The organism is Streptomyces sp. NPDC059166 (genome assembly GCF_042755185.1).
Lineage (GTDB): Bacteria > Actinomycetota > Actinomycetes > Streptomycetales > Streptomycetaceae > Streptomyces.
In genome coordinates this window covers 1-57,671 of record NZ_JBHZCI010000027.1, presented here as the reverse complement: position 1 = coordinate 57,671, position 57,671 = coordinate 1, and the positions used below count along the sequence as shown (strand labels likewise).

Annotated in this window: 43 protein-coding genes, 1 rRNA gene and 1 riboswitch (1 of these 45 running past the window's edge); of the genes, 17 read left to right on the top strand and 27 right to left on the bottom strand. The window is 71.2% G+C overall.

Going from position 1 to position 57,671, the window contains the following annotated elements; genetic code table 11:
• Nucleotides 1-475: the 3' end of an alpha/beta hydrolase-fold protein gene (locus tag ACFXOA_RS20915; protein ID WP_385030402.1), read on the top strand. It extends 632 nt beyond the left edge of the window; the window shows 475 of its 1,107 coding nt (coding positions 633-1,107); its start codon lies beyond the left edge, outside the window; it ends in the stop codon at nt 473-475.
• 71 nt (nt 476-546) lie between these two features.
• Here ACFXOA_RS20915 and ACFXOA_RS20910 read toward each other — a convergent pair whose 3' ends face one another.
• The 8 genes from ACFXOA_RS20910 to ACFXOA_RS20875 form a co-directional block, all read right to left on the bottom strand.
• Complete coding sequence (locus ACFXOA_RS20910; RefSeq protein WP_385030400.1) at nt 547-2,253, bottom strand: ABC transporter ATP-binding protein; 1,707 nt, start codon at nt 2,251-2,253, stop codon at nt 547-549.
• Complete coding sequence (locus ACFXOA_RS20905) at nt 2,240-13,168, bottom strand: amino acid adenylation domain-containing protein (protein WP_385030397.1); 10,929 nt, start codon at nt 13,166-13,168, stop codon at nt 2,240-2,242. Before ACFXOA_RS20905 ends, ACFXOA_RS20910 begins: the two co-directional genes overlap by 14 nt.
• 57 nt (nt 13,169-13,225) lie before the next feature.
• Nucleotides 13,226-15,013, bottom strand: coding sequence for an ABC transporter ATP-binding protein (locus tag ACFXOA_RS20900; protein WP_385030394.1), 1,788 nt, complete (start codon nt 15,011-15,013; stop codon nt 13,226-13,228).
• A gap of 203 nt (nt 15,014-15,216) precedes the next feature.
• The gene (locus ACFXOA_RS20895; RefSeq protein WP_385030391.1) at nt 15,217-16,272 is read right to left on the bottom strand and encodes an iron-siderophore ABC transporter substrate-binding protein; all 1,056 of its coding nucleotides are present in this window, start codon (nt 16,270-16,272) and stop codon (nt 15,217-15,219) included.
• A 105-nt stretch (nt 16,273-16,377) separates the two neighbouring features.
• A complete protein-coding gene (locus ACFXOA_RS20890) occupies nt 16,378-17,235 on the bottom strand; it encodes an ABC transporter ATP-binding protein (protein ID WP_385030388.1) in 858 nt (285 codons plus the stop codon).
• Nucleotides 17,236-17,275: 40 nt separating this feature from the next.
• Nucleotides 17,276-18,337 carry a FecCD family ABC transporter permease gene (locus tag ACFXOA_RS20885; protein ID WP_385030385.1) on the bottom strand — a complete coding sequence of 354 codons (1,062 nt, stop codon included), beginning with the start codon at nt 18,335-18,337 and terminating at the stop codon, nt 17,276-17,278.
• Complete coding sequence (locus ACFXOA_RS20880; RefSeq protein WP_385030382.1) at nt 18,334-19,392, bottom strand: FecCD family ABC transporter permease; 1,059 nt, start codon at nt 19,390-19,392, stop codon at nt 18,334-18,336. The genes ACFXOA_RS20885 and ACFXOA_RS20880 overlap by 4 nt, the downstream gene beginning before the upstream one ends.
• Before the next feature lie 183 nt (nt 19,393-19,575).
• Complete coding sequence (locus ACFXOA_RS20875) at nt 19,576-20,925, bottom strand: lysine N(6)-hydroxylase/L-ornithine N(5)-oxygenase family protein (RefSeq protein ID WP_385030379.1); 1,350 nt, start codon at nt 20,923-20,925, stop codon at nt 19,576-19,578.
• A 259-nt stretch (nt 20,926-21,184) separates the two neighbouring features.
• On the opposite strand from ACFXOA_RS20875, the gene ACFXOA_RS20870 reads away from it, so the two are divergent.
• From ACFXOA_RS20870 to ACFXOA_RS20845, 6 genes are all read left to right on the top strand, one after another.
• Nucleotides 21,185-22,132 carry a methionyl-tRNA formyltransferase gene (locus tag ACFXOA_RS20870; protein ID WP_385030376.1) on the top strand — a complete coding sequence of 316 codons (948 nt, stop codon included), beginning with the start codon at nt 21,185-21,187 and terminating at the stop codon, nt 22,130-22,132.
• Between the two features lie 116 nt (nt 22,133-22,248).
• The gene (locus tag ACFXOA_RS20865) at nt 22,249-23,010 is read left to right on the top strand and encodes a response regulator transcription factor (protein WP_385030373.1); all 762 of its coding nucleotides are present in this window, start codon (nt 22,249-22,251) and stop codon (nt 23,008-23,010) included.
• A 72-nt stretch (nt 23,011-23,082) separates the two neighbouring features.
• Nucleotides 23,083-24,237, top strand: a complete 1,155-nt coding sequence (wecB, locus tag ACFXOA_RS20860; RefSeq protein ID WP_385030370.1) for a non-hydrolyzing UDP-N-acetylglucosamine 2-epimerase — start codon at nt 23,083-23,085, stop codon at nt 24,235-24,237.
• A 109-nt stretch (nt 24,238-24,346) separates the two neighbouring features.
• Nucleotides 24,347-25,687 (top strand): glycosyltransferase, encoded by a 1,341-nt coding sequence (locus ACFXOA_RS20855; RefSeq protein ID WP_385030367.1) that lies wholly within the window; start codon nt 24,347-24,349, stop codon nt 25,685-25,687.
• Nucleotides 25,688-26,054: 367 nt separating this feature from the next.
• The gene (locus tag ACFXOA_RS20850) at nt 26,055-27,269 is read left to right on the top strand and encodes a cytochrome P450 (RefSeq protein WP_385030534.1); all 1,215 of its coding nucleotides are present in this window, start codon (nt 26,055-26,057) and stop codon (nt 27,267-27,269) included.
• Between the two features lie 643 nt (nt 27,270-27,912).
• Nucleotides 27,913-29,358 (top strand): cation:dicarboxylate symporter family transporter, encoded by a 1,446-nt coding sequence (locus ACFXOA_RS20845; protein ID WP_385030364.1) that lies wholly within the window; start codon nt 27,913-27,915, stop codon nt 29,356-29,358.
• Nucleotides 29,359-29,360: 2 nt separating this feature from the next.
• On the opposite strand, the gene ACFXOA_RS20840 is transcribed toward ACFXOA_RS20845, so the two are convergent.
• Nucleotides 29,361-30,353 carry a LysR substrate-binding domain-containing protein gene (locus tag ACFXOA_RS20840; protein WP_385030361.1) on the bottom strand — a complete coding sequence of 331 codons (993 nt, stop codon included), beginning with the start codon at nt 30,351-30,353 and terminating at the stop codon, nt 29,361-29,363.
• A 73-nt stretch (nt 30,354-30,426) separates the two neighbouring features.
• On the opposite strand from ACFXOA_RS20840, the gene ACFXOA_RS20835 reads away from it, so the two are divergent.
• On the top strand, nt 30,427-31,446 hold the full coding sequence (locus ACFXOA_RS20835) for a DMT family transporter (protein ID WP_385030358.1): 1,020 nt from the start codon (nt 30,427-30,429) through the stop codon (nt 31,444-31,446).
• Here the strand turns inward: ACFXOA_RS20835 and ACFXOA_RS20830 are convergent.
• Nucleotides 31,437-32,768 carry an aminotransferase class I/II-fold pyridoxal phosphate-dependent enzyme gene (locus ACFXOA_RS20830; protein ID WP_385030355.1) on the bottom strand — a complete coding sequence of 444 codons (1,332 nt, stop codon included), beginning with the start codon at nt 32,766-32,768 and terminating at the stop codon, nt 31,437-31,439. The two genes, ACFXOA_RS20835 and ACFXOA_RS20830, sit on opposite strands and share 10 nt — an antisense overlap.
• A gap of 23 nt (nt 32,769-32,791) precedes the next feature.
• On the opposite strand from ACFXOA_RS20830, the gene ACFXOA_RS20825 reads away from it, so the two are divergent.
• Complete coding sequence (locus tag ACFXOA_RS20825) at nt 32,792-33,484, top strand: pyridoxamine 5'-phosphate oxidase family protein (RefSeq protein ID WP_385030352.1); 693 nt, start codon at nt 32,792-32,794, stop codon at nt 33,482-33,484.
• A 151-nt stretch (nt 33,485-33,635) separates the two neighbouring features.
• Here the strand turns inward: ACFXOA_RS20825 and ACFXOA_RS20820 are convergent, their stop codons facing one another.
• The 3 genes from ACFXOA_RS20820 to ACFXOA_RS20810 all read right to left on the bottom strand — a co-directional run bounded on the left by ACFXOA_RS20820 (nt 33,636) and on the right by ACFXOA_RS20810 (nt 36,080).
• Nucleotides 33,636-34,655 carry a DMT family transporter gene (locus tag ACFXOA_RS20820; protein ID WP_385030349.1) on the bottom strand — a complete coding sequence of 340 codons (1,020 nt, stop codon included), beginning with the start codon at nt 34,653-34,655 and terminating at the stop codon, nt 33,636-33,638.
• A gap of 67 nt (nt 34,656-34,722) precedes the next feature.
• Nucleotides 34,723-35,253, bottom strand: coding sequence for a Clp protease N-terminal domain-containing protein (locus tag ACFXOA_RS20815; RefSeq protein WP_385030346.1), 531 nt, complete (start codon nt 35,251-35,253; stop codon nt 34,723-34,725).
• 212 nt (nt 35,254-35,465) lie between these two features.
• Nucleotides 35,466-36,080 (bottom strand): PadR family transcriptional regulator, encoded by a 615-nt coding sequence (locus ACFXOA_RS20810; RefSeq protein WP_385030344.1) that lies wholly within the window; start codon nt 36,078-36,080, stop codon nt 35,466-35,468.
• A gap of 240 nt (nt 36,081-36,320) precedes the next feature.
• Here ACFXOA_RS20810 and ACFXOA_RS20805 point away from each other — a divergent pair, with 240 nt between their 5' ends.
• The 5 genes from ACFXOA_RS20805 (at nt 36,321) to ACFXOA_RS20785 (ending at nt 39,699) form a co-directional block, all read left to right on the top strand.
• The gene (locus tag ACFXOA_RS20805) at nt 36,321-36,926 is read left to right on the top strand and encodes a DinB family protein (RefSeq protein ID WP_385030342.1); all 606 of its coding nucleotides are present in this window, start codon (nt 36,321-36,323) and stop codon (nt 36,924-36,926) included.
• 46 nt (nt 36,927-36,972) lie between these two features.
• Complete coding sequence (locus tag ACFXOA_RS20800; RefSeq protein WP_385030339.1) at nt 36,973-37,392, top strand: DUF6193 family natural product biosynthesis protein; 420 nt, start codon at nt 36,973-36,975, stop codon at nt 37,390-37,392.
• 217 nt (nt 37,393-37,609) lie between these two features.
• Entirely contained in the window at nt 37,610-37,978 is a 369-nt protein-coding gene (locus ACFXOA_RS20795; protein WP_385030336.1) for a VOC family protein, read from the top strand.
• 160 nt (nt 37,979-38,138) lie between these two features.
• Entirely contained in the window at nt 38,139-38,795 is a 657-nt protein-coding gene (locus ACFXOA_RS20790; RefSeq protein WP_385030334.1) for a class I SAM-dependent methyltransferase, read from the top strand.
• A gap of 82 nt (nt 38,796-38,877) precedes the next feature.
• Entirely contained in the window at nt 38,878-39,699 is an 822-nt protein-coding gene (locus ACFXOA_RS20785) for a PhzF family phenazine biosynthesis protein (RefSeq protein ID WP_385030331.1), read from the top strand.
• Nucleotides 39,700-39,744: 45 nt separating this feature from the next.
• Here ACFXOA_RS20785 and ACFXOA_RS20780 read toward each other — a convergent pair whose 3' ends face one another.
• Entirely contained in the window at nt 39,745-40,566 is an 822-nt protein-coding gene (locus tag ACFXOA_RS20780) for a CPBP family intramembrane glutamic endopeptidase (RefSeq protein ID WP_385030328.1), read from the bottom strand.
• A gap of 88 nt (nt 40,567-40,654) precedes the next feature.
• The gene (locus ACFXOA_RS20775) at nt 40,655-42,160 is read right to left on the bottom strand and encodes a glutamate-cysteine ligase family protein (protein WP_385030325.1); all 1,506 of its coding nucleotides are present in this window, start codon (nt 42,158-42,160) and stop codon (nt 40,655-40,657) included.
• Nucleotides 42,161-42,652: 492 nt separating this feature from the next.
• On the opposite strand from ACFXOA_RS20775, the gene ACFXOA_RS20770 reads away from it, so the two are divergent.
• Together ACFXOA_RS20770 and ACFXOA_RS20765 are read left to right on the top strand one after the other, a co-directional pair.
• The gene (locus tag ACFXOA_RS20770) at nt 42,653-43,264 is read left to right on the top strand and encodes a hypothetical protein (RefSeq protein ID WP_385030322.1); all 612 of its coding nucleotides are present in this window, start codon (nt 42,653-42,655) and stop codon (nt 43,262-43,264) included.
• A 283-nt stretch (nt 43,265-43,547) separates the two neighbouring features.
• A complete protein-coding gene (locus tag ACFXOA_RS20765; RefSeq protein ID WP_104790521.1) occupies nt 43,548-43,754 on the top strand; it encodes a DUF5999 family protein in 207 nt (68 codons plus the stop codon).
• A 61-nt stretch (nt 43,755-43,815) separates the two neighbouring features.
• Here ACFXOA_RS20765 and gcvP read toward each other — a convergent pair whose 3' ends face one another.
• Nucleotides 43,816-46,701 carry an aminomethyl-transferring glycine dehydrogenase gene (gene gcvP / locus ACFXOA_RS20760; RefSeq protein WP_385030318.1) on the bottom strand — a complete coding sequence of 962 codons (2,886 nt, stop codon included), beginning with the start codon at nt 46,699-46,701 and terminating at the stop codon, nt 43,816-43,818.
• Nucleotides 46,702-46,894: 193 nt separating this feature from the next.
• A riboswitch (glycine riboswitch) is annotated at nt 46,895-46,991 on the bottom strand.
• 133 nt (nt 46,992-47,124) lie between these two features.
• Between gcvP and ACFXOA_RS20755 the strand changes: the two genes are divergently transcribed.
• Nucleotides 47,125-47,502 carry a PRC-barrel domain-containing protein gene (locus ACFXOA_RS20755; protein WP_385030315.1) on the top strand — a complete coding sequence of 126 codons (378 nt, stop codon included), beginning with the start codon at nt 47,125-47,127 and terminating at the stop codon, nt 47,500-47,502.
• Here ACFXOA_RS20755 and ACFXOA_RS20750 read toward each other — a convergent pair.
• The 11 genes from ACFXOA_RS20750 to rrf all read right to left on the bottom strand — a co-directional run.
• On the bottom strand, nt 47,418-48,872 hold the full coding sequence (locus ACFXOA_RS20750) for a DNA polymerase IV (RefSeq protein WP_385030313.1): 1,455 nt from the start codon (nt 48,870-48,872) through the stop codon (nt 47,418-47,420). The two genes, ACFXOA_RS20755 and ACFXOA_RS20750, sit on opposite strands and share 85 nt — an antisense overlap.
• A gap of 75 nt (nt 48,873-48,947) precedes the next feature.
• The gene (locus ACFXOA_RS20745; protein ID WP_385030310.1) at nt 48,948-49,565 is read right to left on the bottom strand and encodes a MerR family transcriptional regulator; all 618 of its coding nucleotides are present in this window, start codon (nt 49,563-49,565) and stop codon (nt 48,948-48,950) included.
• Between the two features lie 170 nt (nt 49,566-49,735).
• Complete coding sequence (locus tag ACFXOA_RS20740) at nt 49,736-50,209, bottom strand: bifunctional nuclease family protein (RefSeq protein WP_014044725.1); 474 nt, start codon at nt 50,207-50,209, stop codon at nt 49,736-49,738.
• A gap of 53 nt (nt 50,210-50,262) precedes the next feature.
• Nucleotides 50,263-51,006, bottom strand: a complete 744-nt coding sequence (locus ACFXOA_RS20735; protein WP_385030307.1) for a MerR family transcriptional regulator — start codon at nt 51,004-51,006, stop codon at nt 50,263-50,265.
• Between the two features lie 40 nt (nt 51,007-51,046).
• The gene (locus ACFXOA_RS20730; RefSeq protein WP_385030531.1) at nt 51,047-51,952 is read right to left on the bottom strand and encodes an FHA domain-containing protein; all 906 of its coding nucleotides are present in this window, start codon (nt 51,950-51,952) and stop codon (nt 51,047-51,049) included.
• A gap of 61 nt (nt 51,953-52,013) precedes the next feature.
• Nucleotides 52,014-52,853, bottom strand: a complete 840-nt coding sequence (locus tag ACFXOA_RS20725) for a DUF881 domain-containing protein (RefSeq protein WP_385030304.1) — start codon at nt 52,851-52,853, stop codon at nt 52,014-52,016.
• 5 nt (nt 52,854-52,858) lie between these two features.
• Nucleotides 52,859-53,191 (bottom strand): small basic family protein, encoded by a 333-nt coding sequence (locus ACFXOA_RS20720; protein WP_003970459.1) that lies wholly within the window; start codon nt 53,189-53,191, stop codon nt 52,859-52,861.
• Nucleotides 53,188-54,108 carry a DUF881 domain-containing protein gene (locus tag ACFXOA_RS20715; RefSeq protein WP_385030301.1) on the bottom strand — a complete coding sequence of 307 codons (921 nt, stop codon included), beginning with the start codon at nt 54,106-54,108 and terminating at the stop codon, nt 53,188-53,190. Before ACFXOA_RS20715 ends, ACFXOA_RS20720 begins: the two co-directional genes overlap by 4 nt.
• 97 nt (nt 54,109-54,205) lie before the next feature.
• Nucleotides 54,206-56,701 carry a sugar phosphate nucleotidyltransferase gene (locus ACFXOA_RS20710; RefSeq protein WP_385030298.1) on the bottom strand — a complete coding sequence of 832 codons (2,496 nt, stop codon included), beginning with the start codon at nt 56,699-56,701 and terminating at the stop codon, nt 54,206-54,208.
• 111 nt (nt 56,702-56,812) lie between these two features.
• Complete coding sequence (locus ACFXOA_RS20705; protein WP_385030295.1) at nt 56,813-57,421, bottom strand: CDP-alcohol phosphatidyltransferase family protein; 609 nt, start codon at nt 57,419-57,421, stop codon at nt 56,813-56,815.
• A gap of 158 nt (nt 57,422-57,579) precedes the next feature.
• A 5S ribosomal RNA gene (gene rrf / locus ACFXOA_RS20700) occupies nt 57,580-57,671 on the bottom strand; the annotation flags it as partial.

Sequence of the window (57,671 nt, the reverse complement as noted above, 5' to 3'; positions counted from 1 at the left end):
CGAGTTCGGCTGCAGGCCGGACCTGTGGGAGGCGATCCGCGACGAACTCCTGCCGCTGGTGGCTGACTGCGGCGTGTCCGCGGACCTGAGCCGCCTCGTGGCCGCCGGGCAGAGCCTCGGCGGTCTCAGCGCGGTGTACGCCGCCCTGGAGTTCCCGGAGATCGTGTCCCGCGTGGCCTGCCAGTCAGGGGCGTTCTGGTGGACACCTGAGGCCGCCGGGCTCGCGGACCCGCTGGGCGGGCCGGCCGGCGGGGTGATCGCCGAGCGGCTGCGCGAGCGCCCCGCCCCGGCCGGACTGCGGATCGCGTTCGACCTGGGCGAGCACGAGACGCGTATGCGGCCGCATTGCGAGCGGGTCGAGGCACTGGCCGGACAGGCCGGCGTCACCGCGCGGATCTCCCGCTCCGCCGCCGGGCACGACCGGGTGGGCTGGCGGCACGCACTGCTGCGCGACGTCGCCTGGGCCCTGGCCTGACGGGACGGCAGCGGACGGGCTGGGTGCCGGGGCCGGCAGGGCCCCGGCACCTCGTGGCCGGCTACCGGCGATCAGCGTGCCACCGCGAGACGGTACGCCTCGTCGGTCGCCAGCAGCTCGCGATGGGTGCCCTCCGCCGTCACGGCCCCCTCGCCCAGCACGAGGACCCGGTCGGCGGCGTCGAGCAGCGCGGGGCTGCTCGTGATGACCACCGTGGTCCGGCCCCGGCGCAGTTCCGCGATGTTCCGGGCGACCATCTGCTCGGTCACCGCGTCCACCGCCGTGGTCGGGTCGTGCAGAACGAGGACCTCCGTGTCGGCGGCCAGCGCGCGGGCCAGCGAGAGACGCTGGCGCTGCCCGCCGGACAGGTTCGCGCCGCGGTCACGGACCTCGTAGTCCAGGCCCTGGCGGTGCAGCGCCACGACGTCGGTCAGCATCGACGCCTCGACCGCCTCGGGCACCGTCCGGCTCGTGCCGGCGGGGTCGATGTTCGAACGGAGCGTTCCGGCGAAGATCTCCCCGTCGTACGGGTTGACCAGCAGGCGCTCGCGCACCGTCTCGACGGGCAGTTCGCGGAGTTCCTGGCCGGAGAGCCGGACCACGCCCTCGTAACGGTCGGGTCCGACGTTCACCGCGAGGATCGAGGCGAGGTCCGCCGCCACGCGGGGCTGGTACGCGGCGATCGCGGTGAACTCCCCGGGCGGCACGTCGAACTTCACTCCGTGCAGGGCTCCGTACCGCACACAGTCGATCTCCAGGCTCCCGCCCGGAGCCGGGGAGGTCTCCGCCCCCGGCCCCGCCACCGGAGGGGCGGACAGCACGAGCGCCATCCGCTCGGCCGAGGCACGCGCCGTCATCACGTACTTCGGCATGTCCGAGAACAGCCGGAGCGGCTCCATGATGAACTGCGCCAGACCCACGGCCATGACGAGGTCACCGATGCCGATCTGCCCGGTGAAGGCCAGCCAGCCGGCCGTCAGGGACACCGAGGCGGCGAGCACCGCGTTCAGCCCCAGCGCCGTTCCCGCGTAGGCCCCGTTGACGCGGGCGACGACGACGGACTGCTGCCGCGCCTCCGTGCTCACCTTGCGGTACGACAGGAACGCCTCGTGGTTCCCGCCGAAACCGTGCAGCGGGCGCAGACCGGTGATCAGGTCGGCCACCTTGGCACCCGCCCGCGCCACCCTGGCCTGCTGCTCCTTCGTGCTGGAGCCGATCCTCCTGGACAGCACGCCGAGGACGGAGAGGATCGCCACGGTGCCGGCCATGACCAGCAGCCCCAGCCGCAGATCGGCCAGGCCCAGGGCGATCGCCGCGACCAGCACCGCGACCATGGAGCTGATCAGCATCGGCACCACCTCGACGATGTCTGCGGTCTGATCGGCGTCCTCGGTGGCGATGGTGAGGATCTCACCGGACTTGAGGTCGACGTCCCGGGCCACCGGCTGGAGGCCGCAGGCCGCGACCTCCACCCTCCAGCGGTGCGCCTCGGTCGTGTTGGCCTTCTGCAGGATGCGCATGCCGAACCGCCACGACAGCGACACGGTCGTGATGATCACGGCGAGGGCGGCGATCGACAGACCCAGCGAACCGGTGCTCCGGTTCTGCATCGTGTGCTCGACGATCAGGCCGAGCGCGATCGGGAAGGCCGTCTCGCCCGCCTGGTACATGCCCATGAGGACGGTGCCCCAGGCCATGGCCCCGATGTTGCGGCGTATGGCGGTACGCAGGATGTCGGACCCCGCGCGGCGGGATCTCCGGCTGTCAGGAGTTGTCATCGACGTGGCGGGCAATCGCTTCCGGGGTCAGCAGGGTGAACAGATCGCGGATGGTGATCACTGGGCCGAACTCGCGGCGCAGGAGCCCCACCAGACGCACGGCCAGCATGGAGTGCCCTCCGAGGGAGACGAAGTCGCTCACCGCACTCACCTCGTCGTCGTCCAGGTCGAGGGCCTCGGCGAAATACTCGCAGACCAAGGTCTCGGTCTCGGTCTCCGGGCCGCGTTCACCCGAAGTCGTCAGCGCGCCGAGCGGCTTGGGCTCCGGCAGGGCCTTGATGTCAGCCTTCCCGTTCACCGTGAGGGGGATGCCGTCGACCTGCGCGAAGTGCGTCGGGCGCAGGAAGTCGGGCAGGGCGGCGCCCACCTGCGCCGCGACCTCCGCGAGGTCCGCGCCGTCCAGCACGAGGTAGGCGGCCAGCCGGTACGCGCCGTCGACCTGCGGGTCGGGCTGGGCCACCGCGGCGGTGAACCGGACGGCCGGATGCGCCGCGAACGCCGCCTCGACCTCGCCCAGCTCGACACGGTGGCCCCTGATCTTGACCTGCTGGTCGGTGCGTCCGAGGTACATCAGGTTGCCGTCGGGCCGGCGGGCCACCAGGTCCCCGGTGCGGTACATCCGCTCGCCGGGCACGCCGAACGGCGACGCGACGAACCGGTGCGCCGTCTGCCCCGGCTGCCCGAGGTAGCCGCGGGCGATGCCGACGCCCGAGACGTAGAGCTCGCCGGGGACGCCGTCCGGCAGCGGGCGCAGCCAGGGGTCCAGGACGAACACGTCCGTGTTGTCGATCGCCACGCCCACCACCGGGTCCTCGCACTCGAAGGTGCCGACACCGAGCGTGTTGATGGTGTACTCGGTGGGGCCGTAGAGGTTGTAGCCGACCGTCCCCTCCGTGTCGGCGAGGCGCTGCCACAGAGCGGGGGTGACCGCCTCCCCGCCGAGCAGCACCAGTGCGGGGCGCCGCTCAGGATCGTCGAGCAGCCCCTGAGCCACCAGTTGCTGCGCGTAGGTGGGGGTCACGTTCACCACGTCGATGCGGTGCTCGTGGCAGTACGCGGCGAGGGCGGGCGCGTCGCGGCGCAGTTCCTCGTCGCAGATGTGCACCTCGTGGCCGTCGGCGAGCCACAGGAGCTCCTCCCACGACATGTCGAACGCGAAGGACACGGTGTGAGCGACGCGGAACACCCGGTTGCCGTGCTCCGCCAGCACCGGTCCGAAGATCCGCCGCTGATGGTTCAGCAGCATGTTGGTGAGGCCCGCGTACTCGGTGACGACGCCCTTGGGCCTGCCCGTCGAGCCGGAGGTGTAGATGGTGTACGCGGGGTGGCGGAGGCGGTCGGGGTCGCCCGGCGCGAACGTCGTGAACGGCTCGGCCGCCGGGAGCGGGCGGTCGAGTTCGATCAGTTCACCGGTCAGCCGGGGTGCGACGGAGGCGACGGTGAGGATGACCTCCGGCCGCGCGTCCTCGACGATGGTGGCGATGCGCTCGTCCGGGTGGTCCAGCTCCAGGGGTACGTAGGCCGCTCCGGTGCGCAGTACCGCGAACAGGGCCACGATCCAGTCGGGGGAGCGCGGGATGGCGAGACCGACGGTCCGCTCGGGTCCGATGCCGCGTCCGGTGAGGACGCCGGCCAGTTCGCGGCTGCGGTCGCGGAGTTCCGCGAAGGTCATGCTCCGTCCGTGCGAGACGAGCGCGACGCGCTGCGGGGTGCGGTCCGCGGCGAGGTCGAACCGGTCGACCACGGTGTCGGTGCCCAGGTCCGTGCGTTCGCCCGGCCCGGTCACCGGTCCGAGCCCCTTGAGGGATCCCACGAGACCTGTGGCACGGGCGAGCTCGTCCAGGATCTGTACGTAGTCGTCGAGGAGGCGGCGGGCCTCCGCGCCGGAGCCGTGGCGGTGTTCCAGCTTGACCGTCAGCTCGTCGCCCGGGGTGACGACCCAGGTGAACGGGTAGTGGGTGGAGTCGTCCGACTTCACCTCGGTGATGCCGTGCAGCGCGTTCATCTCGGCGAACGCGTCCCTGTCGATGAAGTTCTGGAGCACGAACAGGTTGTCGAAGAGGGTGTCGTGGCCTCCGGCCCGCTGGATCTCCCCGAGGCCCAGGTGCTCGTGGTCCATCGCCTCGATCCTGGCGTTCTGCACGGCGGTCAGGTACTCCCGGACCGTGTCACCGGGCCGGGCCCTGGTCCACATGGGCACGGTGTTGAGCAGGACGCCGACGACGTCGGACAGCCCCTCGCCCTCACGCCCCGAGACCGTCACACCGAACACTGCGTCGCTCCGCCCCGTGCGGGCGCCGAGCAGGAGGCCGAACGCGCCGGTGAGGACCGAGTTCAGGGTGACTCCGTGGGCCTTCGCCGCCTCGCGCAGCGCGTCGGACCGCCCGGCGGAGAGGGTGTGCAGCAGCGCGGGCGGGAGGTCGGCCGAGAGGGCGGGTGCCGGTCCGGCGAGCAGGGTCGGGCCCGGGAGCCCCTCCAGGTGGCGGGCCCAGAAGCGCTCCGACTCCGCCACGTCCTTCGCCGCCAGGGCGCGGGCGTAGTCCTCGAAGCCCGGGCGCTCCGGCGCCGTGTCCGGCCGCTCACCGGCGAGCAGGGCCCGATAGGCACCGAACAGATCGCGGAGCACGAGGGCCCGGGACCATCCGTCCCACAGCAGCAGGTGGTAGCTGAACAGCAGGCCGTCGCGTCCGTCCGGCAGCCGGACCACGGTCAGCCGGACCAGCGGCGGTTCGGCGGGGTCGAACCCGGTGTCGCGGTCCCGTCGGCGCAGTTCCTCGGTCTCCGCGTCTCCGGACACCTCGACGGTGCGGACCTCCACGCGGCGGCCCGCCTTGAGGATCTGCACCGGGTCGCCGTCGTCGTCGGTGCCGAAGCCCGCGCCGACGACCGGGTGCCGTGCGATCACGCACGCCATGGCATCGGCGAGGGCACGGGTGTCCAGGCGGCGGTCGAGGACGAACCAGTTCTGGGCCACGTAGTTCCCCGCCGGGCCGGCCAGCTGTGCCTGGAAGTACAGGCCGCGCTGGAGCGGCGTGACGGGTGCCGTGCGTTCGGCGTTCACCGCGGCGTCCGCCACGCTCTCCAGTGCGCGCAGCCAGTGCGTGGTGATCTCGTCGGGGATCTCCTCGGCGAGGGTGAAGGCGGCGTGGAGGATCCCGGTGTCCGCGTCGGTCCAGGCGTTGACCTCCACCGCGTACGGGCTGCCCTGGTCCCCGCCGGTGATGTGCAGCGCCTGGGACTCACCGCCCCTGCCCAGGTAGTTGAAGAGCACCTGCGGGCGGGCGGTCAGCAGCGGGGCCGTCTGCGGGTTGAGGTGGCGCAGGCGGCCGTAGGCGACGTGCCCGGCCTCGTCGGGCTGGCGCGCGGCGAGTTCCCGGGCGGCCTCGACCGGATCGGTGTGCGCGGTGAGACGGACGGGTGCGACGGCGGTGAACCAGCCCACGGTGCGGGTGTAGTCGTGGTGCTCCCGCACCGGGACCCGGCCGTGCCGCTCCAGATCGATCGCGAGGTCGCCGGGCGAGGGCTGCACCCGGGTGAGCGCCGTACGCAGCGCTCCGCACAGCAGCTCGGTGAGCGCGACCCCCAGGGCGGCCGGCGCCGTACGGGTCACCAGGTCGCTGACGGCGGGGTCGAGCGCGACCGGGGTCTCGCGCAGGCGGCCGATCGCCGGCAGCAGCGGGGGCGCCTGCAGGGTGTCGGCCCAGTGGCCGAGCGCGCCGGTGTCCTCGGCCGCCCGCAGGGACGACTCCTCGGCGTATTCGGCGTAGGGGGTGGTCGCCGGGGCGAGGGCCTCACCGCGCAGGGCGGCCGCCATGTCGTCCAGCAGGATGAGCCAGGACACCGCGTCCACCGCGAGGTGGTGCACGGTGATCACCACGGTGCCGGTCGTCTCGATCCAGGTGAACGCGATGACGTTCCCCGACTCGGGGTCGAGCGTGGCGGCGGCTTCGTCGGCGACGGCGCCGGGGTCCGCGGTGACGGTGCGCACGACGGGGACGTCGTGGGCCGGCCCGGTGCGCAGGCTCCACACCCCGTGCTCGATCCGCAGCCGGAGCCGGAGCGCCGGGTGTGTGGCGACGACGGCGTTCGCGGCGCGCCGTACGTCGGCGAGTCCGGCTCCCCCGGGCGCCTGCAGTGCCCGTGCCTGGGCGAACCTGGCGAGGGATCCGCCCAGTTCACGTCGGCGCAGGATGATCGGGGTCGGCACCACCGGGCCGTCCTCGGGGCGGGCGGGCGCCGCCTGGTCCTGGCGTGGGCGGGGTATGCGGGTGCTCAGGAGTGCGGCGAGGGCTCGCGGCGTCTTGTGCAGGAACACGTCGCGGGGTGAGACCGGCAGGCCGAGCGCCCTGGCCCGGTTGACCACGGTGATGGCGATGATGCTGTCGCCGCCGGCGCGGAAGAAGTCGGTGTCGGCGTCGGCGTCGGGCAGGGCGAGGATGTCGGCGAACAGACCGACCAGGGAACCGAGCGCACCGTCGGTGACGGCGGCCCGCGGGTCGTCGTCGGCGGCCGGCGTCCCGTCGTGGGCGGCCCGTTCCACGAGCGCCTTGCGGTCCAGCTTGCCGTTGACGGTCAGCGGCAGGACGTCCACGGGGAGGACCCGGCCGGGCACCATGTGCGCCGGCAGCCGCGCCGAGAGGGCGGCGGTGAGGTCGCCCGGTGCCCGGCCGACCACGTGCGCCACCAGGTGGTCGCCGCTGTCCGCCACGGTGACCGCGACGTCGACCACGCCGTCGAGTTCGCGCACGGCCGACTCGACCTCGCCGAGTTCGATGCGGAAGCCCTTGAGCTGGACCTGGTCGTCCGCACGGCCGGCGAACTCCAGCTCGCCGCCGAGACTGCGGCGGGCCAGGTCACCCGTGTGGTACATCCGGCTGCCGTCGCGCGTGAAGGGGTTCGCGACGAACCGGCCGGCGGTGAGACCCGGGCGTCCCAGGTAGCCGAGCGACACCTGGTCGCCCGCGACGTAGATGGCGCCCACCCGGCCCGGCGGTACCGGGCGGAGCCGGTCGTCGAGCAGGTAGGTCACGAGCCCCGGGATCGGGCCGCCGATGGGGCTGGCGCCGTCGCGGCCGGCCTCGCGGAAGTCGGATTCGTCCAGCACCCGGTGGGTGACGTGGACGGTGGTCTCGGTGATGCCGTACATGTTGACCAGCTCGGGTGAGGCCGTCCCGTGACGCTCGACCCAGCCGCGCAGCCGGCCGAGGTCCAGGGCCTCGCCGCCGAAGACGATCCGGCGCAGGGCGGGGAGGGGCTCACCGACGAGCCGGTCGGCCTCGATGAACTGGTGGAAGGCCGAGGGTGTCTGGTTGAGCACCGTCACGCCCCGCTCGCGCACCAGCCGGTGGAAGTCGACGGGGGATCGGGTCAGCGCGTAGTCGGGGACCAGCAGTTCGCCGCCGTGGACCAGGGCGCCCCACAGCTCCCAGACCGCGAAGTCGAAGGAGTAGGAGTGGAACTGGACCCATACGTCACCGGGCCCGAAGTCCATGTCCGGCTGGGTGCGGGCGAGGAGGGTCACCACGCTCGAGTGGGGGACGACGACGCCCTTGGGGCGGCCGGTCGACCCCGAGGTGTAGATGACGTACGCGGGATCGTGCCAGCCGGCCTCCACGACGGGGGCCCGCTCGGCCTCGGCGGGCGGTTCGTCGCCCAGCACCAGGAGGCGGGCGGACACGCCCGCGCGGCCCAGCAGTGCCTCGAAACGCTCCCGTTGGTCCCCCGTGACGAGGACGGTCTGCGGTGCGGAGTCCGCGAGGACGTACTCCAGCCTGTCGTCCGGGTACGCCGTGTCCAGCGGTACGTACGCGCCGCCCGCCGAGACGACCGCGATCAGCGCGACGACCTGTTCGACGGAGCGCGGGACCGCCACGGCGACCCGTTGCCCCGGCCCTACCCCGGTCGCCCTCAGGGCGGCGGCCAGCTCGCCCTTGGCCCGGGCGAGTTCGGCGTAGGTCAGGGAACGGGTGGTGCCGTCGAGGCCGCACCGGGTGACGGCCACCGCCGCGGGGTTCCTCGCGGCGGCCGCGTCGAAGAGGGCGCCCAGGGACGTCGGGGCGATCCTCGCGAGGTTCCCGCCGGCCGTGAGCTCGGCGACGGGCCGGTCGGGCCCGCCGAGCAGGCCGGCCAGGGTGCGGGTGAAGACGCGCAGGATCTCGCGGGCGCCGTTCTCCCGGAGCAGTTCGGTGTCGTGGATCAGGTTGAACCGCGGGCGCCCGTCCAGGGCGCGCTCGACGACGAGGGTCAGCGGGTAGTGCGGGGCGCCCTCGTTGACGATGCCCGTGACGGAGAGGGTGTCGCCGGGACGGCGCAGTGCGGCGACGTCGGTCGCCACGTCGAACACCACGAGGGTGTCGAAGAGCGGGCCCGCTCCGGCCTGCCGGCCGATCCGTGCCAGGGAGACGTGCTGGTGGGGCAGGACGGTGCGCTGGTGCTCGCGCACCGAGGCCAGCAGGTCGCCCGAGGTGGTCGCGGCGTCCCACCGGGCTCGCAGCGGGACGGTGTTGATGAACAGGCCGACCATGTCCGCGATGCCCGGCACGTCGGCGTCGCGGCCCGACACGGTGGAGCCGAAGACCACGTCGTCGGAGCCGAGGATGCCGCCGAGGGTCAGCGCCCAGGCGCTGTGCACGGCGACGCTGAGCGTCGATCCGGCCGACCGGACGGCGGCGTCCACGTCGTGGTCGGGCTCGACGGAGACGTCGGCGAAGCTCCGGGAGGGGATGTGCCCCTCGGCCACCAGTGACGCTCCGGGCAGCCTGGTCAGCTCGCGGGCCCAGACCCGGTCGCTCTCCTCGGCGTCCCGGCCGGCGAGCCAGCCGACGTAGTCCTGGTATCCGCCGTTCGGGTACACGGTGCCAGGGGTGTGGTACTCGGCGAGCAGCGCGCGCAGCATCGGCGGCACCGACCAGCCGTCCGCGACGATGTGGTGGACGGTCTGCACCAGGACGTTCCGGCCGGCCGCCGAGTCGCGCACCAGCGTGTAGCGCATCAGAGGTCCCGTGGCCAGGTCGAAGCCGGCGCGACGGTCCCGTTCGGCGTGGGCGGCGAGCTCGTCCTCCGTGATGCCGGGCATGTCCACGACGGTGAAGGGTGCCTCGGTGCCGTCGTCCAGGACGGAGACCACTCGGCCGTCGGCGAGGGCGGTGAACCGGGCGGCCAGGTTCGGGTAGAGGGTGAGCAGGCGGGTGGCGGCGGCGGCGAGACGGCCGGTGTCGACCCCGCCCTCCAGGGTGAGCAGCTGTTGTTCGACGTAGCTGCCCGCGGAGTCGTCGTCGAAGACGGAGTGGAAGTAGAGGCCCTCCTGGAGGGGGGTGAGCGGCAGGACGGCGCGCAGGGTGGGGCCGTCCAGGGCGTCCACGTCTGCCTGCGTCAGGCTGACGAGCGGGAAGTCGCCCGGTGAGTGGCCGCCTTCCTCGAGCGCGGCGAGGCCGGTCAGGGCGTCCTGGAAGTAGCCGCCGATCACGTCGATGTCGGCGTCGGTGAACAGTCCTTCGGGCCACGAGATGGTGGTGACCAGTTCGAACTCACCGTTCGGGGCCGGTTCGGCGATCGCGTTGAACTCCAGCGAGCGCGTCAGGCGCATCCTGGGGTCCCGCCTCTCCCCCAGTTGCCCGGTGGTGCCGGTCAGTTGCCAGTCGCCGGAGGAGCCCGCGTCGAAGCGGCCCAGGTAGTTGAAGAGGACCTGGGGTGCGGGGGCGGGGAAGCCGGCGTCGGAGAGGTGGCGCAGCACGCCGTACGAGAGGCCGTTGCCCGGTACGCGGGCCAGGTCGTCCTTGACGGCCTTGAGGGCCGAGGCCAGGTAGGCGGGGGCGGTGAGGTCGGGCGCCGTCCCGGGGTCCACGGTCACCGGGAACAGGGTGGTGAACCAGCCGACCGTACGCGAGAGATCCGGCTCGGTACCCGTGACGGCCGCGACGTGGCGTCCCTCCCGGCCGTGGCCCTCCAGTTCGATGTGGGCGAAGGTCTGGTCCCCGCCCCGGTCGCGGCGCAGGCGGGCGAGGGCGACGGCGAGCGCGGTCAGCAGGACGTCGTTGACACCCGCGTGGAACTTCGCCGGGATCTCTCCCAGCAGCGCGGCCGTGACACGGGCGTCGGTGGAGACGGTGACGTGCCGCTCCCGCTCGACGGTGTCGTCCTCGGACAGGGGCCGTCTGCCCAGTGGGGCGTCCGGCCCGGGCAGGGGACGTGCGTAGTGGGCGCGGTCCGCTTCGAAGCCGGCGTTCTCGAGGTGCTGCGTCCAGCGGCGGAACGAGGTGCCCACCGGTGGGAGTTCGATCGCCTCACCGGCGCGGCGCCGGCGCCAGGCCGTCGCGAGGTCGTCCATCAGGACGCGCCAGGACACTCCGTCGACGACGACGTGATGCACGACGAGGACCAGCTGGCGGTCGGTGGGGCGCCAGACGGCCCGCAGCATGACGCCGTTGTCGGGATCGAGCCCCTCGGTGGCGAGGGCGACACACTCGTTCAGCGGCCTGTCGCTCTCCTCCCAGCCGGCCGGGGTGCCGTCTGCCGGGGGGACCTCGAAACCCCACCTCTCACCGCGGACGAGCCGGGCTCGCAGCATGTCGTGCCGGTCCACGAGGGCGGTCAGTGCGTCGTCCAGGGCCGCGGCGGTGAGGCCGGCGGGGGTGTTCAGGACGACGGACTGGACGAATCCGTCGACGGCGTCCGTGCTCCGGCCGAGCCACCGGACGATGGGTGACCCGGTGACGGGACCGGTCGCCACGTCGTCGTGGTCGGTGCCGGACGTGTCCTCGCGGCCGGCCACCGAGGCCAGCGCGCCCAGGACGCTGTGGGCGAAGATCTGTCCGGCTGTGACGTACAGGCCCGCCTCGCGCAGTGCGCTCAGCAGGGAGATCGCGAGAATGCTGTCGCCGCCGAGCTTGAAGAAGTCCTGGTCGACACCGACCTCGTCCAGCCGCAGCACCGAGGCGGCCGCGGCGCACACGATGCGTTCGGCGTCGGTGGAGGGCCGTACGACCGCGCCGGCGGCGATCTCGGGCTCGGGCAGGGCGCGCCGGTCCAGCTTGCCGTTCGGGGTGAGCGGGAACTCCTGCATCACGACCGCGTGGGCGGGGACCATGTACTCCACCATGTGTCCCGCGGCCCAGGTGAGGACCTCGTCCGCCGTCAGGTCCGGGCGGCCGGCGGCGGGGATCACGTAACCCACCAGGTAGGTACCGCCGGCGCTGTTCCTCCTCGCGACGACACAGGTGTGCCGCACGCCGGGGTGTTCGGCGAGGCCTGCCTCGACGTCCTCGAGTTCGAGGCGCATGCCGCGCACCTTGACCTGGTTGTCGGAGCGGCCGAGGAAGTCCAGCGAGCCGTCCGGGGCGAACCGTGCGAGGTCGCCGGTCCGGTACAGCCGTGAACCGTCCGTGGCGAACGGGTTCGCCACGAATCGGGAGGCGGTCAGTCCGGGGGCGTTGACGTAGCCCCGTCCCAGGAGGAAGCCGCCGACGTAGAGTTCGCCGCCGACGCCGACGGGCACCGGGCGCAGTTCGTCGTCCAGGACGTACAGCTGGGTGTTGGGGTTGGCCTTGCCGATGGACGTCGAAAGGCGCTCGGCGGCGCCCCGGTAGATGACGTGGGAGACGCCGATGGTCGTCTCCGCGGGGCCGTAGCCGTGGTACAGGGGGACGCCGTCGAGCTTGGCGCGGAACCGCTCGTAGAGCTCCGGGGTGAGCACTTCGCCACCGCACCACACGTGGCGCAGGCTGCCGAGGCGCCCGGAGTCGCCGGACATCTCCAGGAGGACGTCCAGCATGGAGGAGACGAGGTAGGTGAAGGTGACCCGCTGCTGCGCGATCACGGTCAGCAGGTGGTGCGGGTCGCGCTCCCCGCCGGGGCGCAGGACGATCAGCCGGCCGCCGCACACCAGGGGCAGGAAGATCTCGTTGATGGATATGTCGAAGGAGAGGGGCGCCTTGAACAGGGAGGCGTCGTCGTGCCCGAAACCGAGGATCTCGTCGACCTGCCAGAGCAGGCGCTCGCTGATGGCCTCGTGCCGGATCATGGCGCCCTTGGGGCGGCCGGTGGAGCCGGACGTGAAGATCACGTAGGCGAGTGAGTCGCCCCGCACGGTGACCGCGGAGTCATCCGTGGGGAGGCCGGCGTACGCCCAGTCGTCGATGTCGACGGCGACGGCCTCGGGTTCGGCGGGGTCGCCCTCGCCGGAGTCGTCGAGCTGGAGGACGACCCCCGCGTCCTCGATCACGACGGCGCGGCGTGCCGCGGGCCATTGGGGGTCGAGAGGCACGAAGGCGCCGCCGGCCCGGAGCACACCGAGCAGGCCGATCACCATCTCGGCGGAGCGGGAGAGCGAGATGCCGACCATCTGCTCGGCGGTGAGTCCGCGAGCCCTCAGACGATGCGCCAACTGCGCCGACAGGTCCGCCACCTGACGGTACGTCAGGGATCGTCGCCCATCGACCACGGCGGTCGCGCCGGGCCGGGTGCGGACCTGTTCGAGGAACAGCTCCACGATGGTCGGCCTGGCCCGGTCGGCCTCGGTGTCGTTCCACTCGGCCAGGGACGTGAGCCGCTCCGCCACCCCGGACGGACCGATGGTCCCGACGGGCCGGTCGGGGAAGTCCGCCAGGTCGTCGAGCGCGAGCTGCGCACCGGCCGGCAGGACGCCCTCCGGGGCGGTGAGACGCGCTCCGCCGTGGTCGAGCTCGACCGCCCAGCCCTCGGGCGCCGAGCCGCCGTTGTCGACCCAGGCGAGGACGTCCGCGAACAGCGTTCCGGGGGTGAGGTCCATGCCGTCCGGGCCGAGGCCCGTCGCCCAGTACGCCAGCCCTACGGCGCAGGCCTCGGCGACGCACCGGCCGGACCGGTCGCCGGTACGCCGGCGCATGTCGGCCAGGCGCGTGGGAGGGATCAGCACGAGACGAGCGCTCGGTTCCATCATTGAAGACTCAACACCCTTCCAGGTCACGAAGGTCAGCCTAACCTAAGTTAGGACCGCCTAACTACCCTCTCTCCAGGCGCGCCAGAGCTTCGCGTACCGGCCTCCGAGTGCCACGAGTTCGTCATGCGTGCCCTGCTCCACGACCCGGCCCGCCTCGAGTACCGCCACCCGGTCGGCGGCCACCGCCTGGGTCAGCCGGTGAGCCACGAACAGGGTGGTCCGGCCGGAACAGGCGGCCAGCACGGCGCGTTCGAGCTCGGCCGCGCCCTCGCTGCCCGCCTCCGCGGTCGATTCGTCGAGCACCACCACGGACGCGCGGCCCAGCACCAGCCTCGCCAGGGCGAGGGAGGCCACCCTGGTCCCCTCCAGACGCTCGCCTCCCTCGCCGACCGCCGTGTACAGCCCGCCGGGCAGGGCCTCCACCCACGCGTCGGCGCCCACGGTCCGCAGGGCGTCCATCAGTTGCGCGTCGGTGGCCTCCGGCGCCGCCAGCCTGAGGTCGTCGGCGAGCGGGCCGGAGAAGACATGGGTCTCCTGCGTCAGGATGCTGACCAGGGCCCTCGCGTCCGCCTCGTCGAGCCCGGCGAGGTCCTCCGAACCGATCCGCACCGATCCGGCCTGCGGGGTGCCGATGCCGGCGACCAGGGCCGCCAGGGTCGACTTGCCCGCGCCCGTCGCACCCACCAGGGCCAGCGAGCCGCCTGCCGGGATCGTCAGACTGACGTCCCGGAGCACCGGCTCCTCGGCGCCCGGATAGGCGAACGTGACTCCGCTCACCTGCACGTGACGCGGCGTCATGTCGTTCCGCGCGGCAGCGGTGTCTCCCACCAGCCGCTCCCCCGAGGACTCCGCGAGCACGCCGACCAGCCGGGTGAGGCTCGCGCCCGACTTCTGGGCCTCGTCGAAGGTGAACATGATGGCCCCCAGCGGCGTGAACAGCCGGTGGAACACCAGCGGAGCCGCCGACACGTCACCGAGGGAGGCCGAACCCGTCTCCAGCAGGGCGTATCCCACCACGAGGATCAGGACCAGGCCGATGAACTCCGCCCGGTTCTCCCGGCCAACGAAACGGCCGAACAGACGGAACACGTCGATGCCGATGTCCCGTACCCGCAGCGAGTCGGAGGCGACCCTCTCGCGAAAGGCCGCCTCGAGGCGGTACGCCCGCACGGTGTCGATGCCGTCCAGGCCGCTGATCAGCGCCTGCGCACGCTCCGCCTGGGCCACCGCCCGCCTCTGGTAGAGCGGGGCTGACCGCGGGAGGTACCAGCGCAGAGCGAGTCCGTACGCCGGCAGCGCGCAGGCTCCCGCCAGGCCGAGCCGCCAGTCCAGCCCGAACATGCCGATGGTGGCGATGGCCACCAGCACCCCCGCGGAGAACACGGTCGGGATGGCGGAGCGGATGCCCTTGGACAGGACGGCGACGTCGTCGCCGACCCGGGAGAGCACGTCTCCGCGACCCACCTGTTCCACACGGGTGCTCGGCATGCCCAGCACGGCGCGGACGGCGCGTTCACGCAACTGCGCTAGCAGGTCGGCGCCGAGCCGCCCGATCAGGTACGTGGACACGGCGGTGGCCGCCGCACCGAGCAGTGCGGCGGCCACCATCACGGCCCCGACGGCCACCAGGTCGGAGAGCGGACCGTCCCCCGTCACCCCGTCGACCACCCGCCCGACGAGGAGGACGGGGAGCATCTGGAGCGCCGCCCCGGCCACCGTGCTGAAGACGGTGGCCGTGGTCAGCCAGGGCATCTCACGACATCGGGCGGTGACCCACCGGACCGCCTGACGTCCGGTCGCCGTGTACAGGGCCGCCGGGGCGACGGGCGATTCCGTGGTGCTCACACCTAGGGCCTTTCGTTCGGATCATGCCGGGCTCGCGCGCCCTGGTGCCGCACCTCGCGGCGTTCTCGCCGGTCCCCGACGCGCCCTCCCCCAGCTCTCGACTCCGTTCGAGCAGGGGAGACCCCGTCCGGCTCCGTCCCCCGCCTTGCGATGCACGGCGCCGGGCCCCGCTCCCCGATCCGGCCCGATCCGGACGGAGGACCCTAGCCGATCGACTTGACGAGCTCGTCGATGGCGTACGGCATCGAGAGGAGGGTGGCCTGCGAGATGGCCGCTCCGGCTGCCGGGCCCTCACTGTCGAGGAGGTAGGAGACCTTGTCGTTCTTGACGACGTTCAGGTTGGTGAAGAGCTCGTACTTCTTCAGCGCGTCCATGTCCGCCTTGTCGTTGATGACGAACACCCGGTCGACGTCGATGAGGTCCATGCGCTCCGGCGAGAGGGCGGTGGAGAAGCCGCCGTCCGCGATCTCGTCGATCTCGGTCCGCCCCTTGAAGCCCATGCCCGTCAGGAGCTGGCCACGCACGTCGGTGGTGGTGAAGGGGTTGACCGCGTCCTTGTACCAGGAGGCCGCGACGGCGGTCTGACCGGCGAACTCCGGGTGCGCCTTCTTCACCTCGGCGAGCTTGTCGTCGATGCCCTTGATCATCGCCTCGCCCTGGTCGGCCTTGCCGAGGGCCTTGGCGATCTGCAGGGCGTTGTCCTGCCACGGAGCGCTGAACGGCTCCTTCTCGGCCTTGGTGCGGCCGACCGTCGGCGCGATCCGGGAGAGCTTGTCGTACGCGGCCTGGTCGACCTCCGAGTACACCGCGATGATCAGGTCCGGACGCAGCGCGGCGATCTTCTCGTAACTCGGTCCGGCGTCACCGTTGTTCATGATGACCTCGGGCTCGGCGTCGCCCCACCGGTCCTTCACCCAGGGCCACTGGGTGTTGATGTCGGGGGACTTGCCCGCCGGGTTGGGGTACTGGTCGACCATCCCGACCGGCTTGATTCCGAAGGCGAGGACCGTCTGGTCGTCGGTGTATCCGACGGTCACGACCCGCTCGGGGGCGGACTTGACGGTGGTCGATCCGAACGCGTGCTCCACGGTGACCGGGAAGGCACCCGACGACGCGGGGGCGCCGGCACCGGCGTCCTTCTCCTCGTCCGGGGTGTCGGAGCCGCACCCGGCCAGAAGGCCGACGCCGAGGGCTGCGGCGGACACGGCAGCCGCCACCCGCCGCCAGGGCTTCGAAGGTGTCGTTCGATCGAAGAGCATCCGGATTCCCTTGCTTTCGTGCTTCTGACGCCCCCCCATGTAAGGGCAGGCAAACCTTAGCGTGGGTTAGCGAGGTGAGCCTAGCCTAAGTTTGGGCCCGTGGACTCACTTGCCCGCAGCGCGGACGTGCGTCCTGCCGATCGGCACGACGAGCGGCCGCTCCGCCACCGGGTCGTCGATCACCGCGGCGCGCAACCCGAAGGCCTCTTCGAGGAGTTCGGCGGTCACGACGTCCCGGGGATGCCCCTGCGCCAGGACGGATCCCGCCTTCATCACGATCAGGTTGTCGCTGTAACGCGTCGCCAGATTGAGATCGTGCAGCACCATGACGACCGTGCGGCCCGACTCGTGGAGATCGTCCACGAGGTCGAGGACGTCGATGGCGTGCGCCAGGTCCAGATAGGTGGTGGGCTCGTCGAGCAGGAGCAGGTCGGTCCCCTGAGCGAGTGTCATGGAGATCCAGACGCGTTGACGCTGACCACCCGAGAGCTGGTCCACCGGGCGGTCGGCCAGGTCGGCGATCCCGGTCATGGCCAGCGACCGCTCCACCACGTCGACATCGTCCGAGGACCACTGCCGCAGCCAGCTCTGGTGCGGATGCCGGCCCCTCGCGACCAGATCGGCCACCGTCAGCCCCTCGGGGGCGACCGGTGACTGCGGGAGCAGGCCGAGCTTCTTCGCGACGTCGCGGGTCCTCAGCCTGGCGATGTCGTCCCCGTCCAGGACGACGGACCCCCGCGTCGGCTTCAGCAGCCGCGACAGGGTGCGCAGGAGCGTCGACTTGCCGCAGCCGTTCGGCCCGATGATCGTCGTCACGACACCTTGAGGGATCGTCACGTCCAGCCCGTCGAGGACGGTTCGCTCCCCGTACCCGACGGTGACGTCCCTGGCCGCCAGACGTGGGACGTCACGCGCTCGCGTCCCGGTCTCGGTGTCGGTCCCGGCGGTGTACTGAGCGACCACGACTCCCCCTGTATTTAGGTTCGCCTAACCTTTCTACCACCTATCGGCGGTTGGCCCGCACCAGGAGGTGGACGAGGAACGGCCCGCCGATGGCGGCGGTGACGACGCCGACCGGCAGGGAGACCGGCAGCGCCGTACGCGCCACGAGGTCCGAACCGAGCAGCAGCAGCGCTCCCACCGCCGCGGACGCCGGCAACGGCGGCGTGGGCGACTTCGTGAGACGCAACGCCACCTGTGGCGCGACCATGGCGACGAAGGGAACGGGGCCGGCGGCGCCGACCGCGGTCGCGGCGAGCAGCACGGCGCAGAGCAGCAGGACGGCGCGCACCCGCGTGTGCCGTACGCCCAGGCCCGCGGCCACGTCGTCACCCAGGTGCAGCGGTTTGAACTGAAAGGCCGCGCAGGTCACCACGGCGAGCAGGACGAGGGTTCCCCAGAACGCCGGTCCGATCTCGTGCCACGAGCGGCTGTCCAGCGATCCGACGAGCCAGGCCTGGGCGCGGGCCACGTCCCTGATGTCGGCGCCGGCCAGGAGCCATGTGGTGAGCGCCTGCATCACGGCGCTGACCGAGATGCCGATGAGGATGAGCCGGAAGCCGTCGACCCCTCTCCGCCATGCCAGGAAGTACACCAGCAGACCGGTGGCGAGACCGCCCGCGAGCGCCGCCGCGGAGAGCCCCACGGAGCCGGCGATCGCGCCGGAGGCACCGCCCGAGACCGTCACCAGCAGCACGGCGACCGTACTGGCTCCCCCGGTGATCCCCAGGATGTCCGGACTGGCCAGAGGATTGCGGGCGATGGACTGCGTGAGCGCTCCGGACAGCCCGAGCGCGACGCCCACGACGGCTCCGGCCGCGGCCCGGGGCATGCGCAGGTCCATGATCACGAACTCGTCCATCTGCCGGCCCCGGCCGAACAGGGTGGCCACGACCTGCCCGAGGCTCAGGGGGAACTCCCCCACCGTGATGGACAGGCAGAACGCCAGGAAGGCGGCCGCCGACAGGACCAGCGTGACCAGGACGATCCGCGGCCGCCACGCGAAGGACGCGCCGCCGAACCGGATTCCGGGCGTCACCGGGTGCTTCACCACGGTCTCGTTCATGCGGTCCTGAACTTTCCCCGCCACACCATGACCGCGAAGAACGGAGCTCCCAGGAGAGCGACGAGGACGCCCGCGTCCAGCTCTCCCGGCCGCACCACCACGCGCGCCACGATGTCGCAGACCAGAAGGACGACGGCGCCGAGCAGACCCGCGTACGGCACCAGCCACCGGTAGTCGGGCCCTGCCAGGTAGCGGGCGACGTGCGCCACCATCAGTCCGAGGAAGGCGATGGGGCCGCATGCCGCCGTGGCCGCCCCGGCGAGCAGCGTGATGGCGACGATGCCGACGGTCCGGGCCAGGGCGACGTTCACGCCCAGCCCTCGCGCCACGTCGTCGCCGAGGTTGAGGATGTTCAGGGAGGGCAGGGTGGCCAGGGCCGCCAGGAGCCCCGCGCCGACGAAGAAGGTCACCGGCCAGATGACGTCGAACCCGACTCCGGCCAACGAGCCCGCGTTCCAGAACCGCAGGACGTTGAGCGCCGCCTTGTCCGTCAGCGCGACGGCCGTGGTCATCGCCGCGAGGAACACGGTCACCCCCTGGCCCGCCAGGGCGAGGGTCAGCGGATTGCCGGCGCCCCGGCCGATGCTCGAGAGCCCGAAGACGACGACGCCGGCGATCGCGGCCCCCAGGAAGGCGAACCAGACGTACTGGTAGGGGCCGGCGAGCCCGAACAGGGAGATCGCCGTCACCACGGCGAACGACGCCCCGCTGTTCACCCCGAGCAGTCCGGTGTCCGCGATGGGGTTGCGCGTGTACCCCTGGATGAGTGCCCCGCCGACTCCGAGGGCGATGCCGGCGACGATCGCCAGGACCGTTCGCGGTACCCGCACGGTCTGCACGATGAGCCTGATGTCGGTTGCCTTCTGGCCCGGCTCGGGCCCGGCGAACAGCCCGTGCCACACCTCGCCGGGGCTCAGCGCCCGCGCACCGACGGCGAGCGAGAGGACCGCCGCCGCCACCAGGACCGCCAGGATGGCGGCCAACCCCGTGACCCGCCGCCGCCGGGCCGCTACGACCCGGGAGAGCGGCGGGCGTTCAACCACTGCTGTGCCCATGTCGGCCTACGCTATCCCTCGCTGGACACCACACCCTCCGCCGGCACCCGCCGTCGGCCTGCCGGCCGGCCGGCGGCCATCCGGTGCGCAGGGCACGGACGTTCTCCTCCGTGAACCGGGAAGCACGGCTGCCCGCCGCGCACCCTGCGCGCGGCGGGCCGTCGTGCCCTTACCGTCCTCCGGTCACGCCTTGGCGGCGTGCCCGGCGACCGGCCGGGCCTCGTCGGGGACGGTCCGGGCGCCGCGGGCGAGGATCGAGTCGAGGATCTCGCCGACCCGTATCGCGGTGTTGGAGAGCAGGGAGGAGGTGATGCCGTGGGTGTGCTCGGTTCCGCCCTGCAGGTAGATGCCGCAGTCCAGTTCGGGGTCGGTGGTCACCCGGTAGTCACGCTCCACGCGGACCCGGCCCTGGTCGTCGCGGTGGCAGTGCCGCGCGACCTCGCCGAGCAGGCCGAGACCGTCGGCCTGGAGGTAACCGGTGGCGCACACGACGACGTCGGCGTCCAGCACGCTCTCCTCACCGGTGACGAGCGACCTGACGGTGGCACGGGCCCCTTCGGGGGTCTCCGTCACTCCCGTCAGGCGTGAGACGTTGAGGAAGCGCAGCCGCTCGGCGCCCAGCACCTTCTCCTGGTATGCCTGGCGGTACAGGTCGTCGATCAGGTCGATGTCCACCACGGAGTAGTTGGTGTTGCCGTGGTAGTCCATCAGCCGGTGCTTCACGTCCTCCGGCGCGGTGAAGTACTCGTCGACCGCCTGGGGGTCGAAGATGCGGTTGGCGAAACTGCTGTCGTCCGCCGGGCTGTAGCCGTAACGGGAGAAGACCGCGCAGATCTCGGCGTCGGGGAAGCGGCGGTGCAGGTAGGCGACGTTCTCGGCGGCGCTCTGGCCCGCGCCCACGACGACGAAGCGCCGGGGCTCGGCGCCCTTCAGCCCCTCGACCCTGGCGAGTAGTTCGGAGTTGTGCCAGACACGGTCGGTGCGCTCGATACCGTCCGGCATCACGGCACGCAGGCCGGTCCCGATGACGAGGTTGCGGGCGCGGTGGACGACCAGCTCGTCACCCGACCGGGACGTGACGTCGAGGTACTCCACCACACCGTCGCGGACCACTGGTTCGACGGAGACGACCCGGTGGTCGTACGAGACCATGTCGTCGACCTTCGCCGCCGCCCACTCGAAGTAGTCGTGGAACTCCACCCGCAGCGGGAAGAGGTTCTTGTGGTTGACGAAGTCGATCAGCCGGCCCTTGCTCTGCAGGTACCGCAGGAAGCTGTACTCGCTGGACGGGTTCCGCAGCGTCACGAGGTCCTTGAGGAACGACACCTGCATCGTCGCGTCGTCGATGAGCATGCCGCGGTGCCACCCGAAGCTGCGCTGCTGCTCGAAGAAGTGGGCCGTGACCTCCTCGCCCCTCCCTGCGCGCACGTTGTGCTCGGCGAGCGCGATCGCCATGGCGACGTTCGACGGGCCGAAGCCGATACCGATCAGGTCGTGGATCAGTGGTGCGTCGCCAGGAACAGCCTGAGACATGTCACTCCCATTCATGCGGGACGGCCGCCGGCCAGGCGTCCTGTCGAGGTGGGGAAATCGGGGAGTCCAGGCACACCGGTCACCGGCAGCCGACTGGAACTTAGGTAAAGCTAACCTGATCCAGCTCCGTTGTCGACCGCGTCGCGCGGACAGTTCGCCGCAACCTCCCTCAATACGGCCCCGAAGTACGGACGTTGCAACGTTAGGTAAGCCTTGCTTTACTGGATTTGCTCATTCGCCATCCCAAGGAGGAACCCCGATGCGGGTCGTCATGTTCGGTTACCAGACGTGGGGTCACCGCACCCTCAAGGCACTCCTGGAGTCCCCGCACGAGGTCGTGATGGTCGTGACGCACCCCCGGAGCGAGCACGCCTACGAGAAGATCTGGAGCGACTCCGTCGCGGACCTCGCCGAGGAGCACGGCGTCCCCGTCGTCATCCGCAACCGGCCTGACGACGACGAGCTGTTCCAGAAGCTCAAGGAGGCCGACCCGGACATCATCGTCGCCAACAACTGGCGCACCTGGATTCCGCCGCACATCTACAACCTGCCGCGTCACGGCACCCTCAACGTCCACGACTCCCTGCTGCCGAAGTACGCGGGCTTCTCACCGATCATCTGGGCCCTCATCAACGGCGAGTCCGAGGTCGGCGTCACCGCGCACATGATGGACGAGGTCCTCGACGCGGGCGACATCGTGGACCAGCGTGCCGTTCCGGTGGGGCCCGCCGACACGGCGACCGACCTGTTCCACAAGACCGTCGACCTCATCGCCCCGGTCACCGTCGGCGCCCTGGACCGGATCGCCGCCGGCGAGACCGAGTTCACCAAGCAGGACCGCTCCCAGGCCAGCTTCTTCCACAAGCGGGCCGAGGAGGACATCCGGATCAACTGGGACTGGCCCGCGGACGTTCTCGAGCGGCTGGTCCGCGCGCAGTCCGCGCCCTACCCGGCCGCCTTCACGTTCCACAAGGGCAAGCGCCTGGAGGTGCTTGCCGCGGTGGAGTCCGAAGGCGTCTACGGCGGCACACCCGGCCGCATCTTCTACCGCGAGGGCGAGGGCGTCGTGATCGTCGCCGGCGCCGACGCCCGTACGGGCCGCAACCGCGGCCTGGCCATCACCCGCGTCCGGACCGAGGACGGCCGGGAACTCGCCGCAGCCGAGTACTTCACGTCCATGGGCGGCTACCTCTCCGCCCGCCCCTGACTCCCCCGGAGACCGCCGCCGCTGCGGGCTCGCCCCGCCCCTGCTTGACTGGAGGCAGACGGGCCGACGGGGGTGGCCGCGGCACCGGTCCGGACACCCGAGGACGGCGGTGCGCGATGCCCAAGCTGCTGATCGTGGACGACGACGCCGTGTCGGTACGGGCGCTGCGCGAGGTTCTCGTGGGGCACGGATACGACGTGGTCGCCGCGACGGACGGGCGCGACGGCCTGCGGCTGCTGTTCGAGGAGACGCCCGATCTGATGATCCTGGACCTGCTGGTGTCCGGGCTGAACGGGTGGAGGGTCCTCGCGCGCGCCCGGGACATGAGCGATCTGCCGGTCCTGGTGCTGTCCGGGCTGAGCGCCGTCGAGGACCGGGTGCGCGCCCTGCGGGCGGGGGCGGACGACTACGTGGGCAAGCCGTTCCACCACGAGGAGCTGCCGGCACGGGTCGAGGCGCTGCTGCGCCGGGCAGGCTTGAGGAACTGGGCGGGCGAGCGGGCGGGGGAACATCTGCGTCTCGTACCGGAGCGCCGAGCCGCCGTGTGGTACGGCGGAGAGGTCCGGCTCAGCGACCTCGAGTACCGCCTCCTGCAGCTGCTCGTCCGCAGCCGGGGCCGGGTCGTGCCGTCGGAACTTCTGCTGGCGCGGGTGTGGGGGGACAGCTCCGCGGTGGGTCGTGACCGGGTGAAGTTCGGGATCCTCCGGCTGCGCCGCAAGCTGCGAGACGCGGCGGGGCCGCGGGGCCGGGACCCGGTCGAGGCGGTGAGGGGCGTGGGCTACCGCTTCGTCGTCGGCGAGGACGGCGCGGGCGACCAGGCCGTAGCTCCCTCCCCCGCCGGACCAAAGACCCGGGCAGAACGTCACGAAACGGGTTGAAACGGAAATGACAACCGTTCGGCAACCGTCGAGCAACGGTTACCGCAACCGTGCTCGGCAACCCTCGGCCTCATGAGCCTCCTCCCTGATCGCAGCGTCGCCGTCGTCCTGGGAACCCGTCCCGAGCTGGTCAAGCTCGCCGAGCTGATCCGGCTGCTCGGGCCGGCCGCCCGCGTCGTGCACACCGGGCAGCATTTCGACGACTCCCTGTCCGGGGACTTCCTGGACGAGCTGGGCCTGCCCGAGCCGGAATACCTGACCGGAGTGGGCGGACAGCCCAGGGCCGTACAGGTGGCGGAGGCCCTGGCCGGGCTCGACGAGCGCTTCTCCGCCGAGCCGCCGCTCGCCGTCGTGGTCCAGGGCGACACCAATGCCGCCCTGTCCGGCGCGCTGGTCGCGAACGCGCGGGAGATCCCGCTCGTCCATGTCGAGGCAGGGTTGCGGAGTCACGACCGCGCCATGCCCGAGGAGCACAACCGGGTGCTCATCGACCGGCTGGCGGACGTCCTGTGCGCGGCGACGCCCCAGAACCGCACACTGCTGCTCGACGAGGGTGTGACCGACGACCGGATCAGGGTCACCGGCAACACCGTGGTCGAGGCGGTCCACGACCATCTGCCGTCCCGGCGGGAGCGCGCGCGCATGCTCGCCGGGCGCGGACTCTCCCCGGACGGATACGTCCTCGCCACGGTGCACCGCCCGGAGAACACGGACGATCCGGCCGTCCTGGCGGCCGTCCTGGGTGAACTCGTCGTGATCAACCGCGAACTGCCTGTGGTCATGCCGCTCCACCCGCGCACCGGGGCCCGTGCGGAGGCCGCAGGACTGCGTCCCCTGCTCGACGAGCTGACGGTGCTCGATCCGGCCGGCTACGGGACCTTCCTCGCCCTGGCCAGGCACGCCGCCCTGATCGTCTCCGACTCCGGCGGGATCCAGGAGGAGACCACCGTGCTCGGACGGCCGCTGGTGGTGGTCCGCCGGTCCACGGAGCGGCCGGAGGCGCTCGCGGACTTCGCCGACCGGGTGGAACCCGGCCCGGCGATCGAGGAGGCGGCGCACCGGCGTCTCGCGGCGGGGCCGGAGGAACTGCGCCGACTGGGCTCGCTCCCCAGCCCGTACGGGGACGGAACGGCCTCCCGGCGGATCGCGAGCCTGATCAGGGACCTCTCCCAGCCCTCGGAGCCGGCGGCGGCCGTTCGGTCCGACGCGGCTCCGGTCGCCGCCTGACCACCACGGACCGAAGGTCGCCGCCCGACCGCACGGACCGACCGTCGCCGACGGTTCGCCGTGTCGATCGCGCACCACCATCCGCCCCGCCTGCCTTCTGGAGGGCCGCGTGATTCCGGAGTTCTTCCTCTACGTCTTCCCCTTCCTCCTGCTCGGCGCCTTCCTCCTCTACTGGACCGGTTCCCGGCACGCCTACGCCCGCCGCAGTCCTTCCCCCCGGGGTGAGGCCGGTGACTGGGACTGGCACTTCTTCGTGCCGTGCCGGGACGAGGAGGCCGTGATCGCCGCCACGGTCGACCGGCTGCGCGGCGACTTCCCCGACGCGCACGTCTGGGTCATCGACGACGCCAGCGACGACCGCACCGGCTCGATCGTGTCGGATCTGGCCTCCGGGGACCCGCGCGTACGGCTGGTCTCCCGCCGCAGGCCGGATGCCCGGATCGGCAAGGGAGCCGCCCTCAACTCCGCGTACGACGCCCTCGACACGCATCTGGGCCCGGCGGACCGGGAGCGGGTCGTCGTGTGTGTCGTGGACGCCGACGGACGGATGTCGCCGGACGCGCCGGCCCGTGTCAGCGGGCCCGCGGGCTTCTCCGACCCGGAGGTGGGCGGTGTGCAGATCGGGGTGCGCATGAGGAACGTCGACGACCACCGCCCCCTGGAGGGCCGCGGCCGGCTCGCCAACGCCTACGCCCGACTGCTGATACGTATGCAGGACGTCGAGTTCGCCGTGTCCAACACGGGTATGCAGCTGCTCCGGGGCCGTACCGGCTCCGTCGGGCTGGGCGGGAACGGCCAGTTCACCCGCCTCGCGGCACTCGACCGGATCGCCGCCTCCGAAGGCCGCCCGTGGCAGCAGGACGCCCTGCTGGAGGACTACGAACTCGGCCTGCAGATGCGCCTGGCCGGCTACCGGATCACCCATGTCGCGGACACCTGGGTGACCCAGGAGGCACTGCCGTACACCCGGCGCTTCCTCACCCAGCGCACGCGCTGGGCCCAGGGGAACATCCAGTGCGTGCGGTACGCGGGCAGGATCGTCGGCTCCCGCCACTACCGCGCCCGGGGCGTGCTCGAATCGCTGTACACGTTCTTCCAGCCGATCGCGCATCTGGCGATCCTCGCGATGAACGCGGTCCTGCTGTCCGTACTCCTCGCCGGAGTGGCCGCCGGCGCCGGGCTGTTCGCGGCCTGGCCGCTCGCCCTGGCGCTCGCGGCACTCTCCGTCCTGCCGTTCCTCTCCTGGGGCCCCGTCTACCGGCGTGATTTCGCACCGGACCGTTCGCGCCTCGCGGGCCTGCTGTGGGGAGCCGCGCTCTGGCTGTACGCCTACCACCTGTTCATCGTCTCGGCCAGGGGCTCCGTACGGCTGCTCCGCGGACGGACCGGGTGGGCCAAGACCCGCCGCAACGCCGAGCCGGCGGGTGGTCCGACGGCCGGCGAGGCCTGAGGGAAGGCACACGCCGGGCCCGACCGGACACCGCCGGCCCCTGGCATCCGCTCCTCGGCCGCGCTCACGCCGACGAGCAGTTGTCCGGACGGGCGCGGCCGCCCTCCGGGGCCCGCTGAACGCGCCCGGGATGGACGGCCGCCGGACGGATCACCGGAGTTCCTCCATTTCATGACGTGACGTCAGCAAGGGTGTCCCGTAAGCCCGGAGGCCGCGCTAGGCTTCCCGTGTCGTCCGCCCCGCGGGGATGCCGGGAGCGTGCAGCCCGCTGTCGGCTCCGCGACGCGCTTCGCGCCCCGGCCGTCTGCGACTTGGAGTCGAGTTGACCACCTCACCGGACCGCTCCGGACCTGTCGCGCCACACCGGATGGACCCTTCCGGAGTGTGTCCGCACGCGGTGAACGCCCGGCTGCTGAGCGAGGGTTCCGTCGCCGACGTGCTGCTCCCAGGGGACGTGAAGGGTGTCGCGGTCCTCGGACACGACGCGCTCAGGGAGTTCCTCGCGCACCCCGATGTGGCCAAGGACGTGCGGCACTTCGCGGCTCTGCGGGCCGGCGAGATCCCGGACGGCTGGCCGCTGAGGACGTTCGCGACGGTGCAGGGGATGACCACCGCCGACGGGGCCGACCACCGGCGGCTGAGGTCGCTGGTGAGCAGGGCCTTCACCACGGCCCGGGTGGAGGAACTGCGGCCCCGTATCGAGGCGTTGACCGCCTCGCTGCTGGACGGACTCGACCGGGAGGCCCGCGCCGGTGACGGCGTCGTGGACCTGCGCACGCACTTCGCGTTGCCTCTGCCCATGGGAGTCGTCTGCGAACTGCTGGGCGTGGACGCGGAACACCACGACCGGTTGCACCGGCTCTCCGATCAGCTGGTCGCCACCGACATCGGGCCCGCGGAAGCACTCGCGGCCAACCGGGAGATGGTGGACGTCCTGAGCGGCGTCGCGGCCGCCCGCGCCGAGAATCCTGGGGACGATCTCGTCAGCGCACTGATCGCGGCCCGTGAGGCGGACGGTGACCGGCTGGGCGAACACGAGCTGATCGGCACTCTGATGCTCATGGTCGTCGCGGGTCACGAGACGACACTCAATCTGATCACCAACGCCGTACGGGCCCTGTGCACCCACCCGGACCAGCTGGAGCTCGTCAGGGCGGGCGAGGCGACCTGGGCGGACGTGGTGGAGGAGACCCTGCGCTGGGACAGCCCCGTCAGCTACTTCCCCTTCCGCTACCCGACCCGTGACCTCGTGCTCGACGGCACGCTGATACCCGAGGGCACCCCGGTTCTCGCCGGCTACTCGGCCGCGGGCCGCGACCCGCGCGCCCACGGGCCGGATGCCGACCGGTTCGACCTCACGCGGCGGCGCGGGACGCGACACCTCTCACTGGGCCACGGAACGCACTACTGCCTGGGGGCTCCGCTGGCCCGCATGGAAGGCGCCGTGGCCCTCGGCCGGCTCTTCGAACGCTTCCCCGACCTGAGCCTCGCCGCTCCGGACGCCGGACTTCCGCGCCACGCGTCCTTCGTGGGCAACAGCGTGCGGGAGCTGCCCGTGCGGCCGCTCGGCCGCACCGCCTGAGGCGACGGACGGCACACACGGCCCGGTGCCGGTAAGTCCCCCGGCACCGCACCTGCCGGGTGGCCACCGCGGCCTTCGACGCCGCGCCGCACGCACCCCCGCTCCGGTCCGCCCGGGACGGCACATCCCTTCGGCTCTCCTCCCTCCCCCGGAGCCTTCCCGGGTCCCACCTCAGGCATGACCGGCGCACGGCCGTGAGGGTGGACGACGACGGGGTGGTGTACGGCGCACCGCGTGGTGCGGGGCTGTCCGGCGAGGCCGCGTCCGCCGTGGAGCCCTCACACAGCGGGCTGCCCTGTCGCGATCCGGAACGCCTCCTCCCGGCCGGGCACTTCGGGATGGACACCCAGCCGCACGACGGCGGGCTCCGGCTCACACCATGAGCCGTCACTTCCCGGGTGCTCCGCAAGCTGCCCTGACCTCTGGCGCCACCGCGCACCACGGCACACTCCGGCCCCGGCCTCACAGGGCCTCCGCCGTATCGCCCCGGCCGGACGGGCGACCGGCAGGGACCCGACGGGAGCCGAGGCGGAATCAGGCACGCCCACCCCACCCGACGGCGCTCCCGGGTGCAGGCCGAGCCAACCGCCCCCTGTTGTAGCTATCACCAAAAACGATCTGCTCCTCGTTCATACCTTCCGCCGTGCGATGTGCCAGCCCGTCATCACTGGCCCGCCGCACCGCCCGATTCCTTCGCTCGTCGCTGTTCGCGCAAGTCGCCCTCGCCCTGCTGCTGGGGGTCGTCGTCGGGCGCCTGTGGCCCCAGGTTGGGTCCGCCGTACAGCCGTTGGGCGACGGCTTCGTCAGGCTGATCAAGGCGATGATCGCGCCGCTCGTCTTCTGTGTGGTGATCGCCGGTATCGCGAAGGCCGGCGATCTCAAGGCCTTCGGGCGCATAGGCATCAAGGCGCTCATCTGGTTCGAGGTGGCGACCACCCTCGCTCTCGCCGTCGGCCTCCTCGCGGGCAACCTCGTCTCGCCGGGCAGCGGAATGAACGTGGACCCGGCATCGCTCGACGCCTCGGCCGTCGACGAGAAGACCGGTGGCGAATCCCTGCCGTCGACATCCGAGTTCCTGCTGCACTCCCTGCCGGACAGCGCGGTCGGCGCGTTCGCGGAGAACTCCCTGCTCCAGGTCCTCGTGCTCGCCTGCCTGGTGGGTGCGGCCCTCCTCCACCTCGGACAGAAGCGGGTGCCGGCGATCCTTCCGGCGATCGAGCAGGCCCAGGAGGTCGTGTTCGCGGTCGTCGGCTTCATCATGAAGCTCGCCCCGGTGGCGGTCTTCGGCGCGACCGCCCACCTCATCGGCGAGTACGGACTGGGCGCGCTGTCGACGTACGGCAAGCTGATCGGCGTCTGCTACGCCGTCGCCCTGGTGTTCCTCGTCCTTCTCGGCGTGGCTCTGAAGGCGTTCACCGGGGTCAGCCTGTGGAAGTTCGTACGCTACACACGCGAGGAGATGCTCCTCGCCCTGGGCACCGCGTCCAGCGAGGCGGTCATGCCCCGGATGATGCAGAAGCTCCGCCAGGCTGGATGCCGCGAGGACGCCGTCGGACTCGTGCTCCCGACGGGCTACTCCTTCAACCTCGACGGCGCGTCGATCTACCTGTCCATCGGCACCCTGTTCATCGCGCAGGCCGTCGGCGTCGACCTGACCCTCGGTCAGCAGATCACCGTCGTCGTGGTGCTGATGCTGACGAGCAAGGGCATGGCGGGTGTTCCCGGTTCCGCCTTCCTCGCGCTGTCGGCGACGGCGTCCGCCCTCGGCGTGATCCCCGCCGGCGCGGTCGCCCTCCTGCTCGGGGTGGACCGCATCATGGACACCATGCGCGTCGCGACCAATCTCCTCGGGAACTGCGTCGCCGTCTTCGCGGTCTCCACGTGGGAGGGCGCCCTCGACAAGGAGCGGATGCGCAAGGTGCTGGACGGCGAGATCGCCTTCCGGCCAGAGGCGGAGCCCCCGACGGCTCCCGGCTCCGTAGCCTCCGGCGACAGCACGGCTCCTGAGACGGAAGACCGCGCGCCGGGCGGAGGGAGCCGCGCCTCGGACCACGCGCCCTCCGCCGCAGGGCAGCCGGGCGGAATCTGATCTCAGGACGCTTCAGCCGGCGCCGTGGGCGCGGGGCGGTCAGGACTCCCGCCGTCACGCGTCTCACGGCCCGGTGCTTCGGGCACGACCGGCGAATGCAGCGTCCTGCCCGCAGCGCGCAGCGCGCCCACGGCGGCGCGGATCGACGGCCTGCGGTCGGCGTCCCTCCGCCAGACCGCGTGGACATGACGGCGCATCGGCTGCCGCACGGGCACCAGCCGCACCCCCTCCGGGACCGACCCCCGGCCCAGTCTCGGTGCGACACAGACACCGAAACCGGCGGCGATCAGGGCGAGTTGAGTGTGGTGCTCCCCGGCCAGATGCGCGATACGGGGCTCCACCCCCTTGGAACGCAAGGTGAACGTCAGCCACTCGTAGCAGAACTCCCCCTCCGGCCAGGACACCCAGTCGTCGTCGGCGAACTCCTCTATGTCCACCTCGGTCCGTCCGGCGAGTGGGTGACCGGCGGGCATGGCGATGTCCGGTGCGTCGTCCAGGAGTTCGGCCTTGGCCAAACCTCCGGGTACCGGCAGCCGCTTGTTGCTCCAGTCGAGCACCACCGCGAGGTCGATGTCCCCGCGCAGCACCGCGCGGATGCCGTCGTCCGGCTCCAGTTCCGTGGTGCGCAGAACCAGTTCGGGATGTTCGCCGCGGAGCGCGGTGAGCGCCGCGGGGAAGAGCCCTCGGGCCGCCGTGGGAAAAGCGGCGATGCGGACCTCGCCCACCACCATGCCCCGCTGTGCCTCGATGTCGGCCTGGGCCGTCGCCACCTGGGAGAGGATCTTCGCCGAGTGGTCGGCGAGCAGCCTGCCCGCGTCGGTGAGGCGCACCCCGCGCCCGTTCCTGGCCAGGAGCCGCTGGCCGACCTCCCTCTCGAGCTTCGCCATCTGCTGCGAGACGGCGGATGTGGTGACATGCAGGGCGTCGGCAGCACCGCTCACCGAGCCGTGCCGTGCCAGGGCGTCCAGGGTCCGCAGGCGCTCCAGATTCAACATGTAAGCAATGCTACGCAAGGTGCGGCAACAAGTCTCACTTGTCCTACACGGTCGCCTTGGCCAGGATGGCCACATGACCGCCACCACCGCGACGGCGCCCGCAGCCCCGCAGTCGCCCGCCACCTCCCCCGGCATCCCCCTCGCAGGGCACCTCTCCGGTCCGCCGGTTCCGCGGCGAACCGTGGACTGGCGCATCCGTTTCGCCGCACTTTCGCTCATCTGGGGATTCAGCTTCCTGCTGATCAAGGTGGGCACCGACGGGTACGCCCCGCTCCAGGTGACGTTCGGCAGGCTGCTCTCCGGCACGGCGGTCCTGGCGGTCGCGATGGCGGTGCGCCGGGAGCGCCCGCCCCGCTCGCTCCGGACCTGGGGGCACCTCTGCGTCGCGGCGTTCTTCCTCAACGCGCTGCCGTTCTCGCTCTTCGCGTACGCCGAGCTGACGATCCCCTCGACACTCGCCGGGATCTGCAACGCGACCTCCCCCCTGTGGGGCATGGCCCTGTCCGTCGTGGCGCTCTCCGAGGACCGGCCGACCCGCCGCCGCGTGGCAGGGCTGGGCCTGGGGTTCATCGGCGTGCTGACCGTGCTGGGTGCCTGGCAGGGGTTCTCGGGGCTCGACGCGACCGGCACGGTGATGGCTCTGCTGGCCTCGCTGAGCTACCCGGTCGGCTGGATCTACGTCCGACGGACGCTGGCGGGGACCGGCAGTTCCACCCTCGCCCTGACGGGCGGTCAGCTGTTTCTCGGGACGGCGCAGCTGGCCCTGGTCGTGCCCGCCGCCACCGCCCGGCCCGAGCACTTCCCGCTGTCGGCGACGCTGGCCGTCGTGGCCCTGGGAGCGCTCGGCACCGGCCTCGCCGTCCTTCTCCAGTACGGCCTCGTCGAGGAGGTCGGCCCCACGACGGCGCAGATGGTCACCTACTTCATCCCCGTGATCGCCACGGCGGCCGGAGTCGGCCTGCTCGGTGAACAGCTGAGCTGGAACACGCCCGTGGGCGCCCTCGTGGTCCTGCTCGGGGCCGCTCTCACACAGAGCAGGGCACGGATCCCGGCCGGGACACAGCCTCCCCCGCACCGCCGCGATCAGCCGTAGCTCACGGGGGCGGCGGGCCGCGCCGCCCCCGCCAGAGCGTCCGCCAGCGGTTCGACGTCGTCGAGGGCCAGCGGGGACACCGTCAGTCGCACCCCCTGCGCGGACGCCAGCCGGAAGCGTGCGCCCGGAGCGACCGCCCAGCCCGCGTGCAGCATCCTGGCCACCGTCCCTGTCTCGTCACTCACCGGCACCCAGACGTTCATGCCGGTCCTCCCGTACGCCGCGACTCCTCGCTCGGCCAACGCACCCACCAGGGCATCGCGCCGCTCGCCGTAGGAACGGGCGACCGCGGCCACATCCACGGCGCCCGTTTCCCACAGGTGCGCCACCGCGCACTGAAGCAGTCCGCTGACCCAGCCCGGCCCCAGCCGCTGACGCCCCGTCACCCGGTCCACGGTGAGCTCGTCCCCGGTCACCACCGCGAGCCTCAGGTCCGGGCCGTACGCCTTGGAGACGGACCGCACGAAGGCCCAGCGCTCGGTCACCCCCGCGAGCGGGCGCACCGGGACGTCGACGATCGCGTGGCCGTGGTCGTCCTCGATCAGGAGCAGACCGGGATACCCGCGGAGGACGGACCGCAGCTCGCCGGCCCGCCGTTCACCCACGGCGGCCCCGGTCGGATTCTGCGCCCTGCCGGTGACGACGAGTGCGGCGGCACCGGCCCGAAGGGCACGTTCGACCTCCCCGGGCAGGGGGCCCTCCTCGTCCAGGGCGACCGGTACGACCCGCATGCCGAGTGCCGGCACGAGGTCCAGCAGAGCACCCCAGCCCGGGTCCTCCACGGCGACGGAGTCGCCGGGCTTGAGATGGGCGGCGAGCACCCGCTCGATGGCGTCGAGCGCCCCGGAGGTGACTGCCAGGGGCCCGCCGGGGACCCCGTCGGCGTCCAGCCCGGACCGCGCCATCGCCCCCAGCTCCGGCACGACCGCGGCCTGCCCGTACAGGCGAGCGCTCCGGGCGTGCCGCGCCGCCGCCGACGCGAGCGCCTCGCCCAGCCCGGGAAGGAGTGCGGTGTCGGGGTTGCCCGCGCCCAGGTCCCGCACGCCCGCCGGAGCCTCCACCCTCAGCGAACCGCGGGAGGTACTCGCGGGGCGCGGCCGCACCCTGCTCCCCCGGCGCCCCGCCGTCTCGATCACCCCGCGCTCACGCAGCATCCGGTACGCGGCTGCCACGGTATTGGGATTCACCCCGAGGAGAGTCGCCAACTCACGCATGGGCGGAAGCACTTGGCCTGGGGCCAGTTCACCCGATGCGACTCCACGCTCGACGCTCGCGGCAATCTCGGCTGCGCGGCGCCCGCTGATCAGATACTCTCCTAGCACAAACACGATTATGCACTAGTGCAATGGAGTACGCAATGCCGGACAGCACCAGCCTCCCCCAGGAAGCCGCCTACGAGCCGTCGGAGCGTACGGTCCCCAGTCGCGCGAGGCAGCGCGCCGCGTACGACCACGAGACGGTCCACTCGATACTCGACGCGGCCTACCTCTGCCACCTCGGCTTCGTCCGGGACGGGGCGCCCGTGGTCCTCCCCACCCTGTTCGGCCGCGTGGGGAGTCGGCTGTACGTGCACGGATCGACCGGATCCCGTCCACTGCGAGCGGCCGGTCAGGCAGACCCCGGCCTGGCCGTCTGCCTGACCGTGACGCATGTGGACGCACTGGTGCTGGCCAGGTCGGCGTTCCACCACTCGATGAACTACCGCTCCGTGGTGGTGCACGGCACGGCCCGCACGGTGACCGACCCGGACGAGCGGCGGATCGCCCTCGACGCCATCGTCGACCAGGTGGTGCCCGGCAGGTCGAAGGACTCCCGCCCCGCCGACGCCAGGGAACTGGCGGCCACCGCGGTGATCCGCCTGGACCTCGACGAGGTCTCCGCCAAGATCCGCACGGGCGGCCCGAACGACGACCCCGAGGACCTCTCGCTGCCTCACTGGGCGGGCGTCGTGCCGCTCACCAGGGGCTACTCGGCACCCGTGCCGTCCGACGACCTGGACCCCTCGATCGAGGTGCCGGACTACCTCGCCTCCCTCTGACCGCCGGACACACCGCGGACGCGGGCGAGCGGGGCGAGGCCCGGGACCCCGGTGCCGGGGACCGCGGGACAAGAACCGCCCCGGCGCGATCGGCTGGACCTGCGCTCTCGGGGCGGCGGGGCGTCCCGCACCTCCGCCCGAAGGGCTGTCCCTACGAGGCCGGCGGCCGGACCCCGCCCGTCGGCTCGTACAGGTCCGCCACCTCTGCGGCGGGAGCGCCCGCACCTGAGGCCACCGGCCCCGACGGGGCCCTGGGAGCCGAGGACTGCGCGATGAAGGCCCCGATCAGGACCACTCCGCCGCCCACGAGCTGGGGCGCGGAGAGATGCTCGCCGAGCAGGAACCACGCGAGCACGGTGGCGATGACGGCCTCGAGGCACGCGACGACACCGGCGACCTGCGGGGACAGCAGCCGCACCGACACCACGCCGGTGACGTAGGCGAGCACCGTCGCCAGCAGCACGATCCAGCCGAGCAGCAGCCACGCGGGTACGTCCCGCCCGTCCATCGAGGCATCCGCGCCGAGCACCGCCCAGTCCATCCCCCAGGGCCTGGCCACGACCGTGAGCACCGCCGCACCGGCCAGCAGACCGTACGCGATCACCCCGACGGGGTGCGGAGGCACGGTGTCCGACGCACCACCGTGCCCGGCCCCCTGGTCGGAGAGCACGAAGTAGCCCACCTGACAGCAAGCCGCGCCCAAGGCCAGCAGCAGCCCCACCGCGTCGAAGGACAGGCCGGCCCACACCTCGACGACACAGGCGAGCCCGCCGACGGCGAGCACCACACCCGCCGCGGCGGCACGGGTGACGGGCCGCCTCTGCACGAAGCGCACCCACCCCAGGACCAGGGCGGGCGCCAGGTACTCCACGAGCAGGGCGACACCCACCGGGATTCGGGAGATCGACGCGAAGTAGAAGGCCTGCACCCCTGCGACGGCGAACAGTCCGAAACCGGCCAGCAGCACGGGACGCTCGCGCACCAGCCGCCGGTGCCGCCACGCGACCGGAAGCATGACGAGCGCCGCACCGGCCACGCGCAGCCAGACGACGTGCAACGGGTCCAGACCCGCTTCGATCAACGGCTTGGCCGCCACCCCTGAACCACCGAACGCGAAGGCCGAGGCGAGGGCCAGGCCCAGTCCCGCGCTTTTTCCCTGAGACAGCTGCATCGGCACATGATGGCAGCAGGGGTCAGCAGCGTCACCCCCGTGACACCTGTCCTCCGCGTGTTCATGATCACCCTGGCGCGGATCGCGCGCCTGCCCGGCCAGCCGCACGGACGGCCAGGGAGTGAGCGGCGACACCGGCACGCTCCAGCACCTCGACAGCCCTGCAGTCCGGATCGGCGGCGAGCGCAGCCAGGAGGTCCAGCCCGTTCGCGTACGCATCCCCGCGGAGCCGCGCGGCTCGCGCGGCACGGTCCATCGCCGCCCCGGCCGCCGGCGACCACCCCTCACCCACGGACCCCGGCGCAGCCGCCCGGCCTGCCCCCTCCTGCGTCCGCCGCCACCGCAGCCCGTACCCGATGCTCCGCTGCACCAGGTACCCAAGAACCCTGACGATCCGGTCCCCCTCGCCGAAGACCTCCCGGGCCTCGGGATCCGCCTCCAGCAGCGAGTGCAGGAGGTGGGCCGTGTCGACCATCCGATCGTCGTCGCGAACCGCTCTGCGCCGCGCCGCCGCCGTCACCGCGCTCATGGCCGCGCTCAGGTCCTCGCCGGCGGACGGGCGGCTGGGCGGGACCTGTTCGGGAAGCTTCTGCGACATCCGGGACTGCACCAACCCACCCCATCAGCCATCCGCCACGGGCACATCCCCGGTGCGGCCCATCCTCCGTCCCGCGAAAGGCGGGCACCGGTGGAGCACCCCTCATCCCTGCGGATGAGACCGCCCCCGAGTCCGCACACCGGCCGCACGCGACCGTGAACGGCAGAAGGGCCCCGCGGCGGGGGCCCTTCCCGGTGTGCGCACACCGCGGCTCAGTGCTCGTCGGCGAGGATGAGGTACAGCTTCTTACGGGCATCGTTGATCACCGTGAGGGCCTTCTGGCGCTGGTCGGCCGAGCCGGTCTTCCAGACCTGGCCGAAGGCCTCCATCAGACCGAAGCCGGCCTGCCGGATCTCGTTCACGCCCTCCCAGTCGACGCCGCGCCCCGCCTCCTCCCAAGGGGCGTCCGGGCCGTTCTCCGCCTCGTCGCGGCCGAGGTCGGTCAGGGTGAAGAGCTTCTTGCCGCCCTCGCTGGCGCTGACGATCAGCCCTTCGTCCTCGAGCATCTGGAGCGTGGGGTACACCGAGCCGGGGCTGGGCTTCCACGCTCCCCCGCTGCGCTCGCCGATCTCCTGGATCATCTCGTAACCGTGCATCGGCCGGTCCTTGAGCAGCGCGAGGATGGACGCGCGCACATCACCGCGCCTCGCCCTTCCCCTGCCGCCCCCGCGGCCTCCCCGGCCTCCGCCGAAGGCCGGCCCGCCGAAGGGACCGCCACCGAACGGCGGCCCGAACGGGCCGAACGCGGGACGCCCGCCTTCGAAGTCACCCCTGCCGACGCCTCGGCGTCCGGGGCCGTGTCCATGTTCGTGTCCATGTGAACGCATGACTGCGCTCCTCTCTTCTCGTATGTTCTCGCGACCCTTCGTCGAACTGTCGCGACCCTTCGACGATATATCGGAAACTATCGTCTGGCAACCACTGCCGCGAGGGGCCACCCGGCCTGTGAAAGCGGGTGACCCTCGATGGGGGCCGGCGAGTCCATCGGCGGAGGTGCCGGCCGGTGACGTGGGGACGGCGGCGGACGGCGACGATCGCTCTGCCCGACGGGTCTGTAGCGTGCGGCCATGACGAGAAGCGATCGGCTCGCGGATCAGTTGGACTGGTACTGGCGCAAGAACCTGCGGCCGCGGCTGGACGGTCTCGCCGACGAGGAGTACTTCTGGGAGCCGGTGCGTGACTGCTGGAGCATCCGCCCACGCGGCACCTCGACCGCACCGGCCCCGGAAGGCTCGGGGGGATGGACGCTGGATCACGCCTCTCCGGACCTGGTGCCGACGCCCGCGCCGGTGACCACGATCGCCTGGCGGCTGGCGCACATCATCGTCTCCTGCCTGGGCTACAGGGTCGGATGGTATTTCGGCGGCCGGGACGTCGACTCCGGGACATTCGCCTACGCGGGGACCGCCGACGAGGCGCTGACACAGCTCGACGAGATGTACGGCAGATGGAACGCGGGAGTACGCGACCTTTCGGACGCCGACCTGGACGATCCGCCCGCGATGGGTCCCGAGCGGTTTCCGATGGAGAACAGGATCCTGCACGTCAACAGGGAGCTGATCCATCACGGCGCCGAGATCTCCCTGCTGCGCGACCTCTACCGCCGGCGTGACGGAGCCGGACAGCACCCGGGCGGCCACCGCTTCGACGTCGCGGCGGAGTTCGACGACTGATGCGGCGCGGGTTGTCCTGGCCGGATGTGGACGTCATGATCACGGGATGGCCGAGGAAACCGTTGTCGAGACGACCTGGCGACTGCTGCTGGAGGGGCATCCCACGGCGCGGCGGGGAAATCACGCCGTCATGGCGGCCGCCCACGCCCAGCCGCGGTTGCGGGCCCTGTTCCCGTTCCCGAGCCACGGCGCGCTCACATTCCACCGGAACACGCAGTTCCCGTGGAGCAACGACCTGCCGTTCATCGTGGGCGACGAGCAGTCCTGCACCGTGTACGCGCCCCTGGGCGAGCCGCACCGTGTCCTGGGCGAGTCGCTCACACCGCACGAGGCGGCCGCGTCGGTGGTGGCCCATCTGCCCCCTGACTGCGGCCCGGCGGTCGAAGGCCCGTGGCCTCCGGCGGAGGACCCCACCGACCGAAGCGACGACGAGACCGCCGCACCGGCGGGCCTCGACCGAGCCTGATCACGCTCCCGGCGAGAACGGACCGCCGCATGGCCGGCGCCGGAAGCACGCCGGGACCCCGGCGGTCCCGGCGGCCGGTGCGACCCCGCCTCGACGCCTTCGTGCCGTCCGTGGACGGCTGTGACGGCGGACAGCCTCCGGCGGGGCGGTCCCACCGATGAGTTCGCCGGTCTCGAACGGTCTGCCCAGTGACACGACCACGCGAGACAGGAGTGCCATGTCCACCATCGAGCCGGTGATCCTGACAGCCCACCAGGACACCCTGGCGGACTTCTACGCAGAGTTGTTCGGGGCGGAGGAGGTCTTCCGGGTACCGGAGGAAGGCCCGGTCTTCCACCTCGGCCTGCGCATCGGCGACACCGGCCTCGGGCTGGTGACCAGAACGGACCTGGGTCCCGAGGGGGCACCCCGGATCCTGCTGAGCATCGGTGTCGACGACGTCGACGAGACGCTCGGCCGGGTGGAGACGCTGGGCGGTTCGGTCCGCGGCGGCGCCAAGAACATGCCGTGGGGCCAACGCGTCGCCCACATCTCCGACCCGGACGGAAACCCGGTGAACATCACTCAGGTGATCCCGGCCCCGTGACGCCGCCGACAGCTGCGGCCTCGCGGCAGGGACACGCCTTCCGGGCTCCCGCCCGCCGTCCTCGGGCAGCGCACCGGCCCGTCAGGCCGCGTCCTCGACCTCCTCGCCGGATTACGGGCCGCCCGGCGGCCGGCATCCGGCGGTCTCGTAGGGTCCCACCATGACGGAACCCTCCTACCTCGCGGCGGTGCGCACGTCGTACGACACCGTCGCCGCCGCCTACGCCGAACACGTCAAGGACCCCGCGGAACTGGATCCGCTGTCGCGGGGGATGCTCGCCGTCTTCGCCGAGTCGGTGCGGACGGAGGGCCTCGGTCCGGCCGCCGACCTGGGGTGCGGCCCGGGCAAGGTGACGGCGTATCTGGCGGATCTCGGCGTCCGCGTTCTCGGCATCGACCTGTCCCCGGAGATGATCGGGCTGGCCCGCCGGGCACATCCTGGCCTGGACTTCGTGGTGGGCTCGATGACCGCGCCACCGGTACGGGACGACGGGCTCGGCGGCGTGCTCGCCTACTACTCCACCCATCACACACCCCCCGAGGTACTGCCCGTCGTGTTCGAGGGGATCCGGCGCAGCCTCGCTCCGGGTGGACTGCTCATGATGGCCGGTCATCTCGGGGCGGACGAAGTACGCCGTCCCACCCAGGCGTACGGGGGTCACCCGGTCTCCTTCGAGACCCACCTGCTGCGTCCCGAGCGGCTCGCCACCCTGCTGGAGCAGGCGGGGCTGACCGTCACGGCGCAGCTGCTGGAGCCGGGTACCGGGACGGCCAGGAGCGGGGGCACGTTCCTGGCCCGGAAGTCCGGAACCAGGTGAACCGGCGCCCTTCCGGTCTTCGGGCCGCACATCCCGAATTGGCCTTGGACCGGGTCCGGGGCACCCGCCTACGGTCGGGTCCATGAAGATCCGCATCGTCGACGCCTTCACCGACCGTCCGTTCGCCGGCAATCCCGCCGGAGTGGTGCTTCTGGACTCCGGTTCCTTCCCCGAGGCAGCCCGGCTGCAGGCCGTCGCGTCCGAACTCAATCTCGCGGAGACCGCCTTCGCCCACCCCCTGCCGCCCGGCGGGGAGGCCGACTGGGCTCTGCGCTGGTTCACCCCGGCGACCGAGGTCGATCTCTGCGGGCACGCGACCCTCGCCACCGCTCACGTGCTGAACACCACGGGGGCCGCACGGGGCACGGTCCGCTTCGCGAGCCGTTCCGGCGTCCTGCGCACGACGGCCCACGAGGACGGCACGCTGACTCTGGACTTCCCGACAGCGCCCCTCACGCCCGTGCCCGCTCCTCAAGGGCTGGCGGACGCGCTCGGCGCCTCGCCGCTCTCCGTGCACGACACGGGGCCGCAGGTCGGGGACCTGCTGGTGGAGCTGCGGGACGAGGCGACCGTACGAGCCCTCCGGCCCGATTTCCGGGCTCTCGCGGCCTGCTCGCGGCGTGGCGTGATCGCGACGGCCCGGGCCGGTGATCCCGCCGGCGGGTACGACTTCGTCTCCCGCGGGTTCTTCCCCGGTGTCGGCATCGACGAGGACCCGGTCACCGGCAGCGCACACACCGCCCTGGCGCCCTTCTGGTCGGCGCGGTTCGGCCGGGACACGCTCACAGGGCTCCAGGCCTCGGCACGCTCGGGCCTCGTCCGGACGACGCTGCGCGGCGAACGGACCCTGCTGACCGGCGGTGCCGTCACGGTCGTCGACGGGGAGTTGCTCACCGGGCTGTGAAGGGGCACGCGCGTCCATGCCGTGAGGCGCCTCCCCGGGCCCGCCTCACGGCGTGGGCAGCCAGCCCACCTTGCCCGCCAGCAGCGCGTATCCGACGAACGCCCCGATGTCGAGGAGGGCGTGCGCGACCACCAGCGGCCCGACCCTCCCCCAGCGCCGGTAGAGCAGCACGAAGACGACGCCCATGACCACGTTCCCGATGAAGCCGCCGATCCCCTGGTAGAGGTGGTATGAGCCGCGCAGCACGGAGCTCGCCACCAGAGCGGCCATCGGCGTCCAGCCCAGCTGACCCAGCCGTCTCAGCAGATAGCCCACCACGATGACTTCCTCCACGAGGGAGTTCTGTACCGCGGAGAGGATCAGTACGGGGAACTTCCACCAGACCTCGGGGAGCGATTCCGGGACGACCGTGAGGTTGAACCCCCCGGCACGGGCGGCCAGGTAGAACGCCAGACCGGCGCTGCCGATCCCGGCGGCGACCATGGCGCCCCGGCCCAGGTCCGGCCACGGCCTCGTGCGGTCGAGCCCGAGGGTCCGCAGACCGGCACCTTCGCGGAGGAGGAGATGGGCGACCAGGGCCACGGGCACGAGAGCGGTCGCGATACCGAAGAGCTGCCAGGCGAGATCCAGCCATGGCCGTCCGGGAGCGTGCGACCCGTTCAGCGTTGCCGCCTGGTCCCTGAGACCGCCCGGCTTCGTCAGTGATCCGATGAAGCTGATCAGGGCGGACACACCGCTCGCCCCGAGCGAGAGGGCCAGCACCAGCAAGGTCTCCGACCGCAGGATGCGCGGGGGTACCCCGGTCCGGGGAATTGTCTGAGCCACGCGTCCCGCCTCACCTTGAACCTGCCGTCGGTCGTGCGTCATAGCTTGCCCGACGGGGTGGGCGGGGCGGGACACCGGGCGGTCTCCCTCAGGGCGCCGTGCGCCGCTCTCCGTGCGCCACGCGTCGTCCTCAGGGCGCCGGGAAGCCGGTGGGCCAGGTGTGCACGGGCTCGCCGGCCTGCATCAGCTCGCCGTAGCGCCGCGTGGTCGCCGCCAGGGCGCCCTCCCGCTCCAGCCCCGCGTCCAGTGCGCGGTGATAGGTGTCGACCTGCCAGGAGGCACCGTTCACCCCGAGGCGGCAGCGCTCCTCGATGACGCCCAGGCAGAGGTCGCGGTCGGAGGGCTCGATGTTCCAGGCGTCGAGTCCGGCCGCCGCGAGCGGCAGCAGTTCGTCGCGTACGAGCTTGACGGCCGGAACCTTGGCCACCCCGCCCGCGCGGCCCGGACGCGGCCAGAGCAGTTCGGCCTCGATGCCGTGGCGGCAGGCCTCGTCGAAGTTCTCGGCCGCCGCCTCGAAGGGCAGCTTCGACCACACCGGACGGGGTTCGTCGGCCAGGGCGCGCACCAGTCCGTAGTAGAAGGCGGCGTTGGCGATGACGTCGACGACGGAGGGGCCCGCCGGGAGCACCCGGTTCTCCACCCGAAGATGGGGAACGCCGTCGACCAGCCCGTACACCGGCCGGTTCCAGCGGTAGACCGTGCCGTTGTGCAGGACGAGCTCGGCGAGCGTCGGCACGCCCCCCTCGTCGAGGACCCGCAGCGGATCCTCCTCGTCGCAGATGGGCAGCAGCGGCGGGAAGTAGCGGACGTTCTCCTCGAAGAGCTCGTAGGCCGAGCTGATCCAGCGCTCCCCGAACCAGGTCCGGGGCCGTACTCCCTGGTTCCTGAGCTCGGGCGGCCGTACGTCGGTGGCCTGCTGGAACAGGGGCGGCCTCGACTCCCGCCAGAGTTCCTTGCCGAAGAGGAAGGGGGAGTTGGCCCCCAGTGCGATCTGCACGGAGGCGATGGCCTGGGCGGCGTTCCAGACGTCCGCGAATCGGTCGGGCGTCACCTGCAGATGCAACTGCACCGAAGTGCAGGCCGATTCGGGCGCAATGGAGGGAGAGGTCGAGACCAATCGCTCGACGCCCTCGATATCGAGGGCGAATTCCTCCCCGCGCGCGGCGGCCATTTGATCGTTGAGGAGGGTGTACCGTTCGGCGTCCGAGAGGTTCGCCGGTACCACGTCGTCCTGTCCCAGCGTCGGCAGGATGCCGATCATCACGATCCCGGCGTCGACCTCCGCCGCCTTCCGGTGGGCATATGCGAGCCCCGTACGGAGCTCCTCCGCCAGCTGGTCGAAAACCCGGCCGCTGAGCCGGTGGGGCAGGATATTCACTTCCAGGTTGAACATCCCCAGTTCCGTCTGGAAATCCCTGCTGGCGATGCGCCGGAGCACTTCCGCATTCCGCATCCTCGGCATACCGTCCGGTCCCGCGAGATTCAGCTCGATCTCCAGCCCCATGAGATTCCTGGGCCGATCGAACCTCCGCTCCGACAGGAGCCTCTCCAGTCCCGTCAGGCACTGGGTGAGCTTCTTGCGGTACGTCTGCCGATCGGACGGGGCAAAGACACCCGCCACGACCTTCTCGCCCATCGAAGGGTCCCTCCTCGAGTGGGCGGCCCGCGGCACAGGCCGCTCGTATCACGATCGATAATGCCCCGGTGAGATGATCCGTAACGCCCCCGGGGCTGACGTGTACCCGGTAGTCTGACAGCTGAAGCCGGAGGCACATTCCGAAGGCATGAGGCATATGCTGGATGCATCGTCGACTTGCACCGCTCGGGCATCGGCGAGTTTGAGCCTACCGCTGGGCCGGGAAAGTTCCTGACGGCAGGGTCCGGGAGGAGCCCGGACCCACATGAACAGTGCAATTCAAAGGCTCAAATACGCCTTGCGCGCAATATCCCGGACGGGTACCCGAAACACCGTGTGAACATTTGTCGTATAAACTCTGCGCACGAGGCAGAGAGTTGACGCATCGGCCCGTCCGCCCCGTCACCGGCCTTCTCTGGCCCCGCAAGCCGACAGCGCCGTCTGCACCCGCCCACGCAACACCGTGTCTCCGAAGTGAGAGGCGACCCACCTATGCCGCTGCATGTTTCTCCGGCCCCCGCGCCCGCACTGCGCAGCGTTCTCGCGGCACTCGGTTCTCCTACCGCAGTCCGTGAGTCCCACACGCCCGCTCTCCGGTCCGTCCAGGGATCACTGAGCCCCGAACTGCCCCTTCCCGTCCACGTGCTGGACCGGATCGTGCCCGACGAGGCAGCACCTCGCACCCGCCTGGCGGGCTGGCGCTTCCTGATCCGCAGCGGTGAACACGCCGTGGCCGCCGCGGACACCATGTGCACCGCCGACGGCTGGACCTTCTCGCACTTCTTCGAGGGCCCGTACATCGTCTCCACCGAACTGGCCGTCCGCCAGGCCGAGTCGACGAAGACGCCCTACCAGCCGCGCCTGCTGTCCGTGCCGGAGCTGTACATGTTCACGCTGTGGCTGCACCACGACATCGAGGACGACGCCGGCTCGGGCGCGCTCGCGCCGAACGACGTTCTGGTGCCCCTGGCGCCCGCCCCTCCGGGGATCACGGCGTACCGCCCCCACCGGGTCGCGGACCTGCTCCCCGTCATGACGCTGCGACTGGGGCCGCCGGCCCTTCCGGGCCTTCCGGAACCCGGCCTGCTCGGTTCGCCCGCCTGACTCCGGCCCCGCGCCCCCGCCGAGTGACCGGGCGGGGGCGCTCCGCTGCCCGTCCGGACTAGTCCGGTCAGGTCACCCCGAACCATCCGAACGGGCAGTGCAGTTGCACCGAACCGTCCGGGCGGGTGATGCGTCATGGGTGGAGAAGAGCAGCTGCTGCGAAATCCCTGCGGAGAGACGCCCGTAGGGCAACACTGGAACCGGACCGACTGATACGGGGGCGGCCATGAACACATCGTCCAGCCGCAGGGCATTCGATTCGACGCAGCGAAAGAACCCATCCATGTGCCAGCACCAGCCACCCTGCCCGACCGCAGACTCCAACGACCGGGAGGCCGCGCGCCTGACGGCCCACCATCCGGAACAGGGCTGGAGCCTGCTGTGCAACGGCGTCCTGCTCTTCGAGGACACAGGTGAACTGCTCCCGGACGGGCAGATCATCGCTCCGCACCGTCCGCTGAGGAGCGGACAGGTGATGAAGGCCGCCTGATCACGGCCGACGGAACACGGGGGCCGGCCGGAGACTTCTCCGTACCGGCCCCGACGCGTGCCTACTGGTCGTACGCGTCCAGCGGCGGGCAGGAGCAGACCAGGTTGCGGTCGCCGAACGCTCCGTCGATGCGCCGCACCGGCGGCCAGTACTTGTCCGCGGGAGTCACCCCGGACGGGAACACCGCCTCCTCACGGGAGTAGGCGTGGTCCCACTCCCCGCCGAGCGCCGCGGCCGTGTGAGGAGCGTTTCGCAGAGGGTTGTCCTCGGCGCTCCACTCCCCGGAGGCGACCTTGTCGATCTCGGCACGGATGGCGATCATCGTGTCGCAGAAGCGGTCGAGCTCGGCGAGGTCCTCGCTCTCGGTCGGCTCGATCATCAGCGTCCCGGCCACCGGGAACGACATGGTCGGCGAGTGGAAGCCGTAGTCGATGAGCCGCTTGGCGACGTCGTCGATGCTCACCCCGGTCGCCTTGGAGATCGGCCGCAGGTCCACGATGCACTCGTGCGCGACCAGGCCCGCCGGGCCGTTGTACAGGATCGGGAAGTGCGGCTCGAGGCGCTTGGCGATGTAGTTGGCGGCGAGCACCGCCACCTGCGTCGCGCGCTTCAGTCCCTCGCCTCCCATCAGCCGCACGTAGGCCCACGAGATCGGCAGGATGCCGGCCGAACCCCACGGAGCCGCGGAGATCGGGCCGACGCCCGTCTCCGGGCCGGCGGCGGGCTGCAGCGGGTGGTTGGGGAGGTAGGGCGCCAGGTGGGCGCGGACACCGACCGGCCCCACACCCGGACCGCCGCCGCCGTGCGGGATGCAGAAGGTCTTGTGCAGGTTCAGGTGCGAGACGTCGCCGCCGAAGTGGCCGGGCTTGGCCAGACCGACCAGCGCGTTGAGGTTGGCACCGTCCACGTAGACCTGACCGCCGGCGTCGTGCACCTCACCGCAGATGTCCGCCACGTGCTCCTCGAAGACACCGTGCGTCGAAGGGTAGGTGATCATGAGGACGGCGAGCTCGTCGCGGTACTGGGCGATCTTGTCCCGGAGGTCCGCGATGTCGACCTCGCCGTCGTCGGCGGTCTTCACCACGACGACCTTCATACCGGCCATCACGGCACTCGCGGCGTTGGTGCCGTGCGCGGAGGACGGGATCAGGCAGACGGTGCGGCCCTCGTCGCCGTTGGCCCGGTGGTAGGCACGCACCGCGAGCAGTCCGGCGAACTCGCCCTGCGAGCCGGCGTTGGGCTGGATGGAGACGGCGTCGTACCCCGTGACCTCGGCCAGGCGCTCCTCGAGTTCACGGATGAGGGTGAGGAATCCCTGCGCCTGCTCGGCCGGCGCGAAGGGGTGCAGCGCACCGAACTCGGGCCAGGTGATCGACTCCATCTCGGCGGTCGCGTTGAGCTTCATCGTGCAGGAGCCCAGCGGGATCATGCCCCGGTCCAGGGCGTAGTCGCGGTCGGCGAGCTTGCGCAGGTAACGCAGCATCGCCGTCTCGGAACGGTGCTGGTGGAAGACCGGGTGGGTGAGCACCGTGTCGGTGCGCAGCAGTGCCTCGGGCAGCGCGTCCTCCGTCGCCGCGTCCAGCTCCTCGACGTCGCCGTCGGCGCCGAAGGCGGCCCAGACCGCCGCGACCTGGGCGCGCGTGGTGGTCTCGTCGCAGGCCAGGGAGACGTGGTCCGGGTCGACCAGACGCAGGTTGACCCCACGCCCACGCGCGTCGGCCACCACGTCGGAGGCCTTGCCGGGGACACGCACGGTCAGGGTGTCGAAGTACGCCTCGTGCACGACCTCCACACCGGCGGCGCGCAGCCCCGCGGACAGGATGGCGGCGAAGCGGTGGGTACGCCGGGCGATCGTCCGCAGCCCCTCGGGACCGTGGTAGACGGCGTACATGCCGGCCATCACGGCCAGCAGCACCTGCGCGGTGCAGATGTTGCTCGTGGCCTTCTCACGGCGGATGTGCTGCTCACGTGTCTGCAGTGCCAGGCGGTATGCCTTGTCGCCGTCCGCGTCGACCGAGACGCCGACGAGCCGGCCGGGGAGGCTCCGGGCGAACTTCTCGCGTACGGCCATGAAGCCGGCGTGCGGTCCGCCGAAGCCCATCGGGACACCGAAGCGCTGCGTCGTGCCGACGGCGATGTCGGCGCCCAGCTCGCCGGGCGAGGTGAGCAGGGTGAGGGCCAGGAGGTCGGCGGCGACGGTGACGACCGCGCCGAGGTCGTGCGCCTGGTCGATGACGGGCTTGATGTCGCGGACGGCGCCGGAGGCGCCCGGGTACTGGAGCAGGACACCGAAGACGCCCCGCTCGGCCACCTCGGCGGGGATGCCGTCGCCGAGGTCGGCGACGACCACCTGGACGCCCGTCGGCTCGGCTCGGGTCTCGATCACCGCGACGGTCTGCGGCAGGGTGTCGGCGTCGACCAGGAAGACGCCGCCCTTCACCTTGCCGACCCGGCGCGCCAGCGCCATGGCCTCGGCGGCGGCGGTGCCCTCGTCGAGGAGGGACGCACCCGACGTGGGCAGTCCGGTCAGGTCGGCGACCATCGTCTGGAAGTTCAGGAGGGCCTCCAGCCGGCCCTGGGAGATCTCCGGCTGATACGGCGTGTAGGCCGTGTACCAGGCGGGGTTCTCCATGACGTTGCGCAGGATCACCGGCGGGGTGAAGGTGCCGTAGTAGCCCAGCCCGATCATCGGGGCGAGGACCTGGTTGCGGTCGGCCAGGCTCCGCAGCTCCGCCAGGACCTCGGCCTCGGTGCGCGCAGCCGGAAGGTCCAGCGCGTCGGCGCTCTTGATCACGTCGGGGACGGCGGCGGCGGTGAGCTCGTCGAGGGAGCCGTAGCCGATCTGGGCGAGCATCTTCGCCTGAGCTCCGGCATCGGGCCCGATGTGGCGCTGTTCGAAGGGAATGCCCTGCTCAAGCTGGGAGAGCGGAGTGCGACGGGGGGTCATGATGGAGGCCTCCTGGTCTGCCACGACCTGCGAGGGGCGCCACGGCGTGGCTGCCCGAACGGCCTCCCCATCTGTCATCTCGACCTGAGAGCTTCACCGGTACGCCCCGGGGCACACCGGCTTTCACCGTCGGTGAGGGCGGCGCCCGCGGCGGCACATGCCGTACGGAATCCGCCCTGCTTTCCAGAGTGACCTCGTCCGTGCGGTACGGGGGCCTGAGAGATTCCGGGGAGGAGTTGCTCCTTCGGCGCCTCCGGAATCACTCCGGAGGACTCTCCCGCACAGGGTCAGCAGCCACGTCCCAGCCTACCAGCGGGGTCGCGGCGGGCCTTCCCGAGTGGCCGATGCCCGGGATCTGGCCTTTCGTAGAGCCTGTGGAGCAGTAGCGACCACCTGACGCAGTTGTGACCAGTGGGAGGCACCGTGCAGACCGACATCGATCCGCGCAGCCTGATCGGCCGCAAGGCCTTCGACCGTCGAGGTGCCAAGATCGGGACGGTGGACGAGGTCTATCTCGACGATGCCACCGGGGTCCCCGAGTGGGCCGCCGTGCGCACCGGCCTCTTCACCAGGGACGCGTTCGTCCCTCTGGAGCCGAGCGAGTTCGTCGACGGGTCACTGGTGATCCCGTTCGACCGGGCGCTGATCAAGGACGCTCCCGACTTCGGCGTGGGCCGCCACCTCTCCCCCGAGCAGGAACTGCAGCTCTACCGGCACTACGGTCTGGACGCCTCCCCCTCACCCTCCGGCGGCACGGGTCCCGACCGGGACTTCGGCAAGCTCGCCGGCCACGACGAGTAGTCCACCGGGTCCCTCACCAGGGGCAGCGGGTCGGCAGGCCGCAGCTCCGGGTCGTCGATGCGGAACGTCCGCACCCGGCCGGGTTCCGTCCACGGTTCCTCGAACCGCACGGTGACCCGGCCGATGCCGCTCCCCTGTACCCATCCGTGACCGTGGACGTCGTGCCGCACGTCGTGTCCGGCGGCCCAGCGGCGCTCCGGCGGCTGCTCCCGCACGGCCGGACCGGGGGCGCCGTCCTCGGCGCCGGCCCCGTCGTCGCCGCCCGGCCCGGTGGCGCCCACGGCCGCGTGTCCGGCTTCCGCGGCCTGGGCGAACAGGTCCTCCTGGGTGAAGTCCGCCAGCCCTGTGACGCCCACCCCGAGCAGCCGTACGCCCCCGGTGGTGTCGACGGCGTCCAGGAGGCGCGCAGCGGCCTCCCTGACCACCGTGGGGTCGTCGGTGGGGCCACGCAGGGTCTCGGATCGGGTGAGTGTGGAGAAGTCGTACCTGCGGACCTTGAGGACGACGGTGCGTCCCGACCGGCCCGCGCCGCGCAGCCGTCCCACGCACCGGTCGGCGAGCCTTTCCACCTCGTGCCTGACCCGGACACGGTCGTGGAGGTCGATGTCGAAGGTGTCCTCGACGGACACCGACTTCGCGTCCCGCTCGGCGACCACGGGACGGTCGTCGTACCCCTGCGCCATGCGGTGCAGGGCGATGCCGTGCGCCCGTCCCAGCAGCCGCACGAGTTCCGCCTCGCCCGCCTCGGCGAGATGGCTGACAAGGGTCATTCCCGCACGCCTGAGATGGTCCCCCGTGGCCGGTCCCACGCCGGGAAGGATCCGTACGGACATGGGCGCGAGGAGCTCCCGCTCGGTGCCGGGCTCGATGAGCATGAGCCCGTCAGGCTTCGCCTCCTCGGAGGCGATCTTCGCCAGCATCTTCGAGCCGGCCAGCCCCACCGAGCCGCTGAGCCCGGTGACGGCCCTGATCACCTCGCGCAGCTCCCCGCCGACGGCGCGGGCGGACACCGGGTCGTCGGCCACACCCCCGGCCTCCAGATCGACGAACGCCTCGTCGAGACTGAGGGGTTCCACCAGTGGCGAGAGTCTGCCCAGCAGCTCCATCACCTGGTCGCTGACCGTCCGGTAGAGCGCGAACCGTGGCACCAGATAGGCGGCGTTGGGTGCCAGCCGCCTGGCCTGGGCCATCGGCATCGCCGAATGCACACCCAGCCGTCGCGCCTCGTACGACGCCGTGGCGACCACTCCGCGCATCCCCAGACCGCCCACCACCACCGGCTTTCCCCGGAGGCTGGGCTTCGCCGCCTGCTCCGCGGAGGCGTAGAAGGCATCCATGTCGAGATGCAGAATGGTCGGCGCGGCTCTCACATGAACCGATGCTGCCCTACGGCACTGACAACCGGGCAGCCCGGCACACGGACCCCACCGGGCTCCCCCGGGATGTCAGCCCGCGCGGTTGCGCCGCCTTGCCAGCTCGTCGGCGGGATTGTGGCCGATCAGGGTCTCCCCCGTGTCGACACGCTCGCCGTGGAGCTGGGAGAGCGCGGCGTCGACGTCCCGCCAGACGACTCCGACCGCGATTCCGAAGACGCCCTGGCCCCCTTGGAGCAGGTTCACGACCTCGTCCGGTGAGGAGCACTCGTAGACGGTGGCCCCGTCGCTCATCAGGGTCATCCGCTCGAGGTCGGTGAAGCCGCGGGCTCTGAGGTGCTGCACGGTCGTGCGGATGTTCTGCAGTGCGACCCCTGTGTCGAGGAACCGCTTCACGATCTTGAGAAGAACCACGTCACGGAAGCTGTAGAGACGCTGCGTCCCCGATCCGTACGCGGGGCGGACGCTCGGCTCCACGAGTCCCGTGCGCGCCCAGTAATCGAGCTGCCGGTAGGTGATGCCGGCAGCCGCGCAAGCCGTAGGCCCCCGGTAGCCGATGTCCTCCGCCGCTGCCGCACCGTCCGCTGCCACCACAGCCGGCTGAACCGGCTGTCTGATGGAGTGGTCGGCCGCACTGCCGTGCTGCCGGTACGGCCCACCCGCTGCCGCACCGTCGCCGCTGATCCTCACGCCGACCTCCGTCCTTGACCTGCCATCTCGAAGGTAGGCAGTCACCAGGGGTGCGTCAACGATCGCCACACTCGGCACGCCGAGTGATAATCACCCTGAGGGTGGTTTCCCGTGACCGATTTCGGGGAACGGCTTGTCGGATGCGCTCGGGGCGGCACCGGCCCGGAAGGTCACTGGCTGTTGGTGTCGAAGTCCTCCGGGGAGATCTGGTCGAGGAACTCGCGGAACTTCTCCACCTCGTCCTCCTGCTCGTCGGGGATCGCGATGCCTGCGTCGTCGAGCACCCCGTCACTGCCGTAGATCGGCGTACCGGTGCGCAGGGCGAGCGCTATGGCGTCGGACGGCCGCGCGCTCACCTCGACACCACTGGCAAAGACCAGCTCCGCGTAGAACACCCCTTCGCGGAGGTCCGTGATACGGACCTCGGTGAGCTCCTGGCCTACGGCCTCGAGCACATCCTTGAAGAGATCATGGGTCAGCGGCCTGGCCGGAGCCATGCCCTGCTGGGCGAAGGCGATCGCGGTCGCTTCCCCAGGGCCGATCCAGATAGGGAGGTACCGGTCGCCTCCCACTTCACGCAGGAGCACGATCGGCTGGTTGGAGGGCATTTCCACCCGGACACCCACAACGTCGAGCTCGTTCACACAGCAACCCTAGGACGTGCCCGCCATGTTTGGATAGTCGGGCTCCTCCCAGGTCAGTGGAAACCGGCTTTCAGAGCGCTCTGCACGAGCGCCGCGTGGAGCCGTACGGAGAGGTCGGCGAGCTCCTTGGCGGTGGCCTCGGCGTGGGCCCTGGTCTGCGGATTCCGGTGCCGGCGCAGAGGCGCGACGACCTGCTCGACCAGGCCGGCCTCGCGTTCCGCGGCCGCCTTCACCGCCCGGATGTGCCGCGGTTCCAGTCCGAAACGGCCCAGGTCGCACACGAGGCGGGCGATCGTGACCGCGTCGGCGTCGTAGCTGCCCCCTGAGGCGGGCACCACGAGTCCGTAGGCCTCCCACTCGTCGAGTTGCTCCTCGGTGGCCTCGGTCGCGGCGAGCAGCTCCGAGCGCCCGATGCGGGGCGCCGTGGTCGTACCCGCGTCCTGGTCCCATCGGGTGTCGCCGGAGTCGCCCCGGCCGCCACCGGACGGCAGCACCGCCTGCTCGCCACGGGCCAGGGCGTCCAGGTGCTCACGGATGACCTTGAGCGGAAGGTAGTGGTCCCGCTGCATCCGGAGCACCTGAGCCAGCCGCTCGACGTCGGCCGGGCTGAACTTCCGGTACCCCGATGGGGTGCGGTCGGGCTCGATGAGCCCTTCCGCCTCGAGGAAGCGGATCTTCGAGATGGTGACTTCGGGGAATTCGTCGCGCAGCTGCAGAAGCACCGTTCCGATGCTCATGGCGCGCTGGCCCGGGGCGGCGGTGCCGTTGCCGGCACCGCCTGTCGGTGTTCGCAGCATGGACCTTCCTCAGGTCTCCCGGACGATGTCCGGGAGACGGTCACACGCCCCGCTGGCTCGCGTAGAAGACCAGCCGGTACTTACCGATCTGGACTTCGTCGCCGTTGGTCAGCGCGACGGAATCGATGCGCTCGCGGTTGACGTAGGTGCCGTTGAGGCTGCCGACGTCGCCCACGGTGAAACTACCGTCCGGACTCCTGTGAAACTCCACATGGCGCCGCGACACGGTCACGTCGTCCAGGAAGATGTCGCTCTGGGGGTGGCGGCCGGCCGTCGTCAGGTCGCTGTCGAGCAGGAACCTGCTGCCCGAGTTCGGGCCGCGACGGACCACCAGGAGGGCGGAGCCCGCCGGCAGTGCGTCCACCGCTGCCTGAGCCTCCGGCGAGAGCGACGGAAGCGCCGTCTGGCCTGTCGCCTCGGCCTCGTACGCCTCGATACCGGAGATGGAGATGGTCGAGGTCGTCTCCGAGGCACGCTCGGGAACCCCGCCCCGCAGCGGGGCGCCGCAGTTGGAGCAGAAGCGGCTGGCCTCTGCGTTCTGATGCCCGCACCTGGTACAGACCGGCATGGACGAGCCCTTCGGAGCGGGGGCGAACCCTCCACCCGTACTCGAGGTCGATGAGTCCCCGAAACCTATGCGTCCCGCACCGGCGGGGTCAACAGACGGCGCGCCGGACCCGTGCACCTCGTCACGGAACAGCGGGCGCTCCGTGCCCTGCTCCTCTGCTCCCTGCCCCTGACGCGGCGCACGGTGGCGGGCAGCGCTGTCGCTGTCCTCGCGGGAGCTCTTTCCGAACAACTTCGCAAACAACTTCACGGGCGTTTCCCCTTGACCGAAATAGACCCGCCCGTGGGGCAGGACGAACCCTGAACGAACACACCTGCCGACCCGGACATCCTCACAACGTCCGTATCCACCCGACAGTTTCCACCACGCGTCACCGATCCGTTGCGCCGACCCCCCGCAACCCGCGACCCGTGTCCCCCGAGACCCCCGAACCTGTGTCTCACGGCGACGACGACCGAGCGTAATCAGGCTGTTTCGCCGGACGCAAGGCGTCCACGACGATGTCGTCGACGCGTTTCACCTCAGCCGTGGCCTGCTCCTTCTCGAGCGTCTGCACCACCCCGCCAGGGATGTTCAGCGCCGGCTCGAGATCCTGCGGCTTGCCGATGACCTTGAACTCGTACGGTGCCCCGACCTTGCGGCCGTCGACCTTCAGGTCTCCCCCGTCGCCGGAGAAGTACGTGTCGGCCACCACCCGCACACCGTTGATCTCGATGGCCTCGGCACCGGCGGCACGCAGCTCCTGGATGGTGTCCAGGAGCATGTCCGCCTCGACCGCGCCGCTCGGGTCGCTGATCGTCAGCGTGATACCGGGGCCGTGCGCCGCGACCGTTCCTGCCAGGATACCGAGCTGGCGTTCCTTCTCGAGCGTCTGCTTGCGGGCCTCCTCCGCCTGGTCCGAGCTGTTCTCCAGCTCCGTGCGCTGGTCGTCGAGACGCTGCTTCTCGTCCTCCAGCCGCTGGGTGCGGTTGTCCAGTTCGTCGAGGATCCGGACGAGGTCCTCCTGGCGGGCTCCGCGCAGGGCGCTGTTGTCGCTGTTGGACCGCACCTGGATGGCCAGCCCCAGACCGAGGACGAACAGCAGGAGAGCCACGATGAGTTGGGCTCTGCTCACCCGGGGCGGCCAGAGGCCGGCCCTCAGCCGCTGGCGGCCCGAGACGGCTTCCTCGGGCTCCGGAGGAGGGGGTGCGGGCGTGGGCTGCTCGGCCGGGAGTTCGCGGGCCGGGTACCTGTTGCCGGGGCTCTGTGCGTCGTGGGAGTTCGGTGTGTTGTCGTTCATCTGCCTCACGCCCGGAACACGTGCCGGCGGATGGCCGCGGCGTTGGAGAAGATCCGGATGCCGAGCACGACCACCACACCCGTGGACAGCTGGGCCCCGACGCCCAGCTTGTCGCCGAGGAAGACGATCAGTGCGGCGACGACCACGTTGGACAGGAAGGAGACCACGAAGACCTTGTCGACGAAGATCCCGTCGAGCATGGCCCGCAGACCGCCGAAGACGGCGTCGAGCGCGGCGACCACCGCGATCGGGAGGTAGGGCTCCACCACCGCCGGCACTTCGGGCCGGACCAACAGTCCGACCACGACTCCCACGACGAGGCCCAGTACGGCGATCACGATGTGCCCTTCCCTGTGTCTGCCGCACCACTGCCCGTGTCTGCGACCTGAGGTTCTGCTGTACGTACGATCAGGCTGGGCGCGGCCGGCAGCCGCACCTTCTCCTGTGCGGAGATGCTGGTGCGGATGTCGAAACTCTCGTGGAGCGCCTGCAGGTAGAGCCCGTCGGCACTGTCCTGGAAGGCGTCGGCGAGGTTCTTCCCGTCCCCCACCGCGAGCACCGTGTAGGGCGGCACCAGCGGCCTGTTGTCGACCAGTATGGCGTCGCCCGCGGCACGGATCGCGGAGAGGGCCGTCAGGCGCTGACCGTTGATGGCGACCGCTTCGGCGCCCGACTGCCACAGGCCGTTGACCACCCGCTGCATGTCCCGGTCGCGCACCCGCCCGGTGTCGGCGAATCCGGTGGACTCGCGTGGCCCTCCGCCTCCCTGATCGGTGTCCTTGGCGTCGTCCACGACGAGCTTGACCCCCGGTCCTTCGACCGGGGTGGCTCCGGAGAGCAGGGCGACCAGGCCGCCCTGGTCGCCGCCGTGCTCCTGAAGCGCCTTGCGCTGCCGCTCTCCGACGTCCACACGCAGTTCGTCGACGTCCTTCTGGAGAGCGTCGGCCGTCGACGTCTCCGCGTTCACCCGGTCGATGAGCTCCTCGCGTTCCTTCGCGACGACCGGAGCGGCGACCTGTGCCTCGGCGGCGCCGAGGGTCACGACCAGCGCGGCGAGTACCAGACCCGCGGCCAGTGCCAGCTTGGCCTTCAGGGTGCGGGGCATCCCCTCGCGCCCCTCCGACCTACGGCGGGCCGACGCCTCGGCGTACCCCTCGTCGAGGCTGTGTTCCATCACGGTGGTCAGCAGCGACATGGACGCGTCGGGGCGGGGACGCGGCGGTGCGCTACTCCGATCGGGGGGCGGCTGCGACATGCCGCACATCGTCGCACGTCATGCCTGCCAGCGCCGAATGGCCCCACCGCAGGCCCGGGTTCCGCGGCGCGGACCCCCGGGCCTGCGGGTTCTCCACTCAGTCCCCTGTGCTGTCCACGACCGCCGACCACTCGTCCAGCAGTGCCTGCGCGGAGGCGTCGTCGGGCCCCTCGGCCCAGAGGTGCGTGACGGCTTCCGCCCGGTCGGGCAGAACCATGACCCAGCGCCCGTCGGTCTCGACGACACGGACCCCGTCCGTGGTGTCCACGCTGCGGTCTCCGGCCGCCTCGACCACCCTGCGCATGACGAGCCCCTTGACCGCCCATGGCGTGGCGACGTCGCGGCGCAGGACGTGGGCGCGCGGGATACGGGCGTCGATCTGGCTCAGGGTGAGCTGGGTCCTGGCGACGAGGCCGATGAGCCGGACGAAGGCGGCCGCCCCGTCGAAGACGCTGCTGAACTCCGGCACGATGAATCCTCCGCGGCCGTCACCGCCGAAGATCGTGGCGTCCTCGCGCCCCACGCGCGTCAGGTCGTCCGGGGACGTGGTGGTCCACTCGACCTGTGTGCCGTGGTACGCGGCGACCTGCTCCGCGACGCGGGTGGTCGTCACCGGGAGGGCCACCCTTCCGCTCCTGCGCTCCGCCGCGACGAGGTCGAGCATGACCAGGAGGGCCCGGTCGTCCTCGATGATGCGGCCGCGCTCGTCCACCAGGGAGAGCCGTTCGCCCACCGGGTCGAACCGCACCCCGAACGCCGCCCGTGCCGAGGAAACGATCTCCCCGAGACGAACCAGTCCGGCACGCCTGGATTCGGCGGACTCCGTCGGCCGGGACTCGTCGAGCCCGGGGTTGATCGTCAGCGCGTCCACCCCGAGGCGTCCGAGCAGGCTGGGCAGCACGAGCCCGGCGCTGCCGTTGGAGGCGTCCACGACCACTTTGAGGCCCGCGTCGGCGATGCCGCTGGTGTCGACGTTGCGGAGCAGGGAGCCGGTGTAGGAGTCGAACACGCTCGACGGGAAGTGGAGGTCGCCGATCTCGCCCGGGAACGCCCTGCGGAACTCCTGCCTGGCATAGACGCGGTCCAGCTTCTTCTGGCGGGCCTGGGAGAGATCCGCTCCCCGCTCGTCGAAGAACATGATGTCGACCGAGTCCGGCACTCCGGGAGAGGTGCGGATCATGATTCCGCCGGCGCTGCCCCGCGCGGTCTGCTGGCGGGCGACGGGCAGCGGGACGTTCTCCAGGTCCCGGACGTCGATGGCACTGGCCTGCAGGGCCGAGATGACCGCTCTCTTGAGCGCACGGGCACCACGGGAGTGGTCACGCGCGGTCGTGACGGTCGCGCCCTTCTTCAGGGTCGTCGCGTACGCGCCGGCGAGCCGAACGGCGAGCTCCGGGGTGATCTCCACGTTCAGGATCCCGGAGACGCCCCGGGCTCCGAAGAGATGGGCCTGTCCTCGCGACTCCCAGATGACCGAGGTGTTGACGAACGCGCCGGCCTCGATGGTCTTGAAGGGGTAGACGCGGACGTTGCCCTGGATGATCGATTCTTCGCCCACCAGGCATTCGTCGCCGATGACGGCGCCGTCCTCGATGCGCGAGGCCCGCATGATGTCGGTGTTCTTGCCGATGACGCATCCACGCAGGTTGCTCTGCTCGCCGATGTACACGTTGTCGTGCACCACCGCACGGTGGAGGAACGCGCCGGACTTCACGACGACGTTCGACCCCACGACGGTGTGTTCGCGGATCTCCGCACCGGCTTCGATCTTGGCGTAGTCACCGATGTACAGCGGTCCCCTGAGCACCGCGTCGGGGTGGACCTCGGCGCCTTCCGCGACCCAGACGCCGGGAGAGATCTCGAAGCCGTCGACGTCCACGTCGACCTTGCGCTCGAGTACGTCGGCCTGGGCCTTCACGTAGCTCTCGTGGGTGCCCACGTCTTCCCAGTAGCCCTCGGCGATGTAGCCGTAGATCGGCTTTCCGTCCTTCATGAGCTGCGGGAACACGTCTCCGGACCAGTCCACCGAGGTGTCGGCCTGGACGTAGTCGAAGACTTCGGGCTCCATCACGTAGATGCCGGTGTTCACCGTGTCCGAGAAGACCTGACCCCAGGTGGGCTTCTCCAGGAAGCGCTCCACCTTCCCCTCTTCGTCCACGATCGTGATGCCGAATTCCAGGGGGTTGGGGACCCGCGTCAGGCACACCGTGACGAGTGCGCCCTTCTCCTTGTGGAAGGCGATCAGATCGGTGAGATCGAAGTCGGTGAGGGCGTCGCCGGAAATGACCAGGAAGGTGTCGTCCTTCAGGGCTTCCTCGGCGTTCTTCACGCTTCCCGCGGTACCGAGTGGCTTCTCCTCGTTGGCATAACTGAGCTCCATACCGAGCTCCTCGCCGTCGCCGAAGTAGTTCTTGACGAGGGAAGCGAGGAACTGAACAGTGACAACTGTTTCGTTGAGCCCATGCCGTTTGAGCAGCCGCAGCACATGCTCCATGATCGGCCTGTTGGCCACGGGCAGGAGCGGCTTGGGCATGCTTGAGGTCATGGGGCGAAGGCGGGTGCCTTCACCGCCTGCCATCACGACGGCCTTCATGTCGGAAACGTCCTCCTCGAAGAGACGACGGTCGAGCCGACTTCACCCGTCGGGGCAACACCTCAGCATCAGGTGCGGGCCGGCGACACTGCACGGCACCACATCAACGAGCTAATCGGCTACTTCATCCGCCTTGACCAGACGGCGGACCTGGACCACGTAGAGGATCCCTGCCCACCAATAGAGGGTTGTACCCCATCCAGCGAACGCCCATCCGAAAATGGTGCCCAGCGAAGCAAGCCAACCACTTCCGTCGCTGAGCAGCAACAAGGGGAAGGCGTACATCAGGTTGAAGGTCGCGGCTTTCCCCAGGAAGTTCACCTGCGGCGGCGGGTAGCCGTGCCTACGGAGGATTGCGACCATCACGAGGAGCATCAGTTCGCGGGCGAGCAGTGCGGCCGTCAGCCAGAGCGGGAGGATCTCCCGCCAGGTGAGTCCGACGAGGGTGGACAGAATGTAGAGGCGGTCCGCTGCCGGGTCCAGGAGCCGGCCGAGACTGCTGATCTGGTTCCATCGGCGCGCGAGCTTGCCGTCGAGGTAGTCGCTGATTCCGCTCAGCATCAGGACCAGAAGTGCCCAGCCGTCGCTGTTGGGCCCGCCGAACACAGGGCGGAGGATCAGCCACAGGAAGAGGGGTACGCCGACGAGGCGAGCCATGCTGAGGATGTTGGGGATGGTGAGTACTCGGTCCGTCTGAACTCGAGTCTCCTGGACCTCCACCCGGGGGCCTCCTGTGAAGAACGTGCCAATGATGCCCCCTGACCTTACCCTCAGCTTCCGGCGCCCGGTGCACGGGGGTGCGCGGGATACGCGCAGGCTGGTCCTGGAACGCAGAAAAGCCCCGTGCCACAAGGGCACGGGGCTTTCCCGGAATAATTGTTCGGCGGCGTCCTACTCTCCCACAGGGTCCCCCCTGCAGTACCATCGGCGCTGAAAGGCTTAGCTTCCGGGTTCGGAATGTAACCGGGCG

What these genes read in the sequence shown, in the direction of transcription:
- ACFXOA_RS20910 (WP_385030400.1), bottom strand. Translation starts at nt 2,253, where the DNA reads ATGACAACTCCTGACAGCCGGAGATCCCGCCGCGCGGGGTCCGACATC.
- ACFXOA_RS20905 (WP_385030397.1), bottom strand. Translation starts at nt 13,168, where the DNA reads ATGATGGAACCGAGCGCTCGTCTCGTGCTGATCCCTCCCACGCGCCTG.
- ACFXOA_RS20895 (WP_385030391.1), bottom strand. Translation starts at nt 16,272, where the DNA reads ATGCTCTTCGATCGAACGACACCTTCGAAGCCCTGGCGGCGGGTGGCG.
- ACFXOA_RS20885 (WP_385030385.1), bottom strand. Translation starts at nt 18,337, where the DNA reads ATGAACGAGACCGTGGTGAAGCACCCGGTGACGCCCGGAATCCGGTTC.
- ACFXOA_RS20880 (WP_385030382.1), bottom strand. Translation starts at nt 19,392, where the DNA reads ATGGGCACAGCAGTGGTTGAACGCCCGCCGCTCTCCCGGGTCGTAGCG.
- ACFXOA_RS20875 (WP_385030379.1), bottom strand. Translation starts at nt 20,925, where the DNA reads ATGTCTCAGGCTGTTCCTGGCGACGCACCACTGATCCACGACCTGATC.
- ACFXOA_RS20870 (WP_385030376.1), top strand. Translation starts at nt 21,185, where the DNA reads ATGCGGGTCGTCATGTTCGGTTACCAGACGTGGGGTCACCGCACCCTC.
- ACFXOA_RS20865 (WP_385030373.1), top strand. Translation starts at nt 22,249, where the DNA reads ATGCCCAAGCTGCTGATCGTGGACGACGACGCCGTGTCGGTACGGGCG.
- wecB (WP_385030370.1), top strand. Translation starts at nt 23,083, where the DNA reads ATGAGCCTCCTCCCTGATCGCAGCGTCGCCGTCGTCCTGGGAACCCGT.
- ACFXOA_RS20850 (WP_385030534.1), top strand. Translation starts at nt 26,055, where the DNA reads ATGGACCCTTCCGGAGTGTGTCCGCACGCGGTGAACGCCCGGCTGCTG.
- ACFXOA_RS20840 (WP_385030361.1), bottom strand. Translation starts at nt 30,353, where the DNA reads ATGTTGAATCTGGAGCGCCTGCGGACCCTGGACGCCCTGGCACGGCAC.
- ACFXOA_RS20835 (WP_385030358.1), top strand. Translation starts at nt 30,427, where the DNA reads ATGACCGCCACCACCGCGACGGCGCCCGCAGCCCCGCAGTCGCCCGCC.
- ACFXOA_RS20825 (WP_385030352.1), top strand. Translation starts at nt 32,792, where the DNA reads ATGGAGTACGCAATGCCGGACAGCACCAGCCTCCCCCAGGAAGCCGCC.
- ACFXOA_RS20820 (WP_385030349.1), bottom strand. Translation starts at nt 34,655, where the DNA reads ATGCAGCTGTCTCAGGGAAAAAGCGCGGGACTGGGCCTGGCCCTCGCC.
- ACFXOA_RS20815 (WP_385030346.1), bottom strand. Translation starts at nt 35,253, where the DNA reads ATGTCGCAGAAGCTTCCCGAACAGGTCCCGCCCAGCCGCCCGTCCGCC.
- ACFXOA_RS20810 (WP_385030344.1), bottom strand. Translation starts at nt 36,080, where the DNA reads ATGCGTTCACATGGACACGAACATGGACACGGCCCCGGACGCCGAGGC.
- ACFXOA_RS20805 (WP_385030342.1), top strand. Translation starts at nt 36,321, where the DNA reads ATGACGAGAAGCGATCGGCTCGCGGATCAGTTGGACTGGTACTGGCGC.
- ACFXOA_RS20800 (WP_385030339.1), top strand. Translation starts at nt 36,973, where the DNA reads ATGGCCGAGGAAACCGTTGTCGAGACGACCTGGCGACTGCTGCTGGAG.
- ACFXOA_RS20795 (WP_385030336.1), top strand. Translation starts at nt 37,610, where the DNA reads ATGTCCACCATCGAGCCGGTGATCCTGACAGCCCACCAGGACACCCTG.
- ACFXOA_RS20790 (WP_385030334.1), top strand. Translation starts at nt 38,139, where the DNA reads ATGACGGAACCCTCCTACCTCGCGGCGGTGCGCACGTCGTACGACACC.
- ACFXOA_RS20785 (WP_385030331.1), top strand. Translation starts at nt 38,878, where the DNA reads ATGAAGATCCGCATCGTCGACGCCTTCACCGACCGTCCGTTCGCCGGC.
- ACFXOA_RS20780 (WP_385030328.1), bottom strand. Translation starts at nt 40,566, where the DNA reads ATGACGCACGACCGACGGCAGGTTCAAGGTGAGGCGGGACGCGTGGCT.
- ACFXOA_RS20775 (WP_385030325.1), bottom strand. Translation starts at nt 42,160, where the DNA reads ATGGGCGAGAAGGTCGTGGCGGGTGTCTTTGCCCCGTCCGATCGGCAG.
- ACFXOA_RS20770 (WP_385030322.1), top strand. Translation starts at nt 42,653, where the DNA reads ATGCCGCTGCATGTTTCTCCGGCCCCCGCGCCCGCACTGCGCAGCGTT.
- ACFXOA_RS20765 (WP_104790521.1), top strand. Translation starts at nt 43,548, where the DNA reads ATGTGCCAGCACCAGCCACCCTGCCCGACCGCAGACTCCAACGACCGG.
- gcvP (WP_385030318.1), bottom strand. Translation starts at nt 46,701, where the DNA reads ATGACCCCCCGTCGCACTCCGCTCTCCCAGCTTGAGCAGGGCATTCCC.
- ACFXOA_RS20735 (WP_385030307.1), bottom strand. Translation starts at nt 51,006, where the DNA reads ATGCTGCGAACACCGACAGGCGGTGCCGGCAACGGCACCGCCGCCCCG.
- ACFXOA_RS20725 (WP_385030304.1), bottom strand. Translation starts at nt 52,853, where the DNA reads ATGAACGACAACACACCGAACTCCCACGACGCACAGAGCCCCGGCAAC.
- ACFXOA_RS20715 (WP_385030301.1), bottom strand. Translation starts at nt 54,108, where the DNA reads ATGTCGCAGCCGCCCCCCGATCGGAGTAGCGCACCGCCGCGTCCCCGC.
- ACFXOA_RS20710 (WP_385030298.1), bottom strand. Translation starts at nt 56,701, where the DNA reads ATGAAGGCCGTCGTGATGGCAGGCGGTGAAGGCACCCGCCTTCGCCCC.